The organism is Cryobacterium sp. BB307, assembly GCF_012274275.1.
In the GTDB taxonomy this organism is placed as follows: domain Bacteria; phylum Actinomycetota; class Actinomycetes; order Actinomycetales; family Microbacteriaceae; genus Terrimesophilobacter.
The window spans coordinates 113,913-171,583 of record NZ_JAANZA010000001.1 but is presented as its reverse complement, the minus strand read 5'-3'; the positions used below and the strand labels follow the sequence as shown (position 1 = coordinate 171,583).

The window sequence follows — 57,671 nt, the reverse complement described above, 5'->3', positions numbered from 1 at the left end:
GGCGCGAGACAAGGCACTTGCGCTCGGCGAGGGACCAGCACTCCCGATCCCGCGCTCATTCCTCAACAGTGCAGACACCGAAATCCTGGGACAAGTCCGCATCCTGTTGGGTGACATAGTTGATGCCGGCACGAATGCTGACGTGGCTTCGAAAAATCCCTGGTCACTTTCTCGACTCCGCACGGAAGACCTCGGTACCGAGAGACGTCTGCAAGTGGCGGCGCTCCTGCCGGACCTTCAAGCGTATTACGACTGGCTTGCCGGCAACCAACTCGGCAGGGAACTGCTGGATGGCATTGAGGACCTCGATGAGCTTCGACATGTCGCGGGCATATCTGGCGACACGCTCCCGGCACTGGCCGACATTGACGTAGCCAGCACGCCCGAGGCGATTGCCGCGCGTGCTTTGCTCACTCAGGCAATTGACCGCGTGTCTGCAGGTCAATTGCCACCAGGCACTGGTCCAGAGACCTATAGCGCGCCGTCTGCAACTTTGAAAGCAGCAGCAACCACGGCGCAATCCAGCTTCTTCATCGGAAGAAAGAAGCGAATTGCCGCGGTGTGCCGCCAAGTCAGTGAGTACCTTGTGCCTGGTACCGAGGTGCTCCCCGAGAACCTTGACTCACAACTCACCAGCATCGAAGAGCTCCAAGCGGCGGGCACCGCCGTTCTCAATGCAGCACGCGACGTCCCTGGCCTTGAGGTTCCTGACAACGCCAACCCGCTGGAGGCATCGGTACAGGCTGACATACTCGCCTTCATCGCCAACCGCGACGAAGCGGTGGCATTCGCGTCGCCACTACCGACGGCGGCGCGGCAACGGCTCCGTAGCCTGCTCGCTCAGGCGCCCGCGGATGTGGTCTCACGACTCGGGCTGCTCGGCACGTCGATCGACAACCTCCTCGCTGCGATCGACGCCGATGACAAGAGCATCGAACTCTGGCGCGGTGACAGGAACCTGGCCGGTTTGGTCTCCGAAAGAATCGACCAGTGGTACCGGGACGGACGCGACCGCGGACTGATCCAGCTTCAACGATGGAGTGCGTTGCGAACGGTCGCCGGACGGATAGCTGCCCTCGGTCTTGAGGATGCTGTCTGGACGCTAGTGCGGGGAGCGGTTCACTATCGTGACGCCCAGTCCGCATTCGACCGCGGGTTTTATGCCGCAGTGTTGCAACGCCAGATCGATGATGAGAACCTCGACTCCTTCGATGGACCGGCCCACGATGCCACAGTTCGTTCCTTCGATGCGGCGTCGGAGTTGCTTCGCTCCATCGCGCCAGGCATTCTCGGCGCGGACATGATCGAAACCCGAGGATTCTCGGGCTCTGTGACTGTGGGCGCGGTCGGCGAACTCAAGCGCGAACTGACGAAAACACGGGGTGGAAAACCCATCCGACGACTCATGCTGGACCACTGGCATGTAATCTCGCGCCTGACCCCTTGTGTGCTGGCGAGCCCAGACTCCGCGGTCCGATTCCTCGATGCGGGCCTGGAGCCCTTTGACCTTGTCATCTTCGATGAGGCATCGCAGATCAAGGTTCCTCATGCCATTGGGGCGCTCGGGCGAGGCCGATCCGCCGTGATCGTCGGCGACTCGAAGCAGATGCCGCCGACATCCGTGGCGCAGGTCTCATTCACGGATGACGGTGAGGAGGAACAAGAGGGCGATGAAATTGTGCGCGACGAGGAGAGCATTCTTACCGAATGCGTACAGGCCAGGGTTCCCGAACTCATGCTCTCGTGGCACTACAGGAGTGAAGACGAATCCCTCATTGCCTTCTCCAACAGCGAGTACTACGACGGAAACCTGAGCACCTTCCCCGCATCTTCGGCTCGCCTCGATGACAAGGGAGTGTCGTTCGTCAAAATCGACGGTCAGTTCGTGCGGCCCACGACGAGTGAGCGAGAGAGCTACACCGTGGGCGGACAAACGAGACGAGCCCCGGAAGGCACGAACCTCCGGGAAGCGAAGGCGATAGTCGACGAGATCGGGCGTCGGGTGCATGACCCCAAGCTGCGCAACAGCAGCATAGGCGTCGTCACGCTCAACCAACCACAGCAGAAGCTCATCCAGTCGTTGCTCGAGGACGTTGATGATGACGTGCTCCAAGCAGCGTTGAATGACGGGCCGGACGGTGAGGAAGTTCTGGTTTGGAACCTGGAGAGCGTGCAGGGTCATGAGAGAGATGTCATTCTCTTCTCGATCGCCTTCAGCAAGAATGAGCGGGGTGTAGTCCCACTCAACTTCGGGCCGATCATCCACCAAGGCGGGCAGCGACGCCTCAACGTCGCGATCACGCGTGCGCGCAAGCAGGTGATCGTCTACTGCTCCTTCGAGCCCGCGGAGCTACGGGCGGACCAATCGTCATCGCAAGGGTTGAAGGACCTCCGAGCGTATTTGGATCTGGCAAGGAACGGAGCGCAGACATCAGGGGGGCTGTCAGCCCGCACAGTACGGCCACCAGATAGACACCGCGAATCGGTGCTCAGCGCTCTGAACGCTTACGGAATTGATGCAGTAGCTGAGGTCGGTCTGTCTGACTTCAAGGTTGATATCGCGGTCCGCGATCCTGAAGACCCCAGCCGGTATGTCCTCGGCATCCTCCTCGACGGTGAACGCTGGTACTCGCGCGCCACCGTAGGGGACCGAGACGCGCTGCCGGTCTCGCTCCTGCGTAACAAGATGGGCTGGCCGGCGGTGGAGCGTATTTGGATGCCGACTTGGCTTCGCGACAGGGAGGGGGAACTCGAGCGAATCAAGAGCGCCGTTGACCGGGCGCTGTTCGAGAGTCTGCAGGGCGTGACCGGGCATTCTGCTACGTCGGAAGGCAGAGTAGCGCCCGCACCGGGCGCTGCGATGGGCGAGCCTGTCGCCAAGCTGGCGACGACTTCGTCTCTGGAGCCTGCGGCTATAGACCATGCGTCTCCGGTGGCCATCGCGACGCGCACCGAAGAGCGATCCTCTTTGCCAAGCGGCGCATTTCACGCTGTGCCGGAATGGTCGGCTTGGCCGATTCAGGTTATCGGGCAACCGTATTACTTGGATCAACTTTTCGATCCGCCTACGGTTGCGATTGTTCGCCAGATCGGCGTTTCTATCGTTGCAGTGGAGGGACCCGTCGAGCCTGGAAGGTTCGCTCGTCTGATCGGCCAATCATGCGGCATGCAGAGGGTCACCGCCAAGCGAGTACAGGACGTTCTCGCTGTTCCCCAGCCAGAACTCGTTCGCGACAATGAGGGGTTCTTCTACCTGTCATCGACCGGGCCGGATGCACACGCGGGTTGGGCGAGGTCGCAACCAGGTTCGGGCCGCCCCGTGGAGGAGATCAGTTTGGTTGAACTCGTGAACGCAATGCGGGACGTGGCAACGGTTGGGCTAGGTGCGAGCCGCGAGGAACTGGTCCGCTCAACCGCGCTGGCATTCGGCATCTCCCGGGTGACCGCGGGTATTCGGAAGAGGCTCGACGCTGCCCTCGAATCCGGGGTGGCCCGTGGAGTCCTAGGAATGAGCGGCGACTACGTGATTGCGTTATAGGGAAGCAGTGTCGGTGCTCACCAATACATTGGTCCAATGAGACTCCTTCACACCTCTGATTGGCATATCGGACGCACGTTCCACGGGCATCCGACCACCGGCCATCTACGGGAAGTGCTGGACGCACTTGTGACCGTCGTACGGGACAACCATGTCGACGTTGTGCTTGTTGCTGGGGATGTGTTCGATTCAGCGACCCCAGCCGCCGAGTACTACGAGGTGCTGACGGATGTTCTGCGCGAAATTCGCGGGACCGGTGCCACTGTCGTGCTCACCAGCGGCAATCATGATTCCGCGACCCGCCTCGGCTTCCAATCCGATTTCGCGTCTCTCGCGGGTATTCACGTGGTCACCCGACCGGAGCTCCACGACAGGCCGATTGAGCTTTCGGACGAGCACGGAAATGTCGCCATCTATGGCATTCCGTTTCTTGAGCCAGCACTTGTGAGACACCGGTATCCGGACGTCGAACTCCGAACTCAGGCAGACGTACTGCGGATGGCGATGGACAACATTCGCGCGGATGTCCGTGAACGCGGAACTCGTTCGGTGGTTCTGTCGCATTGCTTCGCAGCAAACGTTGGTGCCCCGGATCTTGATCATGAACGCGGCATGGTTAGCCAAACTCCGGGACTCGAGCGTGACCTCACCGCGGGCGGACTCGACGTGGTACCACTTAGTACCTTCGACGGGGTCGACTATGTCGCACTTGGGCACATCCACGGCCGTGCGCAACTCAGCGACAGTGTGCGCTATAGCGGCGCGCCCCTCCATTACTCGTTCAGCGAAGCGGCAAAGCCACGAGGTGTGTGGCTTGTTGACCTGAACGCTAACGGTCTCGCCGGGGCAGAATGGGTTGACCTCCCAATCCCCCGTCGGCTCAGCGTGCTTACTGGCACTCTCGATGAACTCCTCGGTGACCCTGCGCTTGCGAACTACGAGAACGATTGGGTTTGTGCCTTCCTGACCGATCAGGCAAGGCCGCTGGACGCAATGCGCAGATTGCAGGCTCGGTTCCCTTGGTGCGCGCACCTGGAACACCGTCCCTCGATCGTGACCGAGGCATCCGGAGCAACGTACGCCGAGCGCCTTCGCCTGAAGTCGGACAGCGAGATCGTCGACGGATTCCTCGAGCATGTCCGGAACGGGGTCGGGACTACAGTCGCCGAGCGCGCCGTAATCGCGGCGGTCATCGCCGAACGAAGTGCCAGGGAGGTGGAGGCGTGAGGATCAACAGGCTCGAGATCGCGGGATTCGGACCATACAAGGGCGTGCAGCACGTCGACTTCGAAGCCTTCGCCGATGACGGCATCTTCCTCATAGCAGGCAAGACCGGCGCGGGAAAGTCCAGCATCCTCGATGCGGTGTGCTTCGCGCTCTACAACGCGGTTCCGCGGTTCGACGGCACGCAGGCGCAATTGCGCAGCCACCACTGCGACATCGGTGAGCCGACGTACGTGATTCTCGAGTTCACCGTCGGCAGCACTCGCTATCGAGTGAAACGGACACCCGAATTCGAGCGGCCGGCGCTGCGGGGCGGAGGTGTGACCACCCAGAAGGCGGAGGCGGAGTTACACAGCTGGGAGAACGAGCAGTGGGTAGGTATCGCCGCCCGGGCCGTCGACGTGGGACACGAGCTGGCGCGCATCCTAAGTTTGAACAAGGACCAATTTCTTCAGGTGATCCTGCTCGCACAGAACCGATTCCAGGAGTTCCTACAGGCGAGGAATGACGAACGGCAAGCGGTACTGCAAACGCTGTTCGGCACAAGCCGATTTGAAGAGTACGAGAAGGCGATTGTCGAGCGGAGCAAGGTGCTTTCCGCTCAGTTGGAATCCACTCGAGTGCAGGTCGAACGCGACGTCGAGACTGCCGTTGCTCTCCTGGGTGAAAACGCCGGGTCAGTCAGTGCGGTATCGGCGGGAAGCGAGGAGTGGTTCGAAGTTGGGAGCGCCGTGCTCGGCGACAAACTGCGCGCAGCCACCGACGCGGTTTCCGCTGCCCAAGAGAAGTTCCAGGCCGATGACGCTGCTCATCGCGAGCTTGTCGAGCAGCGGGACAGGCAGCAGCGCCGCAACTCTGCACGGGCCCAACTCCACCAGCTGGAACTAGAGGGCGAAGAGATCAACGCTGCTCGTGAAACTCTCCGACTGGGTCTGCAGGCTTCGGGCGTGGCGCCTCACTTGGCCGCGTTGGAGGCCGCAGACGCCGTATTGGCCGCAGCCGAGAACCGAGAGAAATCAGAACGAGAGGGTTACGGATCCGGCGGTGACGCTGCCAACGGCGAGACGCTTGCACGGGAGGTAGACGACCAATCTCGAGTGCTCGGAACCCTCGAAGACGTCATTGGTGATGAGGTGGCCCTCCCCGAAATCGAGACCGAATTGGCAGTTCTGGAATCGCAGCTAGAAAGCCTAAGGACGGAACGAGACCGTAATGCCGCCCCTTTGGTCGAGCTCCCCGGCCTGATCTCCGCTGGCCTGGAGACCCTAACCGAAGAAAGGGTGGAGGCGGCTCGTGAATCGGACGCAAGGGAACTGGAAGCACAGCTTCGCAAGAAGCGCCTCGCTGCTGACAAGACGACTGAGCTGGGGGGTCGGCTCGAGGATGCTCGTCGAGCTGAACTAGAAGCGAGTGCAATCCACTCGACCGCAGCGAATTTCCTGGAAGAGCTGCTGATCCAGCGAATGCGCGGCTACGCTGGCGAACTTGCCCGCGACCTCACCCCCGGAGAAGCCTGTCAGGTATGCGGTTCAGTCGAGCATCCAGCCCCGGCTACGTCTGACTTTGACGTTGTCACGGAAGCCGACATCGACGCGGCTCGCATCGAACTCGATAGGGCAAAGGCAGCACTGGAGTTGGCCACGGCTTCTGCCCGGACTGTCAGCGAAGATCACGCCGCATCGATCGCCGCATCCGGTGGCATGTCGGTTGACGACCTCGAGGGTGAATTGCGCCTCGCCGTTGCCGCGCTCGCCGCTGCGGAAGCTGCTAAAGCGCGAGTCACGCTGCTTGAGGAGAAGCAGACAGAGCTGACAGCGGAAATTGAGCAACTCAGCGCTGGCGACGCCGTCCTGAACGAACGGCTACGGGAGGCGGAGACTGGCCGCGCTGCTGCAAAGGAACGCGTGAGTGCATTGTCTACGCGTGTTCACCGGCATCGAGGCGACTTCTCAAGTGTTTCCGAGCGGGCTGCGGCGCTCCGGACACGTATCGCTGTCGCGAGGAGTCTGGCCGAGGCGATCGCCGCACGTGAGGACAAGATTGCGATTCGTTCATCGGCGGCCGAGTCCGTACAAGTCGAACTCGAGAAGACTGGATTGACGTCGCCTGAGGCTGCCTCGGCCGCTTTGCTGTCGGCGGAGCGCCAGAGCGAGCTGGAAACTCGCATCCTGGAGCACGAGAAGGCCAGGGCGATCGCCACGGCGACGCTGGAGGACTCCGAACTACAGGGTTTGCCGGACGAACTCGTCTCGCTGGACGCAGCAGCGCTCGCGGCGGCCGAGTCCCGAGGCTCGCTGGAACGAGTTACCGAAAGTCGCGGCGGTGTCCAAGAGCGGCACGTCCAGTTCGAGAATTTACTCGTGAAGGTTCGCGCCAGGGCAGCCGAATCGGCCAAGATCAGTGCTGAATACGAAGAGATAGCGAGTCTCGCAGAAACAGTTCAGGGCGCGGGCGCAAACACCAAGAGGATGCGTCTGGAGGCCTACGTACTGGCCGCGCAACTCGAAGAGATCGTCGCGGCAGCCAACGGTCGCCTTCGCACAATGACGGCGGGTCGGTACGAGCTTCAGCACGATGACAGCGTGCAGTATCGGAAGGCGCGATCGGGTCTTGGACTCGCCATCCTCGACCAGCACACCGGCAGAGCGCGGGCAACGCATTCGCTGTCGGGCGGTGAGAACTTTCTTGCCTCGCTAGCACTTGCTTTGGGTTTGGCGGAGGTTGTCACAAACCAGGCTGGTGGCATCACCCTTGACACGCTCTTTGTCGATGAAGGATTCGGTTCCCTCGACGGTGACACCTTGGAGATCGCAATGAGCACTCTTGACAGTCTTCGAGCGGGTGGTCGGACGATCGGACTCATTAGCCATGTCGAGGCGATGAAAGAGCAGATACCCGCGAAGCTGACGATCCGAGTGGCCGACGGTGGCTGGAGCGAGATCGTGCAGGTCTGATGCTCGAAGAAGACGAGTGGGCAGACGCCACGCGTCCCAATCCCACATCAATGCAATTGAGGAAGAGGACAAAATGACCGACGAGCGCTACGAACCACTCGCGTTTGACGGTTCTTACGTCGGCCCGTCGTTGAGGAATTGGCAGAAGAAAGCACTTGGCGCCTGGGAGGACAGCGGCTCCCGGGGTGTGGTCGAGGCGATTACCGGGACCGGCAAGTCCTTGGTGGGAATTGCCGCGATCCGTCAGGTAGTCGCAGAAGGCGGCAAAGCACTCGTCTTGGTGCCCACAAGGGCGCTGTTGACCCAGTGGCATTTGGACATTCGACGAAAGCTTCCTCAGGCACGGGTCGGGGCGTTCACGTCAGGACGGAGAGACTCCTTTCGTGACTTCGATGTAATCGTGTCCACCGTCCAGTCGGCATGCAAAAACCCTCCGCTTCCAACGAGCCTCGGCCTGCTGGTAGCGGATGAGGTTCATCGGTACGGTTCGGCTCAATTTTCGAAGGCCCTGCATCCGGCGTTCGAGCGGCGGCTTGCGCTCTCCGGGACATATGAGCGTCAGCAAGATAGCGGAATTGAAACGTACCTCGCTCCGTACTTTGGCCCAATCGTGTCCTCCTATGGCTACAGCGAGGCACTCCGCGACAAAGTCGTCTCTCCCTTCAGAGTTGCGTTGGTTGGGACGACGTTCAACGCTTCGGAGAGCAAGGCCTACAAGAAGGCGAGCGAAGACGCCTCGGATGCGCGTTTCAAGCTGAGGGGTGAGTACTTCTATCCGGATGACTGGAGCGAGTTCTTCAGTTTGGTGCAGCGCCGTCTGAGGCCTGGCGGCGACCAGAAGCGGCCAGTGTGGGACGCAGAGACCGAGCTGTGCTCGAAGTACATGGCGGCCTTCGCACTGCGGCGTTCCATTCTCGCGGAGGCCAAAGACAAAGAGGACTTCGTCGCAAAGTTGGGGGACGCGTTCGCCGACCTCTCAGGCACTCTTGTTCTTACCGAAACGAAGGAAAGTGCAACGCGGTTGGCCTGGCTCATCGACAGGCAGACTTCCGCCTGGCCGTTGACGAGTGACTCACCCGCGTCCGAACGCGAAGAAAAGTTGCGCCGGTTCGCTGGTGGAAAGATCAAGGTTCTTTGCGCACCTCGAATACTCGACGAAGGTATCGACGTGCCGGAAGCTGAACTCGCGGTCATCGTCGCCGCAAGCCAGACGAGGCGTCAGATGGTTCAACGAATGGGGAGAGTCATACGACTCAAAGCGGATCGTCGCGAGGCCCGAATGATCATCCTTTACGTTGAGGGGACGGCCGAGGACCCCTTCAACGGCGGCCATGAGGCTTTTCTCGACCAGATCCTCCCCTTCGCGCGCGAACAGGTCTCGTTCAACGCGACGGAGGTTGACCGGGTGGGTTCCTGGTTGATCGGTCAGCCGGCGAAAGCTCGCACCCCTGCGCTCCGGTAACGGGCGGGTTGTCGCCCGCGCCGGGACTCACGATGCTCGGCGTTTCGGTCTCAGCCGCTGGTCGCGGCGCAGGTGAAGGGCTGGCGGGGCGCTAACCCCGTGTCGACCTCGCTCGTGGGCCGGTGATCCACCATTACTCGGCGTAAGCCGATTCAGCGAACTCTTCATCGATACTCGCCACAAGCGCTGCGCCTGTGCTCTCTCGATCGATACTCTCGGTCGCTGTAAGAGTCCCGCCGAGGATGCGGGAAATGCGTCGCGCGAGGGCTGCGCGGCGTTCGGCGAAAAAGTCGGCGAACTCAGTTATGTCGGCTGGGAGTCGTGCAATCTCGTGCCGGTCGAGATATGCCCGGTAAGTTTCTGGAGTCGTGTAAACGGACGAGGCCCAGACGGTTGGCAGAGCGTCGGACTTTGAAATGTTCTCGCTCCCTTCCAGCAGCTGGAGGTTTGGGAGCTGGTCGCGCATGGCCTGGAGCTCATCGACGGTGTCTCTGTCGACACCTGCCTGCTTTAGCTTCGACCGCGATAGCAGCGATTGCGGGAAAACGTGGTCGACGTGGTGAATGTTCCGGGTGTTAACGTGTGGGAAAAGCATTGCCAACACTGCAAACGTGCGCGCCGCGCCGTAGGGCAGCCGCAGAATGTCTTCGATCTGCTCAGGCGTGACGGCGAGCGACTTGCCGCGTGCAGCCATCCGCTTTTCGATCTCTGGGCTGGGGAACGCGGTTGCGCCGTGGTCGTCGATTGTCTGACGTAGATCTCGCAGCAACGAGTCGAGGCCCGAGCCCCAGATGCCCGGCATGATCAGGGAGCGAAGAGTCCATGAGCGCAGCGCTTCGCGGTCCGCGGCGTCGGCGACGGACTCGCGGTACCCCTGCGTTAGCCCACGTCGATGAACATAGTAGGCGATCGGGATGAGCACGCTGCCTGCAGTTAACGTCGATGCCGAAAGGCCAAAGTCGCTGAGCAGGCCGGCGGCGATCCTGAGGGAGTCGCTGATGGAGTCCCAGTCCCGGTCGAGGGTAGCCATGTTCTCTGACTTGAAGTTCTTGACCTTGAAGCCGATGTCGCCGATGCCTGCGAGCACAAGTCCGGACTTCAGGACTACATCCTGGCTAAACGCGAAGCCCTGCCCGCTGGAGTTGAGCGCATCAACCAGCCCATGAATAGCGCTACGAGCGTCGCGCTCCTTCCACTGCGCGGTGGCGATGGACAGCAGGAGATCGCTATACGAGAGCACAGTGCCAGCCGAGTTCACGCGGATAAAAATGTCCAATACCCGTTCAACGTCCTGGTCGGTTTCTTCGTAGAAGTGAACGCCCGACACCGCGTGGATCGACTGCCAGAGTTGACCGAGCAGGCTCACTGCGCTTTCAGTGTTTCCGAGGCCGGCGGCCGCAATCGCGGGGAAGAGGTCGAATGCCTGCTCAGCCTCAAACACGCGATGTACCGGGAACCAGTAGCGCGCTTCCTCTGGGGCCGCCGCGGCCAGCTGGCTGTCGGTGAGGAGGCGGAAGTCGTAACGCAGCCCCGCCTCGTTCTCTTCGGCCTCTCCGAGCACGTTGAGGTAGAGCTTGCGAATCGGGTAATGGTCGGAATTTGCGGTCCGCCCGTGCTTGCGCCGGTAGGCGTAAGTGCCGCGAAGACCGACATTTAGAGACGTGAGCCGCTGCTGGCCGTCCAGCACCGCTGTGACCGCCTGACCCGGAGCGATGTCGAGCGTCGGGTTGTGTCTCCCATTGAACTCGTTGTAGTCCTTGAGGAATCCGTAGAAGCGGAAGTTCGTGACGGTCTCAGGTTCAACCTTCCACGACAGGAAACTTCCGATGGGATAACCGCGCATGATCGAGTCGAACAGGCCAATCACCTGCGACGGCTTCCAGACATATTCTCGCTGGATGGCGGGCAGGATCAGGTCGCCCTTCTGGATGCGCCGGAGCGCGTCAGCAATTGTCGTTGACGGCAGGTATCCCATGTTTCATGACCCTACTAGCGTGCCGCTGCTTGCATCGGGTCGCGCGGGCTGAGACGTCGCACGAGCAACTACTCCTGCGGGCAAGCGCGGCGCGGATTGCCTCTACGTCAGAGACCGCCGATATCCTGGAAAGGTTGCGCTCGAGGAAGTAGGCATAAGTGAGGGTGGACTCTCCGCTGTGGCGGGTCATGGGCGATCCTGCGCAGGCGCAGGAAGCCGAGGCTCTCGCCAAGGTGAGGGAATTACTGCCAGACGACGGCATTGCTCGAGCGTGGGCAAACGTCACATTTACTGATAATGACGGTCGGCTCAACGAGGTCGACATCCTCGTCCTGACTCGTGCTGGTCTCACGCTCGTTGAGTTGAAAGGCTGGCATGGCGAGGTTAGGGGAGACCAGCGGACATGGGCGCATGCGGGCCGCAATGAGGCGAACCCGCGCATTCTCGCGAACAATAAGGCGAAACGCCTTGCTAGCGTCCTTAAAGACCTTGCTCGCGCTGGACGCCTGCCGCAGGGTGCGGTCCCGTACATCAGCGAGGCGATCGTGCTACATGGTCGCGATTCTCGGGTGGCGCTTGATCAGTACGGAGCCGAATCAGTCTGGGTACTGGACGACTTCAGCGTTCGGAGCACGCTGACACCCCTCAAGAAGTTCTCCGAACTCATCCAACAGGCGCCCACCAGGGAACGGATCGACCGCGCAAAGGCGAATAACGTCGATGCGTTGATGAATGCAGCCGGTCTCATGCCTCGAGCGAAGCAGCGGATGATCGGGCAGTACGCGCTCGACTCCGGCAAGCCGCTCGGTGAGGGGCCGGGATGGCAGGACTTCCTTGTCACGCACCCGCGCGCGAAAACGAAGCACCGGATCCGTCTCTTCCCCTACCCGAAGGGGGCGAGCAGCGATATCCGAGCCGAGGTCGAGCGCCGAGCTGAGCGGGAGTTTCGGCTGACTTTTGGCATCGTCCACCCTGGCATCATCGGCCCGAATGACTTGCTCACGTCCGAAGAGGGGACAGCGCTGGTCTTCGCCTACGACCCGGATGAGGTAAGCCTGGCGGAGTACCTGGCCCATCATGCGGACGATCTGACATTCGAGGCGCGGGAGCGACTGGTCCAACAGCTCGTCGAACTGGTGCGCTTCGCGCACGGCCAGCGACTCACGCACCGAGCTCTATCCCCAATTAGCGTGCGGGTCAAGAGATGTGACGAAGCCGGGACGCTCCGTATCCGCGATTGGGACCTTGCACGCCGTCCCGAAGCAGGAACCACGACCGCAACCGAGATCTCCCGAGGCATCACCGACGTATTCGGCCATGTCGAGAGCGAAGCCATGCTGTACTTGGCTCCGGAAACTCTGCGCGGTGCGACACCAGGCTCGGCGCAATCACTCGACGTGTATGGGGTCGGTGCAGTCTCCTTTCTCATTCTGACGAACAAGCCACCCGCGGCAAACCTCGCCGCCCTGGAGACACTGATCGCTTCGGATGCGCTCGGATTGGACCCGCGCGCCGTGATGCCGGAGCTCTCTGATGCGCACGCCAGCGTCGTGTTGGAAGCAACCTCCTTCAAGGAGGGAATGCGCACCCTCGACATCGCCGATCTTCAGACCGGTTTCGAGGAGGCTCGTCGCCGCGAGCGGCGCGAGGAGCAACCGGCTCCGGCGCTGGGTGATCCGCTCGATGCGGGAGTGGGCGACATCGTCGGGGATCGATTCGAGATCGAGCAGCGACGTGGCTCAGGGTCGACCGGCGTCGCGCTGCAGGTGACCGACTACGAGCGTGGGCACGAGCACGTAATCTTGAAGCTCGCCAATGACGATGCCGCTGCAGCGCGCCTTGGGCTCGAAGCAGCAGTGCTCGACCGCCTCGACCATCCGCGCATCGTGAAGCGACTCGATGGTCCGCTCGCGGTAGGAACTAGGCCGGGCCTCCTCATGACGGATGCCGGAGTTGAGACACTCTCGGACCGCATTCGGTTGGAGGGCAAGGCGACTATTGAGCAGCTTGAACGCTGGGCCGGCGATCTCTTCGAGGCTGTTCAGCACCTTGACGAGCGTGGCGTTTTTCACCGCGACATCAAGCCTTCCAACCTCGCGGTGAAGCCTGATCCTGGCACTCGGAAGCCTCGCCTCATCCTGTTTGATTTCTCACTCGCCGAGGAACCCCTGGCGAACGTGCGCTCCGGTTCGCGCCCCTACCTCGATCCGTATCTCGGTGCAGGTGGCCGGGTTCAGTACGACAGCGCTGCAGAACGGTTCGCCATCGCTGCGACCCTATTCGAGCTGGCCACTTCGTACCCCGTTTGGTGGCCGTCAGGAGATGCTCCTGCGGGCGCGGCGGAGGCGCCAGTGGTGGAGGTCTCGTCCTTCGACCCCGGAGTGGCGGAAGGGATGGTCTCGTTCTTCCGTGCTGCACTGGCTCCGGTAGCAGCCGATCGTCACCCCTCCCTCGACGCGATGCGAATCGCGTGGACCGCGGCCCTTGCCGGAGCCGGCAGCGGAGACTTTGACGCGGAAGCTAATGATGCGATGGCGGCCGCTGCGACGCTCGACACGAGGCTCGCAGATGCCGGCCTGAGCGCGCGTGCCCTTTCTGCCTTGTCGCGTGTGAAGGCGAGCACGGTTGGCGAGCTGCTCGGTGTGCCGCCCATGATGATCAACCAGATTCGCGGCCTCGGTGAGCATGTGCGGCGAGAGATACAGTCCCGCATTCGCGAGTGGCGTGAACGGCTCGCTCATGCGACAACCCACGCTGATGCACCGATCGCGCCCGGGCGTCGCCCGGTTGAGTCGTTCCTCGGCACGATCGCTCAGAAGCCCGACGAAGCGAGCGAGGATCGTTACAAGCGACTCAGAAAGAACGGCACTCTGCGCGGGGCGACTGATGATGCTGGCCGCTGGGTGCGCGAGCTCGGCGGTGTCGCGACCCTCGACGAACTCGCAGGGAAGCTGCTGCGCGAATACGGCTCTACGCTCGTCGAGGACACGCGGGACCAGGCGGCCCGGGAGGTGGTCCGCGCGATCCTTGAATTGGACAGCAGATCGAGCGCTCCGCGGTTCGTGTTCCAATCCGTGCGAGACCGCTCGCGCGCGGTCGTCGCCTACGCTCCGGACGACGGCAGTGGGATGTCGTTCGACGACGCGGAGTTACACCTAGAGGCAATTCTGAGTCATGCGGAGGCGGTTGACCGCCTCCTCGCCGAGAGTGATGTCGTCCCCGCGCCTAGACTGCGCGAAACGCTACTCGCCAGCGGTGCCCCAGCGCTGCGTCTTCCGGATGCACGGGTGGCACAGCTTGCAATCGGCCTGTCTGCAACCGGGCTCATCTCCTCGATGGGGGAGGCGTACCGGGCGAGCCTGGACGCAGGGCGCGCGGTCGAGTTGTCACTGAAGGGCGCGGGCACTCGGGAACTCGCCGTGGTGACGATCGAACAGCGGGTACGGGCACGATTCCCCGAGGTGCAGGGCATCCCGAGCCGTCCCGAGCTCGACACGGCAGTGAGCGCGGCGATGCCATACCTTGAGTGGCACGGTGACGTCGGCAAGTACAAACTTCGCGACACTGACTCGCAGTCGTTTACCTACACCGGGACCTCGACGACATGGGGCCGCTCAGCGGCGGACCCGGCAATCGTCGCCCGGCTTGACAGTTCGATCCGCGAACGAAGAGCGCTCGTCGTAATCGTCTCCAGGAGACAAGGTATTCGCGCGACCGCGGCGAAGCTCGCCCGCGAGCACCGACTCCAGGTGGTCGACCTCGCCGACGTTGCACTTGATGCGTTGAAGGCGGCCGCAGAGTCTAAGGGAGCAAAGTGGCCGATTGTGCTGCGCGCTGACGGGCAGACGGAAAGCTCGCAGGATCGCCGCAACCTCTTTCAGCTTGCCCGTTTCGCGATAACTCCGGTCTGGGAGGAACTACTCAAGAGCAGCGAGCCGACAATTTTCCTTAACTCCGCAATTCTTGCGCGCTTTGGACTCGTCGACCTCATCGCGACCGTTACAGACTTAGCGACTCCGCGTTTGGCGGCTCGTTGGTTCCTGCTACCGCGGCCGCTCTCCGGGGGAACACCTGATCTGGACGGTACGCCGTTCCCCTTCGGCGCGGACGGCTGGGTCGAAGTGACGTTCGACGACTTCTCGCAGGTTGAGGCCACATCCTCCGTGCTCGACCCCGTCGACGCACCGTCCTCCCGAAAGATCGGTACAACGTGATTGACTCCACACTCCTGCTCACCGACCTCAAGCGCGAACTCAAAGCGCTCGAGGCCGATCTCCGCATCCGCGCTGAGGACTCGAGCACTGCGTGGGGCAAACGCCTCCGTGATGAGTACGACGCGGCAACGCGACGGGAGCGCACTGGCCTCGCCTGGATCGACTGGCGGAACGGTGAAGTGTCGCAGGCAGCCGTCGCCTGGATTATCGCTAGTGTCTTCGTCCGCTTCGCCGAGGACAACGATTTGCTGGCAGGTGTTCAGCGCGATGGTCGTCCGATCGCCCTGCCGTGGTTTGCTGCGCCCGGAGACGGCCTCGACCGGGCGGTGGAGAACGAGCAGGCGTTCTACTCGACATCACCGACGGCGACGAGCCGAGATTGGCTGCGGGATGCATTCCGAACACTCGCCGACCTGCCTGCGGGCCGACCGCTCGCTGACCCAGATCACTCAGCGGTGTGGCAGGCGCCGATCTCAGCTTCCGCATCCGACGCACTGCTCGCCTTCTTCCGCCGCACGACGCCAGATGGCGCGCTTGTCCACGATTTCAGCGACCCGGATCTCGGCACCCGCTTCCTGGGAGATCTGTATCAGGACCTCTCGGATTACGCGAAGAAGACCTACGCGTTGCTGCAGACGCCGGTCTTCGTCGAGGAGTTCATCCTCGACCAGACCCTCACCCCAGCGATCGCCGAGTTTGGACTGACCGGTCTGAAGCTCATTGATCCGGCGTGTGGCTCCGGTCACTTCCTGCTTGGCGCCTTCGACCGGCTCACGGCGGCGTGGGCGGAGACCGCCCCCGGGGTCGACAAGGGCGAACGGATACAGCGCGCGCTCGACTCGATTCACGGTGTCGACCTGAACCCGTTTGCGATCGCGATCGCTCGGTTCCGACTTACCGTTGCCGCGATAAGAGCGACGGGCATCCGCACGCTCACGGCGGCACCGGCCTTCCGTTACCACCTCGCGATCGGTGACTCGCTGCTAGGCAGCGTGAACCCGACGACCACGCTCGACCTCGGCGATGGCGAATACTTCGAGTACGACACCGAGGACCTCCGCGAGTACGCGGGCATCCTCGCGAGCGACCAATATCACGTTGTGGTTGCAAACCCCCCCTATATTCAGCCGACAGATGCGAAGCTCCGGGATCAGTATCGAGCGTTGTATTCGACGTGCCACGGCAAGTACGCGCTCTCGGTGCCCTTCATGGAGTTACTCTTCCGCCTCGCGAAGCGGGCGAACGGTGGTGGAGCTGGTTATGTCGGGCAGATCACCTCGAACTCGTTCATGAAGCGGGAATTTGGCAAGAAACTTATTCAGCAGTTCCTCTCTGGCGGCTTCACCGGCCTGTCACCGGAGTACGTCGACCTCAGCCACATCATCGACACATCCGGTGCATACATCCCCGGCCACGGCACGCCGACCGTTATCCTCGTCGGCCGGCCCCGGAAGCCACAGTCCGACACGGTCCGCGCCGTTCTTGGCGTGCGTGGCGAACCGGGACAGCCCGCCGTAGCTTCGGACGGGTTCGCGTGGCGCGACATCGTTGATCATCTCGACCACCCCGGCTACGACGGACCCTACGTCTCTGTCGCCGACATGCCCCGTGCCACCTACGCGACCTTCCCGTGGTCGCTCTCCGGCGGTGGCGCAGGCGAACTCAAGGAGTTGATCGAGTCCTCTGGGCAGATCGAGCTTGGAAACGCGGTCGAGGGCATCGGTTTTGTGGCAATCACTGGGCTCGATGACTTCCATGTGCGTGACACAGTGACCGGAGCTGCTGCTTGGGAAAATGCGCCGACACGGTGGTACGTCGAAGGCGAAAGTGTGCGCGATTGGGGCATTCAGGATCGTCGTGTCGTACTGGACCCTTACCGGGGCTCCGAGTCGTGGCCGGACTCCGCGACATATTGGCCATACCGACGATCGCTGGACTCGGTAATCTACTTCGGGAAATCAGCCACTGAGCGCGGGATGTGGTGGGGAGAGTACGCCTTTGTGCATCACATTCGGCGGGAGTCCGCCATGTTGCTCACATTCGCGTTTGTGGCGACACACAATCACTTTGTCCTCAGTCGTGACCGCAGCGTCCTCAACAAGTCCGCGCCGGTCATCAAGCTGCCGGAGGGTGCAACCGAGGAAGACCACTACGATCTGCTCGGCGTGCTCAACTCCTCCACCGCCTGCTTCTGGCTCAAGCAGGTCAGTCACAACAAGGGTGGACCCGGAGGAGGAAGCAGCAAGGATGAGAAGTGGCGCGACTTCTACGAGTTCACAGCGACTAAACTCCAAGAGTTCCCGCTCCCGAGCTTCTCCGTGGGGAGGTACGCAGCTCGCCTTGATGAACTGGCCCTCGAGAGCGCAAGCCTTTTGCCGGAAGCTCTTAGGGCCTCGGGGAACCTGACTCGAGCATTAAGTGAAGCAGGACAGCGCTGGGGTGAACTCCGGGCGCTGATGATCTCCGTGCAGGAAGAACTCGACTGGGCTGTCTATCGCGCCTACGGACTGACTGATGTTGAAGCATTGCCGGCTGATGCAGTGCTCCAGCCGCTTCAGGTCGGAGAGCGGCCAAACGAAATCGCACTAGCCCGACGAGTTGCGGCCGGAGAACTTAAGACTCGTTGGTTCGACGAAGTCGCTAGCGTGTTCACCGACATCGTTCCGTCGTTCGGGAGCGCCGCGTATTCGGCACTGGTCGAACGTCGACTCGCCGAACTCGACACGAATCCCTTTGTTCGGCTGCTTGAGACGCCGGATTTCAAAAGGAAGTGGGAGACACAGCGGTGGGATCGACTCGTATTGGCTGCCGTGCAGACGGCACTGCTCAACCGCCTGGAAAGCGATGAGCTATGGCACGACGCATCCCGTCGCCCCGTCGTCCGCTCCGCTGCGCAAGTCGCCGACGAACTACGGCGCGACGAGCGATTCCGCGAGCTGCTGACGATTCACACCGGTTCGCAGGACTATGACCTGACCGCAGAGGTCGGCAAGCTGCTCGCCGGCGCAGCGGTGCCAGGGCTTGCGGCGCTGCGGTACAAGCCCTCGGGTCTTGAAAAATTCCGGGCGTGGGAGCGCACCTGGGAGCTGCAACGCGCCGAAGACCGCGGCGAGCGGATCGAGGTGCAGGTGCCGCCGAAGTACGCGCAGGCCGACTTCTTGAAGAGTTCCTACTGGTCGTTGCGTGGCAAGCTCGATGTCCCGAAGGAGCGCTACATCTCCTTCCCCGGAAGCAGACTTTCCGACGACGCGACAGAGCTATACGGTTGGGGCGGGTGGGATTACGGAGCTCGCGGGCAGGCGATCGCCCGACTTGCGAACGATCTTTCCCGTGCCGGCGCACCGGACGAACAGGTAGTCCCGCTCATCGGCGTGCTCATCGAGATCGAACCATGGCTCAAGCAATGGCACGATGAGGTGGACGCCCGCACTGGTGTCAGCCCCGCCGCCGCTGTCGCCGGGGTTACAACCACCCTGCTCGGCCGCTTGGGCCTAGGCAGAGAAGCCGTCGCAGTCTGGCGACCGGTAGTGTCCGCGCGCGGGCGGGGGAGAGCGTCATGACCGAATACAGTTTGAACTCACCGCTGCGCGACCTAATTCACCTGCCTGAACGGGTCGAGGCCGCCGACTACGTCATCAAACTTGACGAAAGCGTCGCGAGGCACGAGCAGACCATCAAGGACTACGTCGTCACCGATGCGATCGCCGCTGCGATCGGACAGGGTCTTGACCTCGTCGCAAGTGCGCTGCAGGGGCAGTCCTCCCGCGGGGCCTTCCTCGACGGCTCATTCGGCGCGGGAAAGTCGCACTACATGGCCGTGCTGCACCTGCTTCTCTCCGGCAGCGTGCCTGCTCGACAGATTCCTGGTCTCGCCCCTGTTATTGCAAGCCGTCAAGACACACTCGAGCGCAAGCTCCTCGTGCTCGATTACAACCTGCTCGGCGCGCGCTCCTTTGAGGATGCGATATTTGGCGGATACATCGACACCATAGCCCGTCAGCATCCTGGTGCCCCCGCACCCGTGCTGCACGCGAGCGACTCGCTTATCGCCGATGCCCGCGGTTTGCGCGTGCGAATGGGTGACGAAGCGTTCTTTGAAGGTCTCGGTGGCAGGGACTCCGGTTGGGGGGATCTGAGTAGGGCGTGGGATGCGGACAGTTTCGACGTCGCAGCGGCGGAAGCACCCGGCCAACCCGATCGAGATCGCCTCGTCGGTGACCTAATTGCCGCATACTTTGGGGGATATTCGCGAGCCGGTGAATGGCTCCCAATAAAGGACGGACTTCAGGCGCTCACCGCACACGCGAAGTCGCTCGGGTACCAGGGCCTCGTCTTCCTCATTGACGAGATCGTACTGTGGCTTGGTCAGCGACTCGCCGACGATGCCTGGGTACAGGGAGAGATCGAGAAGGTCGTTCAACTCGCAGAGAACGCCGCCGCGAATCTCCCCATCCCGATCACGTCCTTCCTGGCACGGCAGCGTGACCTGCGCGATTTTCTGGGAACCCACGTTGCGGGTGCGCAACGGGTCGCCCAGGGTCAACTGTTCCAGTACTGGGAAGACCGCTTCTCGAAAATCCGGCTCCAGGCCGCAGACCTACCTAAAATCGTCAAGCAGCGACTTCTCCAGCCGGTGTCGGCGTCCGCCGAAGCGGCTCTCAGTCAGGCGCTCACGGAGGTGAGGCGTGATTACGCGGCGTGGGGCTACCTGCTCAGCGACGACGCTAAATCCGACGAGAAGGCCTTCGCTGATGTCTACCCGTTCAGCCCCGCCCTGGTCGACACGATGGTCGCCCTCTCCAGCCTCATGCAGCGAGAGCGCACCGCCCTCAAGCTGATGGCGGAACTGCTGAGCGATGGCCGCGACCGTCTGCTCGTACGGGATGTCATCCCCGTCGGAGATCTTTACGCACCTATTGTTCTCGGTGGTTCGCAGCCATTGACCGAGGAGATGAAGCAGCACTTTGCGATATCCGCGCGTTTCTATCAGACGAAAATGCTGCCGTACCTGCTTCGCAAACACAGCCTCACCGAGAGCGACATTGTTGGCCTGCCCCGCGGTCACGCTTTCATTACCGAAGATCGGCTCGCGAAGACCGTCCTGATCGCTGCGCTAGCACCCGAAGCGAAGTCCTTGGAGAACCTCACAGCTGCGAAACTAGCGGCTCTCAACTGGGGGACCATCGACGCCTTTATTCCTGGGACCGAGGCGGAGCAAGTGCTCGGACTCGTTCGCGGGTGGGCGGGGGAATTCGGAGAGATCCACATAGGGGACGGAGCCGATCCGATTATCACCGCGACGCTGAGCGGCGTCGACTACGACTCGATCCTCGATCGGGTGCGCACTGAAGACAACCAGCAAACCCGTCGGGAGCTTGTGCGCAAGCTCATCGCCGAGGAGCTACAGCTCCCACCAGACAACCTCGTCGGACGCCAACTTCCACACGTCTGGCGCGGCCACAAGCGCACCGTCACAGTGAAGTTCGGCAACGTCCGTGACGAGGCGGAGGTGCTCGACAGCGATCTCGTCCACGGCGACACCGAATGGCACGCCGTCATCGACTTTCCCTACGACAGCGGCACCCACTCGCCGGCCGACGACGTCGCACGCCTTCGAAAGCTCCGCGACGGCGGGCGCGCGGCGAACACGATTGCGTGGATTCCAAACTTCCTCTCTGAGGCACGCCAGGGCGACCTTGGCAAGCTCGTGCTTCTCGAGTACCTACTCACCGGGAACCGCTTCGACCAGAACGCCGACCACCTTGCGCAGGCCGACCGCGGCCCAGCAAGGCAGACGCTCGAGTCCCAACGGCGCACCCTCCGCGACGTACTCACCACTGCGCTCCGGCAGGCATACGGAGTGAATTCTCCGGACGAGATGAACGTCGGCAGCGACCTTGCGGGAAACGAAATCTACTCCGCATTGGTTCCAGGGCTCGCGATCGCCCCGCCTCCCACCGGCACGTTGCTGGCCGGGCTGCGGCACGCCCTCGAGACAGCATGGAAGTACGAGTTCCCGGAGCATCCCGACCTCGGCACCGAGGAAGTCACCGACCGCCGACTCGGCGAAGCGCTGACCCTCGTAGCATCGACCGTTGAGGCAGGGGGGAGGCGGCAAGGCTTGGCCGCCGGAGAACAGCGGCTCGCGCAGGACATCATCGTGCCGCTCGGCCTTGGCGCCCGGAACGAGAACGTGCTTGTCATCGATGCCGCGAACTTCAGATGGGGTGCGAATCTCGCCCGCTGGGAGGGTGAGCTGGGAGCGGGGGTCACGGTGGGTGGCCTTCGTTCGAAGCTCGCCGCGTGGGGAATGACCAAGGGGATGGAGGACGCGATCCTCATCACCTGGGCACTGCTCGGCAACCATGAGTTTGTCGGCGTGAGTACTCCCGCTATCGGCGCGCTGCACGATGGAGCGGTGCCTCGGAAGGCGAACCTGCCGAGCCAGACGGACTGGGATGTCGCCGCCGAGCGGGCCGGCTCGATCTTCGGTGTGGCGCGCGAGGCGAACCTCACCCCTCGCGCTGTTGCCCGATTCGCTGGCGTCATTCGGGCTCAGATTGCAGGTAGTCACGTTGACGCCCTCGTGGGCCAGCTTGAGGCGCATGCCGAGGTACTCGGTATCGACAAGAACGCCGCGACTGGGCGGCTGGCTACCGCTCGACGCGTCTGGGAACTTGTCACGGAACTCTCGTCGACCAGTGGAGACAAGGCGCTCATTGACACGTTGGCTATCTTTGACCTGCCCATCGAGCTCACGGCGTTCGGCAGTGCTCAGGGTTCCGCGGAGCGGCTCGCCCGGGAGCTCAACGGGCTCGACTGGGGGATGATCGCGTCGGCGACGTCACGCGGCGACACTGGGTTTGAGGGAGCACTCGCTTTACTCCGCGAGGCCGCAGCGGTTGATGAGTCGGTTGTGCCACTTGAACCCCGGCTTCGCGATGTCGCAGCAAAGGCACGTGCGCTCGTTGTGCAGCCGCCGCCTTCCCCGGTCCTCCCGCCGCCGACGCAGCGTCGACGCACCGCCGCGGTGGCGGACCTCGAAGAGGTGTTTGACGACCTTCGCGCCGAAATTGTGCAGGAGGCTGGGACCGACGGCAGCGTAACCATTATTTGGCAGGTCGACTGAGCATGACCGCCCCAACAGCCACCGAGCCAGCGCTGCGCGAACACCTCGCCGCGTGGCTCAACGGCGGGCGCCGACGCTCCCGGACCATCCTTGTACGCGCTCAACCGACATGGACGGGCGATCCAGTCCTTCAGCTTGGAGAGATCAACGTGCGAGTCGTCGAGGGCGTCTCGGGGTTGGCGGCGCTTGACGCCATGCGCTCCGCCGCCACCGATGAGTTCGTTGCGGTGCTCACCACACTCACGGAAGCTGAGCTGGGAACCGCCGTCGTACTTGATGCGGAGCAGCAGAAAGTCACCGACCTGGACGAGTGGAACAGTGTCCCGGCGTTATTTGGCGTGCGCGACGCTGCCGCTCGACCAGTGCGGGATCTCGGTTCGTGGGTACCCCGACTCCTGTCGGCGCTTGGGCGGGATCGCGGATACACACCAGCTCCGGGTGGAGTGCTGTCCGCAGACCATGTCGTGCGGTCGATCCTTGTGGCACTCCTAGGCCTTGACAGGCTCGAATCCCTTGAATCGTCCACTGCGCTCGCGCCACTCGACGATCCTGGCGTAAGAGCACGGCTTGCCGATCTCGACGCCGATGCGAGGGCCGGTCTCATGAAGGCGGTAGCGCACCACGTCGATCCCCATTTGGCCATGGCGTTGCGTGCAGCAAGTGCACCGGGACGCGTCTCGGCGATCGCCGTCGGGCTCCTGGTTGAGGAGTTGTGGGCGGCCGGCGCGGTCGCCCCCGACCCGGCGGTCGCCGCCGGGCGAGTGCGAGCCGAACAATACATCGGCACTGCACCGAGCGTGCTCGCAGCGCAGAGATACGGCGCGTCTGCGAAACTCATCACGCAGCGCTGGCTAGCCGACGGCGACCAACACGCTCGCGAGGTTCTCGAGCAGGCAGAGGCGCTCTGCAGTGATATTGGCTGGCCTGAGGGCGCTGCTGCGTCTGATTTCCTTCCCGCTGGGCTTCGTGCCCGCGTATCTGCCTTTGCTGCCGCGATTGAGGCTGCTGCTGCAGAGCCGGGTGAGCGGGCATCCATGGCAGTGGATGCGGCACTCGCGGCGATCGAGGCGCACGGTGCGCGCTCGACCTTCGCTCGCTCGCACGAGACTGCTCGGATGGCTGCACGCCTGGTGCGCTGGCTCGGCGAAGGTTCCGAGCCGGCAACCGGCCTTAATGCCGCGATCCTCGCCTATGCAGGAAACGACTCATGGGCCGAACGCGCTCTCGGCGACATCTGGGATGGCGACACCGACCGCGACCTCGCTCGCGCATACCGGGCCCTCGCTCATTCCGTGCAGGCAGTGCGCCGTCGGCAGGATGCTGCCGCGGCCGCGGTCCTCACCGGCGCACTGGCCGCGGACGACGCTGTGCTGCCGGTCGAGAGCCTGCTGTCACAACTAGTCGTACCGCTCTCAGCTCGCGACAGAGTGCTCCTCATCGTGCTCGACGGGATGAGTGCGGCCAGCGCCGTCGAACTCGCCGCTGAACTCCCAGCACAGGGCTGGACCGAACTTGTTCGCGAATCGACGCTGCGGCGGGGAGCCGCGCTAGCTGCATTGCCGACAGTCACCGAGTACTCTCGTACGTCACTCTTCGCAGGTGAGCTGCTCGCGGGTAATCAACAGATTGAGAAGTTGCGCTTCGCTTCCGCGGTCGGCGGAAAGGTCTTCCACAAAGACGACCTCCGTGCCGAGGCGGGCCACGCGCTCGCACCCGCCGTCTCCGATGCGATTGCCGATTCCGGACGCAAGATCATCGGCATCGTCCTCAACACGATCGATGATGCACTCGCGAGTGCCGATGTCGATTCTCTTCGCTGGACAGTGCATACGGTCGCCTATCTGGAAGCGATCCTTGCCGCTGCTCGAGACACTGGGCGCATTGTCGTTTTCACCTCTGACCACGGGCACATCGTCGAGCGTGGTAGCGAGCTGCGCAGAGTCGAACGGTCGTCGGCTCGCTGGCGTGATGCCTCAACCGGTTCGGCTGCTAAAGACGAGGTCCTGGTCACTGGTCCTCGCGTGCTCGCCCCCGGTGGCAGTGCGGTGCTTGCCGTGTCAGATGGCGTCCGTTACGCCTCGAAGAGGGCGGGTTACCATGGCGGCGCTTCTCTCGCGGAACTAACTATCCCGATCGTGGTTGTGAAGCCGCGCGGCGCGGATAACCCGACGGGATGGGTCGAAGCGCCGCCGCAGGAACCAACATGGTGGAACGAACCTGCGAGGCAGTCGGCGGACACACCGTCCACAACAAGGAAAGCAACGAAGCGGAAGGCACCAAAGGCACCTGCTGGATCGACACTGTTTGACTTCGATCCGGAGTCGGCCGCAACTTCTGCACCGCAGAGAGCAGGCATCGCCGAGAGGCTCGTTGCTAGCCCTACGTACAAGGCTCGACGCGGCATCGCAGGGCGCCACCCAGTGGACGATGCCATCGCGACAACGATCATTTCCACGCTCGTTGCCGGAGGCGGGCGCGCCCACCGTGACACTCTCGCAATACGAGTCGGGGTGCCAGCAGCCACGATGTCGGGCCTCCTCGCCGCACTCCGCCGCCTGCTCAACGTTGACGGCTACCCGATCATCGACATCGACGCCGATGGTGTCACGGTTGTTCTTGATAGTGCGTTGATGCAGGAGCAGTTCGAGCTGAAGGCCGGACCGTGACCGCCGTCAGCCCCCGTAGGCGCCGTGAGATTGTTGACGCGCTCCGCCGCGGGACCGTCCCGCAACGCGGGCTTGATGTCATGGCGGTCGGTCTCGATCGCTTCCATGCTGCATTAGCCGACGAACTCGATGTTGTCGCCGAAGGTGGGGGCGTCTTCAAGGCGGTGCGCGGCGAGTACGGTGCAGGCAAGACCTTCTTCGCCCGCTGGCTAGCCGAAACCGCGAAGCAGCGCGGCTTCGCGACCGCCGAAGTGCAGATCTCAGAGACCGAGACGCCACTGCACCGTCTTGAGACTATCTACCGGCGCATCACAGAAAACCTCGCAACCGAGGCAACCGGCCCGAGCGCGTTTCGCGAGGTCATCGACGGTTGGCTGCGCGTCCTCGAAGAGGATGCCATCGCGGCTGGTGCCGACACCGGGGATCGTGACGACGTGTCGCGGCGCACCGAGACGATACTCGAGCAGCGACTCGCTGCGGTCTCGCGCACCGCACCGGCCTTCGCCGCTGCACTTCGGGGCTATCGCGAGGCGACCGTCAGCGGCAATGTCGAGACAGCCGACGGACTCGCCGCGTGGCTCGGGGGCCAGCCCCACGTCGCGGCGTCCGTGCGACGCGTCGCCGGGGTGCGTGGCGATCTTGATCACTTCGGCGCATTCGGATTCCTTCAAGGGCTTCTCGCTGTGCTCCGAGACTCCGACTACCGCGGGCTCGTTCTCGTGCTCGACGAGGTGGAGACTCTGCAGCGGGTCCGCAGCGACGTCCGTGAGAAGTCCCTCAATGCGCTCCGGCAGCTCCTTGACGAGATCGACGCCGGACGATTCCCTGGACTGTACGTCCTCATCACCGGAACACCCGCCTTCTACGACGGAACCCAAGGCGTGCAACGGCTCCCACCTCTTGCCGCCCGCATCAACGTCGACTTCAGTGGCGATCCGCGCTGGGACAACCCACGGGCGCCCCAGGTGCGACTGCTCGGTTTCCATCGAGACAGCCTTCAGGAGCTCGGCGAGCGTGTCCGCAACATCTACGCTTCTGGCAGCTCAGAGGCACAAAGGATCGAGTCGCTCGTAACCGACACGTACCTTGATGGGCTCGCCGGGACTGTTGCTGGACGGCTGGGAGGCAAGGTGGGTATCGCGCCGCGCCTCTACTTGCGCAAACTCATCGACATCCTCGACAAGATCGAGCAGTTCCCCGACTACGTCCCCACCGAGGTAGCGAACGTCACCGTCGCAGCTGCAGAGCTCAACGAGGACGAGCGCGCAGCCATAGGCGACATCGACGCAGTCCAAATCGATGTCTGAGACGGACGCTCTCGCGGCGGCCCTCGAGTACCACGTCGCAAACACGCTCGGTTGGCACGATCTTCGCCCACTGCAGCACGCGGCCATTGGGCCGGTGCGATCTGGGGCAGACTGCCTGCTCATCGCTCCGACCGCAGGAGGAAAGACCGAGGCGGCGTCATTCCCGGTGCTTTCCCGCATGGTCGACGAAGGCTGGCAGGGACTCAGCGTCGTGTATGTCGCACCACTCAAGGCGCTCCTGAACAACCTGCTTCCGCGGCTAGAGCAATACACGGCTTGGCTCGGCCGCCGGGTTGCCCTCTGGCACGGTGACATTGGCGACAGCGCCCGGCGCGCGATTCTCAGTGAGCCGCCAGACATCCTCCTCACCACCCCCGAGTCGCTCGAAGCGATGCTTGTGTCCAGGCGCGTCGACCATCGGTTGTTCTTTCGTGGTCTTCGCGTTGTTGTCGCCGACGAGATCCACTCTTTCGCTGCAGGGGATCGCGGATGGCACCTCGTCGCCGTGCTCGAGCGCATCCAGCGACTCGCCGAGCACCGAGTGCAGCGCATTGGGCTATCTGCCACCCTCGGGAACCCCGAGGAGGTGCTTGCCTGGTACCAGGGGTCAAATGCAACGGAGGGGGTTCGAGGCGAAGTCGTCTCAGCAGGTGACCCCCTGGTGGCCCCGGACCTTCGCCTGGACTACGTCGGTTCGATCGAGAATGCCGCGGTCGTGATCGCTGCGTTACATCCTGGCGAGAAGCGGCTGGCCTTCTGCGAGTCTCGAGCACAGGCCGAACAACTCGCCTTCTCGCTTCGGGGACAGGGACTGACGACATTCATCTCCCACTCTTCGCTGTCTCTCGATGAGCGGCGCCAGAGCGAGCGGGCATTCGCGGAGGCGCGGGATTGCGTTATCGTGTCGACGTCAACGCTCGAACTCGGCATCGACATCGGCGACCTCGATCGGATGATTCAGATCGACTCGCCACGGTCCGTCGGTTCGTTCCTGCAGAGGCTCGGTAGGACCGGACGTCGGGCGGGGACGTCCCGCAACGCTCTGTTTCTTGCCACCGAGCATGAAACCTTCCTGCGCGCTGCGGGCCTGCTCCAACTCTGGAGTACTGGCTTCGTAGAACCGGTCACGCCGCCGCCAGCTCCGCGCCACATCGCTGCCCAGCAGTTCCTTGCCCTCGCTCTTCAGGAGGGGCGCTTCGCGCGAGCGACGTGGCAGCAGTGGTGGGCGGGTAGTCCCGTCATGGCCGACGGGGATCTTATACTCGACTACTTGGTGGAGGCTGCATTTCTCGCCGAAGACGGCGGATGGCTCTTCATCGGCCCTGCGGCCGAGCGAACGTTCGGCGGCAGGAACTTCCTCGAGTTACTCAGCACCTTCATCACCGACCTGGAGCTCGTGGTCGTTCACGGAAGGAAGGAGATCGGCTCGGTGTCTCCGATCTCTCTGAATGCGGAGGTGATCCGTGGGTCCAAGCTGCTGCTCCTCGCCGGGCGCCCTTGGCGGGTGCAGGATGTTGACTGGCTGCGGCGGAGGGTAGAGGTGGAGCCGGACGAGAGTCGCGGCAAAGTACGTTGGTCATCCGAACCGCTGCCCGAGTCATTTGAGATGGTGCGTGCGCGACGGGATGTGTTGCTCGGCGCTGACCCGCCCGCCCAACTTACTCAGCGCGCACGTACCGCGCTCGAGACGGTACGGGCTGCATGGGAGACCCGAGTGGACCAGCTTGGGATGGTCCTCGAGCGAGGGGAACAAGGCGTGACCCTTTGGAGTATGGCTGGCCTGCGAGGGCATGAAACCCTCGCCGCCGCGCTCCCGATCGATTTCGAGGCGCGCTGCACCAACGAGGCGATCCGCTTCTCGAACCGATTTTCCATCGAAGTGTTCCGGGCGGCCGAAGTCAGCGAAGCACTGCCGTTTATCGCGCCCGAGGCAGTCGACGGGCTCAAGTTTTCGGCGGCGCTACCGCTGGACGTCGCGCGCGCGACGCTATCGGAACGGTTCGCAGATAGGGAGCACGCGGCGGAGGTCGCTGGAGGGCATGTCGTTGTGGTCGCGACCACAGTGGCGGGCGACGGGTGACAATCTGCAGTCGGCGGAGAAACAGGGAAGTTGAGACAGGCGGGTGACCAGCGGCTGCCCTGGCTCTATCACGAAGGCTAACTGACTGCGGAAGCAGCGATCTCGGTTGCTGTGCTTCCGCCTCCGGACGCCCGCTGGCGGACTGTGCGAAGCGCATCAAGCCAGTTGCCGTATACGTTTCGGATGGACGCGCCGGATGGCCGACGATTACCCTGGTCTGTTTCTGTGCGCGCCCATAGCTCGTAATTTGCGAAACTCAGGCTCGTGGAACTGACCTCTGCGTACTCGCAGAAGTCCACAAGGGCATTCTCGTAGTCGCTTTCCTTGAACTGTACGAGCCCCTTGCTCCGGCCCCTATTGGCAGTCGCAATACCCATTGCCAGCATGGCTTGATTCCACCCGCCAAACCTCTTGATGATGGTTTGGTGCGTCGGTGGCCACGGCGTTGCCCCCTTCTCTGAAACCAAGCCGAGCGCCTCGATTAGCTCAAGCCTTAGTTCCCCGTAGCGGGCGCCGGTGATGGTGATCGCGGGATGCTCAGCAGCGTATCGCTGCGCTGCACCGATGAGTCCGAGAATCGTTGCTACGTCTCGGTCGCTAACTGTGGCGTCTTCAAGAACGGGTCGAAGATCACTGACCACATCCTCATCGAGGTGCATTGCTGCCCACATGTAGTCCGGGGCGAGCGACAGTTCGGATGCCAGCAGGTACCAGAGACCCGCCATCAATGCCGCATCGGAGAACCGGTTGTCAGCCGTCGCCCTGTCGAAGATGATCTTCGAACTGGCCAGTGCATCATCGGCTACCTGGTCGACTATTTCCGGAAACAGTGCCTTCAGCCTGGCAATCGTCTCGGGCCTGGAGAACCCGCGATGGGCCAACGAGGTCGCGGCAACTTCGAAGCGCCCGAGAAACTCTTGACGGGCTGCGGACTCAGCAGACTCCTTCGCAGCTCGGCGCTTTTCGCGGGACTGCTCGGCAGCGGGGCCGCCAAGGGCTCTCACAATTTGTCGAACACGTTCGCGGGTCATGCCATTGTCAGCCGCGATCGCCTCAAGGGTCTCTCCATCGGCGTAGCGCTCAAGCATGCGCTGGTCACGCTTCGCTCTTAGGTCTTTCATAGACACCTCACGGGTTCAGGATCAGCGTGTCATCGGTATGCCGATCGACTTGCCGGCGACGGATGTCGCCAGCCAGCTTCTTCCCCTGGGCGTCCCACACGATGGAGAAGGTTGCCGGACGGCCAGCCAAGTACCTCCGGCCGTCACTGTCGGAGATCAACACCAATGTAGCGGGGAGCACTGACATCCTGGCCGCTCGAGACGGGTACCTATGAGTCGTAGAAGACCTTGCCCCCCAGGGCATTCCGCACTATGTGGGCTGCGGTATTCAGGTCAGCCTCCGATGCCGCGTGGTTGCCGTCCGAGACGAGTCGCACCACCCATCCATTTCCACTGATGAAGACGTGCGGACATTCCACACGGAAGTAGGCATTCATCAGGTCAGGGAGGTTCTCGGCCCAATCCTCTTCGATGAAGATGTGGGCATGCAGCAATTTCTTCGATGCTGCTTGGCCAAGAGAGCTCAATCGTACGAATGCGAACGTATCGTCTTCGAGACCAGCAAGAATGTAGTCGTCAACCTCGTCGATCTCCGGAGCTTCGGGCGGTTGAGCGTGGAACTGGAATCCCGCCTCGGTGAGCTGCGCGAGCAGCGCTGCAGCAGAGGGGTACTCGGACTCGAACCACTCCGGTTCCGGGATGGGTCGCTCCACGATGACCCGACCTTCGCCGATCGCCCGAATGATCGAATCGGCAATCTTGGGAGGAATCTCCGAGTCGCCTTGGACTTGGCGAAGCCGAACTCCCCATGTCTCTGCTGCGACAAATAGCACGCTTCGCGCGTCGGCATCGTGTTCCGCGCTGACTCTCGCTATCGCGCGGTCGGCGACGGCTGGGTCCCAGGTTTCCACGTCGAGGGTGTATGCACCTATCGGATCGCCCGAGAACGGGGACGAGCAATACGAAACGCCCTGCGTGCAATCTCGTCCATCGAAGGTGCCCGGGATGCGCATGCCCGGAGAATCAAGCAATGCCGCTTCCTCTAGGGTCTCGTAGATCTCCTGTGCGCTCTGCCGTCGCGAGGTTACTGTCTCGATTCCACTGAAGCGGCGCATTTCGGCATCGTCTGGATGCAGCTTCCCGACAACTTCGCGCCACGGTTGTGTGAGCATGTCGTAGTCGGCTTGGGTGAATCCCCCCGCAACGATGAAATCGCGAACGATTAGGGCATGGGCGGCACACTGAGCCATGTACAGCATGGAGTGGGCGTCTTTGAGTTGTCGCTCATCCGGTTGGGCGCTGCCTCGTAGGGCTACGTACCAAGCGGGTGAGGTTGCCTGCGGCCCGAATGCATCCAAGGCCAGGTTCCACGCGGCGTGACGGTCAGTTCGGTCCAGTGTCCAAAGCGCGACCCGATGCGACGATTCCCTCTCGTGATTGCTTGTGTTGTGCGTCCGAAATGTCGCAGCCTCGTCGGGCTTCATTGAGTCGAAACGCTTGAGCATCTCATTGAGGTGAAGCACGTATGGCTCCATATGCATCTCCTAGAGTTTCGGATGCGAGTAACGACGGTCAGGTTGACGTGGCCCCCTTGCTGTTGGACTCATTGTGGCAGTCGGCAGGCGCGATCCCGCGTAGCGTGACCCGGATTGGGGCGGTGTCGGCGACCCCGGGACTGGGCGTCGAAGCTGGTCGGACACCGTATCGCGACGGCGCCTGCTGGCGGCTCAACTCTCCGGCTGCTCGGCCCGCGTCAACAGTTGGAAGAACTCCACGTTGACGAAAAGACGTTCGCGACCGACACGGATGTCGGTGAGCACACCTGCGTCGACCAAGGCGTTGAGCCAGCTGGTTGCCGTGGGTCGAGAAACTCTACAGGAGGCCATGACGTCCGCGATTCGGCAGTAGGGCTTCTCAAACAATACGGCTAAGAGGTCCGCATTCGCGCCGCCTTTAGTCAGTCCGCGGACACGTTCCGTTGTCGTTGACTGCAGTGCACTGATCGCGTCAATCTTGTTGACCGTCGACTCCGCGGTTTGCCTCAAGCCCTCAAGCATGAACAGTATCCACTCTTCCCACGTGCCACTTGTTGTGACGTCAAGGAGAAGGCGGTAGTACTCGGCGCGATTTCGAATAATGAATCGGGACAGGTACAAGATGGGCTGCCTGAGCAATCCGGCCTCAATCAGCAAGAGGATGTTCAGGATCCGCCCGGTCCGCCCGTTTCCGTCCGTGAATGGATGAATGGCTTCAAACTGATAATGGGCAATCGCCATCACAACGAGAGGATCCAGGTCGCCGTGCGAATGGATGAACTTCTCCCAGTTCGCCATTTTGTCGACAATGACAGCTTCTCCGGAGGGTGGGGTGTAGATGGCTGCCTGCGTTACAGGGTTGCCAATGTACGTCCCGGGTAGGCGTCGGATCGGCATCTCTCGGGAGTGAATGATCGAGCACACCTCGATGGCCGTGTTCGTTGAAATCGGGCGAGAACGAATGCTTTCCATGCCTCGAAACAACGCAGTCCGATACCGCAACGTCTCCTTCGTTTCCGGGCTGCGCGCGGCGTTCTCATCGTTCGCGAACTTGAATAGGTCATCTGCCGTAGTGACGATGTTCTCGACTTCGGAGCTTGCCTGCGCTTCGAGCAGCGGAAGGGTATTGATCAGTATTGTCGGGTTTGGAATCCGTTGCGATGCTTGATCCAGCGCCGAGAGCGCGGAGCGGGCCTCGATCGTGGCCTTCAACACCTTGCGCGTTTCTATTTCTACCGCCGGCGGAACCGGCGGCAGCTCGTTGTAGGGCTTGTTCGCGGTCCACGTCATATGCCAACTGTATTTGCATGTCAGGACAACATGTAAAGAAAACGCCGAAAACTTTCTACGTCTGCCTGATCTGCGAAGTTTCTTGGTACGTCGCATAAGGCTCGACAGAACCGGCGGATGCGTTGCAGCTGCGATCGGGGAGGATGGTTGAAATGGGTGGGCGACCGCCGCACTGTCGGCGCTCCCTGCCAGAATGAACCCAACACGCGCACCGGGGGAACAGTTCGATGTCCGCTCTAGCCAAGACGCACGAGCTGCGGCCGTTGGTCGACGGCGACCCGACATGGCGCCTCCTGCGAGCGGATAACGCGCCGATCATCGTCGCACTACTCAGCACGCACCTCGCGGGCGACAACCGCCGACTGCTGGCCGCCGAGCTGTACGAGCGAATCGACCACGACCTCGACGCGCTCCGGGCCCACGGCTTCGATCTTCCTCAGACCGCACAGAGCTATTGCGCGGAGTGGCGCAAGGCCGGATTCCTCGTTCGGCGGCCGGCAGAGGAAGCTCGCGGGGAGACCTTCGAGCTTGCACCTGGTGCCCTTGGCGCCATCCGGTTCCTCGACCAACTCGCCTCACCGCGGCAGACGGTCACCGAATCGCGGCTATCGAGCATCGCCACCCAGCTGAGCCAGCTCGCCATCGACACGGATCCGGATGCCACCCGCAGGCTCGAGCACCTGCACGCCCAACGCGATCGCATCGACGAACAGATCGAACGGCTGCGGTCCGGCGACGTTGATGCCCTCGATCCCGATCGTGCCGCTGAGCGAGTGCGCGACATCCTCGCGCAGGCAGAAGAACTGCCGACCGACTTCGCCAGAGTCCGCGCACGTTTCGAGGAGCTCAACCGCGACCTGCGTGCGCGCATCGTGGAATCGGATGCGTCGCAGCGCGCCGTCCTCGACGAAGTGTTCCGCGGCGTCGACCTCATCGCCGAGTCCGACGAGGGGCGCAGCTTCTCCGGCTTCTCGGCACTGGTGCTCGATCCGGCAGTCGGCGCCGCGTTCGACGACGACATCGACCGCGTGCTCGACCGAGAATTCGCGGGCGCCCTGAACCCGGCGGAACGACGTTTCCTTCGCCGGTTCATCAGCACGCTGAAGGACCACAGCGGCGAAATTCATGACGTGATCACCGCATTCGCGCGAGGACTCCGCCGATACGTGCAATCCCAGGACTACCAGCACGACCGCGTGATGCGGGAGATGCTGCGCGAAGCGCTTGGACTCGGCGTCGAGGCATCCCGTCACGTCCAGCCGTACAGCCCGACCACGCTGCACCTGGAACTCTCGGCCGTCGCACTGAGCAGCGCAGGCGCTCTTCGACTGCACGACCCCAGCGAACTGACCGCAACCACGCCCATCGTGCGTCACCAGCAGGAGCCGGTCGACCTTGAGGCATTGCGTGTACTCGCGCGTGCAACCGAGATCGACTTCGCCGAACTCACCGGAGCGGTCAACGACCTGCTTGCGCGCGTCGACACGTGCACCGTCGCGGATGTCTTGAAGCAGCACCCGGCATCTCAAGGAGTTGCGAGCGTTGTCGGCCTGCTCACGCTCGCCGCGCACCAAGGCACAGTCACCGATGATGTTGAAACCGTGCACTGGCGCGGAATCGACGGTCATCAGCGGGCAGCAATCATCCGGACCCACCGTTTCACCGGGAGAGTGCAATGAGTGAAGAACCAGCCGACGAGACACCCGCCACCGCTCTATGGAAGGGCGACACCGGCGTTCTTCCGGAGCAATCGCGGCGCGCGCTGCTCGAACTGATCAAGGGCCCGTACCTCTCCGGTGCCAAGTCGTCGACACAGTGGTCGGCTCTGCTCGCCGACGAGAGCGCGATCCGCTCTCGCCTGCACGAGTTGTTCCTCGAACTCGAGATCGACAGGTTCGGCGAGTTCGCGTTCGTGCGCAACATCACAACCGACGAGATCGCCGCACCGAGCACGGTACGCACGCATCCGCTTAGCTTCCTCGACACGGCGATGCTGCTCGTGCTGCGACAGCTGCTGGTCACCCGGGAAGGCGACGGCAGGGTCATCGTCGGCCAGGAAGAGGTATTCGAGCAGTTGCGGGTGTACCGCACCGCCGACCGTGATGAACATGACTTCGATCGGCGTCTCAACTCGTCGTGGAACACCATGAAGAACAAGCTGCGGGTGATCCACCAGGCCGGTACGGAAGATCGCGCCGAAATATCGCCGGTGCTTCGTCTCATCGTCGACGCCGAACAAGTGAGCCAGATCAGCGCCGAGTATCGGCGGATCGCGGTTGAAGGCGGTGGCCCGACGCGCATTGTCGAGGAGACCGACGACGGCACGGTGGAGGAGTTGACAGCATGACTCTTCTCGAGATGCCCGGGCTCGGCGCCGACGGCGAAACATCGGATGCCACCAATTCGCACATCGGACAGTGGCGGCTCAGCCGCGTCGAGGTGCTCAACTGGGGCACCTTCGACGGCCACTACCAGATCGACGTCGCCCGCAAGGGGCACCTCTTCACCGGGGCATCCGGCTCCGGCAAGTCTTCCCTGCTCGACGCCATCGCCACGGTGCTCACTCCCGATCGCTGGCTCCGCTTCAACGCCGCGGCGCAGGAATCATCTGCCCGCAACGACGACAGAAGTCTGGTCAGTTACGTTCGCGGCGCATGGAGCAAGGAAGCCGACGAGCACCTGGACCGAGCGGTGAGCACCTACCTTCGCAAAGGGGCGACCTGGAGCGGCATCCTGCTGCGCTACGACAACGATCGCGACGCGCCGGTCACCCTCGCTCGCCTCTTCCACCTGAAGGGCGCAAGTGTCGACCGGGGCGACCTGAAAGACGCGTGCTTCATCGACCGCAGCGAAGTCGGCCTGCTCGACTTTAGCGAGTACGTGTCATCCGGCATCGAAGCGCGACGCATCAAGGCAGCGTGGCCGGATGCTGTGGTCACCACCAACGGATCCCACGCGCCGTTCTACGCGAAGCTTCAAAGGCTCCTCGGCATCAGCACGCAGAACGCATTGCACCTCCTGCACAAGACCCAGTCGGCGAAGAACCTCGGCAGCCTCGACCAGCTGTTCCGCTCGTTCATGCTCGACGAGCCCACCACCTTCGCGCGCGCGAAGAACGCGGTCGAGCAGTTCGGGGAGCTGCGCGACGCGCACCATCACGTCGTCGAACTGCGCCGACAGGCCGAGCACCTGCAGCAGTTGGAACTCTCGATCGCCGACTACGAGCGAGCGTTCGCCGAGGCTGAGGAAGCCGATCGGCTCGGTGCGCTCATTGAGCCGTTCCAGCATCGGCTGACCATGCGGTTGTCGGAGGAAGAGCGAGCGCTGCTTCGCGCTGAGCAGGCCCAGGCAGAGGAAGCATCGAGGCGCGCGGAGGCCGCTCGAACCGATGCCGAGGAGCGCCGGGATGCCGCATCCCGGCGCGCGATGCAGCTCGGCGGAGCCGACGCTGTCACCCTGCGTGCCCGGGTTCAGGATGCGATCACCGCGGCTGACGACAGGGCTAAAAGTTGGCAGCGGTTCGCCAAGGAGCTCCTTGGCGCCGGAATCTCCACGCCGCCCGAGACGGCCGAGCAGTTCGGCGAGCTCAGTGAGACCTCGCGTCGCGAACTGGAGCGGCCGGCGCCGGCACCTGAGCACGACTCCGAGGACCACCAGCAGTACTTCACCTCCCGCGACGAACTGCGGAAGATCGACCAGGAACTGACGGAGCTCAGGCAGCGCAAGAGCAACCTGCCCGCGCCGCTGCTGGTCGCCAGACGGCAGCTCGCGGCCGAGCTCGGCGTGAACGAGAACGCGCTGCCCTTCGCGGGTGAACTCATTGAAGTGCTACCGGAGTTCGCAGAGTGGAGCGGAGCAATCGAGCGGGTTCTCTACCCGCTGGCCAGCGCACTGCTGGTGCGGGACGAGTACCTGCCCGAGGTGCGGCGGCTCGTTGAACGGCGCACCCTGGGCGCGCGGCTGGTGTTCGAAGCGGTGCCGATTGTCGCCGACCCACCGCGGGCGGCAAGGTCCGATCGGTCCCTACTCCATCGCATCCGGGTCACAGCCGGCGGTTTCCATGACTGGTTGCAGACGCGCATCGCCTCTGAGTTCGACTACGCGTGCGTCGATCATCCCGACGAGCTCGACGGTGTTGAGCGCGGTGTCACCATCGGCGGGCAGGTCAAGAAGTCCGCCCGCAGGTACGAGAAGAACGACCGCTACGCCATTGACAACCGAACCAAATGGATTCTCGGCGCCGACAACGAAGCGAAAATCGAACTGCTGCTGGAGCAACGCAGGGTGGCAGAGCGGCGGCAAACGGATGCGAAGGCGAGACTCGACCAGGCAGAGGAAGAGCGCAGGACGATCGAACGCCGCCGGACCGTGCTCGAGAACATCGTGCGCTACGAGTGGTCAGAGCTCGACCGCGCTACCGCCGATGAGCTCGTGCGCACGCGGCAGCGTCAACTCGATGAACTCACCGAAGGAAATGTCGAACTGCATGGCGCGCTGGCTGCCGAACGTGAGGCGGTCGAGCGATTGCGGGAAGCGGATGCTGCGGCTCGGCAGGCCAGCCTGCACCTGGGCACCATCGAGGCGCGGCTGAAAGAGGTTGACGCCGTCATCGACGCACTGTCGAAACGCAACGACGATGACGCTCTGACCGATGCCGACGCGCTCGTTCTGGAGGCCAGGTACCGTGCGGTGCAGCGCAAGATCGACCGCCAAAGCGTCGGGGACGTGAGCCGCAAAGTGGCGGAGGCGCTGCACCGCGAATCGACTGCCGCCCAGACCGCACTGCGGGCCGCGGAATCGGCTTTCGCCAAGGGCGCGATCGGCTTCGCCGGGCAGTGGCCGGCAGCATCAGCAGACCTCACCACCTCCATCGAAGACCGGGCCGGTTACCGGGCGCTGCTCGCGGACATCCAGGCGCGCGGGTTGCCGGAGCACGAGGGCAACTTCCTGCGACTCCTGCGTGACAAGTCACGCGACCTGATCGGTCACCTGCTGTCCGACATCCGTGACGCGCCGAAGCAGGTGGCCGACCGGATCGACCCGGTGAACGCGTCACTGGGGCGGTCGCGGTTCGATGTCGAGCGGTACCTGCGCATCGAGGTGAAGACACGCAGGGCGCCAGAGGTGAACGAGTTCATGAGCGACCTGAAGACTGTCGTCGACGGTGCTTGGGACGACGAGGATCTGGCCTCGGCTGAGGCGCGCTTCGCGGTGCTCAACCGCGTGATGACCCGGCTCGGTTCTAGCGAGAACGCCGACCTGGCGTGGCGACGCCGATGCCTCGACACGCGTGAGCACGTGACGTTCATGGCGCACGAGGTGGATCTCTCTGGGCGGGTGGTGAACGTGCACGATTCGAGCGCTGGGCTCTCCGGCGGCCAGCGGCAGAAGCTGGTGATCTTCTGCCTCGCCGCTGCGCTGCGCTACCAGCTCGCAGCCGACGAGGATGACGTGCCGTCGTACGCGACGATCATCCTCGATGAGGCGTTCGACAAGGCGGACAGCCGATACACGCGGATGGCAATGGACGTGTTCGTCGAGTTTGGATTCCACATGATCCTTGCCACACCGGAGAAGCTGCTGCAGACCATCGAACCCTACGTCGGGGCAGTCTCGTCGATCACCAATCCGACCCGGGGCGAATCGAGGGTGGCCACGCTCATGTTCCAGGACGGCGCTGGCGAGGCGTGATGGCGGCATCCCGGAGCATGGTGACGGTCGCGGATGCGCGGGCGCGTGCCCGAAAGCTGGTCGAGCGCGAACAACGGCAGTGGGCGGCAGAAGGCGGCGACGGGGTCCGGCTCGACCTGGTGCTGCACCCGCCAACAGAGCGAGATGCGCAAGCGGATGTCGGTGGCGCGATCGCTTGGACGCGTTCGTGGCGGGAAGTTGCCACCACCGACCCGCTTGCAAAGGTGGGCTGGGCCGATCGGAACTGGCCGAGTGTTGGGCGGCAGAGCGTTCCGGAGCGTTGCACCCTGCTGGGCGCGGATGCCATAGCCACGTTCGCCGGGGCATCCGTCGCGCGCGAATGGCGAACCCTTCGAGATCGGGCCGGGCGGCTGCGGGACGTCTTTGCCGCGGGCGTACCGGCTACCGGTCTTGCGCCTGCGGTTCGCGCGCACGGCCGGACGCTGCAGACACTCGCAGAGCGCGATTTCGAGACGCTCATCGACGTTGTGTCCTGGCTGGCGGCCAACCCCGCATCCGGATCGCGCATCCGTCAGCTGCCCATCCGCGGCATCGACACCAAATGGCTCGAACGACACCGCGCGATCGTCGAAACCCTGCATGCCGCGATTACTGGGAGTGCGTCACTTGGTCTGGTCGGCGCACCGCCGCTCGTTCGCGTTCGATTCTTGGATTTGAGCTTGCGGCCAGGCGGGCTATGCGATGTCACGGCACCGGTGGAGGAACTCGCGGCTGTTCAGATCGCCGCATCGACCGTGTTCGTCTTTGAGAACCTCGATACCGTGCTCGCCATGCCGGAACTGCCTGGCGCGGTCGTTGTGCACGGCGGCGGGTACGCGGCGCGTCAGCTCGGTCAGATTCCGTGGATCCAGTCGGGGCGCGTCATCTACTGGGGCGATCTCGACTCGGACGGCTTCGCGATCCTGAACGCTGTGCGCTCGGGATGCTCGAATGTCACCAGCGTGCTCATGGACGAAGCGACGCTCTACGCCTACCGCGACCTCTGGGTTCCCGAGACCAAGCCGGCGGCCGGGAGCTACCCGCTCTTGACGGCGCTCGAGCAGGCGGCCCTTGACGCGATCCGCGCCGAAGGCAATGTGCGGCTCGAGCAGGAACGGGTCGAGTGGAAGCATGCACTCGGGATTCTTACGGCGATGGCCCATGCCACGCAGGCGCCCGTTTGAAGTCTGCGCGAAAGCATCCTGACGGGTCGCAAACGGTCCTTCCTGTATTGCCAGAGGGCGCTTTCTGACCCCTTGCGGCCTGCAGAGCGATTGGGCTGATCACCTCATGCCCCGCGAACACGGGATGGCGGGGCGAACATAGGTGTGTGATTCTCGCTTCCAATGTGGAATAACACTCAAACGTCGACAGAACTGCGATTCTGCGCGCACTCGCTCGAAGTCGACACCTGCGTGAAGTGCGTGTTTGGCGACGCCGATCCGTCCGAAGTGTGGCTTTCAAGCTACAGCGGAGCATCCGTCTTCCACGCCACGGATGATTGCTCCCTTCTTATCGGCGGCAAGCAGAAACAAGGCACGCTGCAGAACCCCGACGTGCTCGTGTCGCGGGAGTATGCGTTGTCGCGCCGCCTGCCGAGGTGTTCCGAGTGTTACGCGGCAACAGGACCGCGCACCTGGACCTCTACTGAGATCGCGATTCACAACCGCCGTGTCGACTACAAACTGCAAATCGCACTCCACGCGACGCCCCTCGACAACGTTGCGCAGATCGCGAGTGACAAGGCGCTCCATTCGTGGCGTAGCGAAGATCGTTCCGCGCTTCCGGCTGTTGACATCTCATCGCCGCAACAACGAGCTGCCCGCGCTCGTATAGTGGACGGCACGTCGTCAACCGTCGATGAGTATGTGCCATTCGCGTTGACTCCACGCTCAGAGTTCTGGCGATCCATCGTCGATCCGCCGGAGGAGCCCGAACCTGTGACACCTGTCGCGACCGAGTTCGCGATCCTGGTCAGCGACTACGAGACGCTGCGGCGGAAAGCGGACATCGTCATCACCTCCGGTGATGCGGGGAGCCATAACGCACTATTCGCGACAAGCGCGGATGCGCTCCATCAGCTCTTGTCAGAGCGCGCCGGTGGGAATGGAGACTGGCCGCTTGAGAAGTCCGAGCTCCTGGTCCGAGGATTCGTGCCCACTTTGCGAATACAGCAGATCGTCGTAAGCGATCACGCGAAACGGCAGCAGGTTGAGGCGTTGTTCAGCGACAGGGATAAGCCGCCGGTGGTGAGCGTTCTCCCCAAGTGGTTTGGGATGTGACGGCTGGCCTGTTGCCGAACTCGACGGCGGCCGGCTCGCACTACGGCCGCTGCGACCCCTCCATCACCTGCCGCACCTCGACCGCGGACTCCACCGCCTCGGCGACGCGACCCGCCAGCTCGAGCGCGCGCGTCTCATCCGGAACGGTCACCACCCAGAACCGGGCGAGCGGCTTGGTGGTGCCGCTGAACGTGCCGGCGTGCAGCCCGCCGTGCCGGTCGACGAGTGTCGCCTTCGAGCCGAACTCGAGCACTTCGGAGTAGACCAGTTCCCCGGTCTGCGCGATCTCGTCGTCGAACTGTGCCATGAACGCGGTCACCCGCTCGATCCAGCCGGGCGACTTCTCGCGCAGGTCCGCCTCATCGCCGAACACCATGATCATGAACTTCATCGTCACTCCTCGCCCGGATGCCGCGGCCCACGTCGTTCAACTGTGACAGGTCATCCGCCCGAAGGGTAGGGCTGCCGCGCCCACGCGTCCTCCGCCGACTGCCGACCTTGCACGCGGGTGTGTCTGCCGCGGTCGTCGTCACCCGAAGGCTCCGCACTTTAAGAGTTCTGACAGGTCCGTCGGTAGTTTTCGAGGCATGTTGCCTGTTCGCCGCCACCATCTGACATCGTTCCTCGCCGTAGCCTTGACGCTGACCGGTTCTCTCATCCTTTCGGGCTGCGCGAGCGATGCGGCGACGCCGCCCACGGGGCAGGACAGCACAGGCGATGCGGCTGCGTCCGAGGCGGAGACGAATGCCTCGGGCTCGGGCTCCACGAACGCCGGCGGGGCGACCGCGACCGCCGCGGTTGACGCGAAAACGTTCACCTTCGCTCCGACGCTCTGCGCGATCGATGCAGATGATGTGCTCGTGCGAGGACCTGGCAAAGACGACAGCACCGGGGAACCGGTCTTCCTCGACATCGACTTGACGAACCTCTCCGACGCGGCCTTCGGAGGCGTTCGCATCGAGCTCGGCACCGACCAGCCGTTCGACACCTCCGATGAGTTCTTCGTGGCACACATCACGGAGGATGAGGACTTCTCCCTAGACGCGCGAGCCGGAAACCCCAGCTCAATGGACTTCAGCGCCGACTTCCGTCACGCGACGGGCACCTCCGCCGGTCACGGCGCCGTCGAAGTCCGCTGCGGCTGATTCCGGCACTCACCCGCTCCCCTACGAAAGGATCCTTCTCGCATGCGCGCACGACTGTGGAATCGCAACCTCCTTATCGGCGCCGTCGTCGTCGCCTTCGCATTGACTGGGTGTGCAAGCGACGCACCCGCGCCCGCTGACCCGCCTCCCGCCGCGGCGGAGGCAGACAAAACGTCCGACGAGAATGCGAGCAGCGATGACTCGGCGGAACGACCCGCGGGCGGCGATGTGACCATCCGCACGGGCGCACGGGCGGCCAGCACGGAATTCCCGTTCCCCGTTCCCGAGGACTGGGAAGAGCTGGAACCCTTCACCGCGGGCAAGATCGGGAAGGATGCCTCGATGTCGGCGAGCTATCGCTTCCCCGGCGACGCCCGGTCGGCCGCCGACCTATACATGGCGCTCCTCAACGAGGCCGGGTTCCCCACCGACAACTACCCGCTCGGCGAGGTGGTCAACGACGCCTCGCTCCTCGGCAAGGGGTACGTCAACGGGCAGGCGTACGCGGGAATCATCAACTTCGCGACCATCCACGACGGCACGCAACGGGCGGTTATCAACCTCGTCGAGGACGACTGACTGGGTGGCCCAGGGATAAGTCTTCTGACACTCGCACGACGGCCGCCGTCTGCCTCGAGCACGAGCTCGTCGAGCGGAACGGCCGCAGGCTATGGTCATGGAAGGTGTGAGCATTCTTAACGCGAAGGGGCGTCTCGCGATCTCCACGTTCGGAGCAGCGCGACGGGGGAGGTATGCGCAATGCCGGGTGCGACGATGCACGACGGGACCGTAGCGGCAGCCGTGCTCGCATAACTGCCGCTCGCGCTCGGTGACGCCGCCGCTGCGGCGCACGCGGAGCGTTGCGCTGGACTCCTCGACGCATTGGGGGGCGAGGCATCCGTCGTGCGCGTCAAGCTGCTCGCCGCGCGCGCGATCGCGCTGAGCCAGACGACGCTGCCGGGCGCCGCCGAGTGCGCGGCCACGGCCACCGCGATGGCGCGGGCAATCGATCACGACGTCGCCGTCGCATACGCTCTCGCAGCGAGCTGGATCGCAGAGCCGGTATCGCCGCAGAACGACCGGCGGCTCGACGGCGCGCGCCAGATCCTGCGGATCGCGTACGACAACTCCGAAGACGCACTCGCGCCGGTGGGCTACCTCATGCTGCTGACCGCGCTTCTCGAGCAAGGAGACATCCGAGCACTCGATCTGGAGCTCACCGGGCGCAGTGACACAGGCCGACGATTCCCAGGCATCCATGAGAGCGAGCCCGCCGCCTGGTTCCGTGCGCTTCGGGCGATCCTCGACGGCGACCTGGCACTCGCCGAGCAGCTTGTCGACGAGCAGCGGACGATCTCGCAGGTGAAACCGGGGTCGGATGCGGTCGCGGTCCACACGTCGCAGGTGGCGATCATCCGCTGGATGCAGGGGCGGATCGGCGAGTGCGAAGATGCGCTGCTCGCCGCTCGAAGGGACGACCCAGAACGGCCGCTGTGGGCGGCCGGGTTGGCGTGGCTTTGGCTGCGGCAGGGACGTCGCGCTGCGGCAGGAGACCTGTTCTGGTCGCTGCGCGATCTAGACGGCATCCCGACAGACCGCTACTGGCTCTCCACCCTCATGATCATGGGCCAGCTCGCGATCGAGCTGGGCTCCCGAACCTTCGCGGCCGACATCTACGAGCGCTTGCGGCCTTTCAGAGATCGGATTGTGCCGCTCGGATTCGGGACGGCGTTCTTGGGTACGACCGCGCGCACGCTCGGGCTCCTCGCCGAGAAACTCGGCCGCCATGGCGAGGCACGCTCCCACCGCGAGCGGGCGGTCGAGCTCGCCCGCCGGATCGGCGCCCATGCGTGGCTTACCGAGGCGCAGATCGAGCTCGCCGAGTTCTCACAGAGGCATGGCTTCGACGACATCCCGGCCAGTGATCTCCTGGCCGAGGCGATCGCCACCAGCACTGCGCGCGGCTTCCGCGAGCTCAGGCAACGCGCCGCGCAGCAACCGACGATCCGCGTGATGGGGCGTTTCGAGGTGGTCTCGGCCGATGGGGTCCGCGCCGAATGGACGTCGCGCAAGGCCCGTGAGCTTCTGAAGATGCTCGTCGCGGCGCGCGGGGTGGCCGTCTCGCGAGAAGTTCTCATGGATGCGCTGTGGCCGGGTGTCGCCCCTGCTCGGCTCAGCAACCGCTTCTCAGTGGCGGTCAACGCTGTCCGGCGCGCTCTCGATCCGCACCGTCATCTGCCGCGCCAGCAGTACGTGGTGACTGAGGGTGATTCCGTCCGACTCAACATCGCGAACCTCGACATCGATATGGAGCGGTTTCACGAGCTCGTGGAGCGAGCGGATGCCGAGAGTTGCCGCGAGGCGGAGGAGCTGTACGACCAGGGCCTGTTCACGGACGAACCGTATGCGGACTGGGCGATCGCTGCCCGTGGCCGCATCGAAGGAATATGGTTCGACCGCGCGGCGATAGGTTGACTGCCAGACTGAGAAGCACCATGTCGACCATCCTCAACATCATCTGGCTGATCTTCTCGGGCTTCTGGCTCTGGCTCGGCTACATGTTCGCCGCGCTGCTGATGTTCGTCCTCATCATCACCATCCCGTGGGGCATCGCCTCCGCGCGCGTCGGCATGTACGCGCTGTGGCCGTTCGGCCGCCGGGTCGTACAACGCTCGGACGCCGGCGCCTGGTCGTTCCTCGGCAACGTCGTCTGGGTGCTGCTCGCCGGCATCTGGCTCGCCATCGGGCACATCGTCAGCGGCTTCCTCCTGTGCGTCACCATCATCGGGATCCCGCTCGGCATCGCGAACTTCAAGATGGTGCCGGTCTCGCTCGCCCCGCTCGGCAAAGAGATCGTGCCGGCCTGAGTGCGGCTGGCTACGATCGCAGCATGCCGTACCTGTCGGACGAAACGCGCGCCGCACTTGAGCGAGTGGTCGCCGGTGATTCCGGGGCGGTTCCGGATGCGTTGACGCGGCTCCGCGACATCCGGTCGGCTCTAGATGCGCTGGAGGAGGACCCGGCGACGCTGACCGCGGTACGCGACGCCGTCGCATCCGGAAGCTCGTGGGATGACATCGCATCCGCCGCCGGCCTCAAGCCCGCCGCTGCCAAGTGGCGCTGGCAGGGAAGTGACGAGGAGATCGCCGCCCGTCACGAGGCGGGACGCAAGCGCGCCGCGCGGCCGAGCAGCGTGCCGACCGACCTGCCGGGGATGTCGGTCAGCGAGGCGGCGAAGAAGCTTGGGGTGACGCCGCAGGCGATCTACCTGCAGGTCAGCCGCGGCACGCTGCGCGCCGAGACGGTCGAGCTGGGCGACGGGCGCAAGTACAAGCGGGTGTTCCCGGACGACTGACGGGTCTCGACAGGCTCGACCACCGGTATCGGCAGGCCCGCCCCGTTGTGCAGGACATTCCTTGTTGTGCAGGACATTCGGGTCTTCAGCAACGCATCCATTGGGATCCCGGCCCGAAAGCAATCGAATGTCCTGCACAACAGGGGTGGCGACATCCGCAAACGAGGGTTCCCTGACGACTAGTCGCAAACGCCAAGGGCGCTCACGGCTCGCGCGCGTAGCGTCCGCCGCATGCGAACCAAGTACCCCGTCATCGTTGTCGGCGCAGGATTCGCCGGCGTTGAAACCGCCACCCGACTGTCCCGCCGCGGCGTGCGGGTGCTGCTGATCGACCGCAACAGCTACCACCAGTTCCAGCCGCTGCTTTACCAGGTCGCCACCGCGCAGCTGGGGGTCTCGGATGTCGCCCGTCCGCTGCGCTCGATCACCCGCAAGCGGCGCTGGGTCACCGTGCTGCACGCCGACGTCACCGCGATTGACGCGAAGGCCCGCACTGTCACCACCGCCGACGGTGACATCTTCACCGCGCGGGTGCTGGTGGTCGCATCCGGAGCCGAGCCGAACTTCTTCAGCACCCCCGGCGCCGAGGAGAACGCCTACCCGCTCTACTCGGTGAAGGACGCCATCAACTTCGGCGCGCGGATGGTGGAACTGCTCGAGGATGCCCACCGCGAACCGCAGAGCGGAGACCTCCACGCGGTGATTGTCGGCGGCGGACCGACCGGCGTGGAAACCGCCGGCGCCCTCGCCGAGACCTTCAAGTACGTGGTGCCGGAGTACTTCTCGCCCGACTTGGCGGCTCGCTGCCATGTGCACCTCGTGGACATGGTGCCCAACCTGCTGAGCGCGTTCGCCGAGCCGAACCAGAAGTACGCGGAGAAACGGCTGCGCAAGGTCGACGTCGACCTGCGACTCGGCGTCGGCGTGACCGAGGTCAGCCCGGTGGGGGTCACCCTCGCCGACGAGACCACTATCCCGAGCGGGCTGGTCGTGTGGGCGGGCGGGCTGAAGGCGGGGCCGATCATCCAGGCATCCGGATTGCCGCAGGGTCGCGGTGGCCGAGTCGACGTCGGCATGGACCTGAGCGTGCCGGGCTTCCCTGGCGTCTACGTGCTCGGCGACTCGGCCAACATGATCGATGCGCACGGCAACGCGCTGCCGCAACTGGGTTCGGTGGCGAAGCAATCCGGGATCTGGGCCGCGCAGAACATCATCGCCGACCTGAAGGGGCAGCCGCGGCAGCCGTTCCGCTACCTCGACAAGGGCTTCATGGCGATGGTCGGGCGCGGTGCGGCCGTCGCCGAGCTCGGCCGGCGTCGGTTCCGGATGCAGGGCTTCCCGGCGTTCATCGCCTGGCTCGCGGTGCACGTGGCGCTGCTGTCCGGATGGTGGCAGAAGGTGCGCGCCATTCTCACCTGGGTGCAGGACTACCTCTCCAACGAGCGCTCGCAGGTGTTCATCGGCACAGACCGGCGGTAGTAGCACCGGTGGTTGAGGGATCAGCCGCAGGCCGATCGTCTCGAAACCACGCTGCGCGGTGCAGGTTTCGAGACGATCGCTTCGCGATCCCTCAAACCAGCGGCTGCCGGCTCCGCCTCGCTCGCGCGGAGGGTAGCTCGCAAGACCGGATGGTACGATCGGGACATGAGTGGGACATCGGCAATGCGTGTGGGAGATCGCGGTCGGTTGGTGCTTCCAGCGGATCTCCGTCAGCGACGCAATTGGACGGAAGGCACCACCTTGGTCGCTATTGAGAGCGAACACGGTGTCGTCCTAACCGAGCGAGACGAACTGGAAAAGCTGGTTCGTGACCAACTCGCGGGCAAGGACGTCGTGAAGGAGCTCATCGAAGAAAGACGTCGTGCGGCAGCCACCGAAGACCAGTCGTGAACGTATTCGATGCGTCCGCGCTCCTCGCATACCTCCGTGGCGAACCGGGGCACGATGTTGTGCGTGCGGCCTTGGAAGCGGGCGGCAGTTGCGGTGCTGCGAACTGGTCCGAGGTCGCCCAGAAAGTGATCGCGGCTGGCGGTGACTGGCAACTCGCTCGTGCTCTGCTCACCAGTTTTCAGTTACGCGTTGAACCGGTCACCGCAGAGGACGCTGAGCAGGCTGCCGCCGATTGGCGGCGGGGGGCCGGGCTGTCGCTGGCCGATCGCCTGTGCCTGGCGCTCACCGAAAGGTTGGGTGGCACCGCACTGACGGCCGACGGTCAATGGGAGCGGCACCCGCGTGCCCAGTTGATCCGCTGACTGCCGCTAGCCTCAACGCATGAAGACCGCCGCCCGCCAGACCGTGCTCATCACCGGTGCAGGCATGGGCATGGGGCGGCTCTATGCGCAGCGAGCCGCGAGTGAGGGCGCGGCAACGGTCGTCCTCTGGGACATCAACCCGGATGCCCTCGCCGGGACCCGTGAGATGCTCGCGGCATCCGGAACCGGAACCACCGTCATCGAACAGGTCGTCGATGTGTCGAAGCTCGACCAGATCGAGCATGCAGCGGCCGAACTCGCGGCTCGAGATGCGCATCCGGACATCATCATCAACAACGCCGGAGTCGTGCGCAGCGGCTGGTTCTGGGAGCAGGACCCGCAGCGCGACACCGAGTTCACCATGTCGATCAATTCGCTCGCGCCGATGCAGGTGACGCGCGCGTTCCTGCCGGGGATGATCGAGCGTGGGCGCGAGGCGCGGATCCTGAATGTGGCGTCGGCGGCGGGGACGCTGTCGAATCCGCGGATGGCGGTCTACGCCGGATCCAAGTGGGCGGTCATCGGCTGGAGCGACTCGGTGCGGCTCGAGCTGGTGAAGGCCGGGCATGGACACGTGAAGGTGACGACGTTCGCGCCGAGCTACATCGACACCGGTATGTTCTCCGGCGCGCGCGGCCCGGTGCTGACGCCGATCATGAAGCCGGAATTCGCGGTCGACCGGGCGTGGCGGGCGATGCTCGCGGGCAAGCCGCTGCTGTACCTGCCGTGGTCGGTGAACCTGTCCAAGCTGCTGCGGGGCATCCTGCCGACCCGGGCCTGGGACACCATCGGCGGCAGGTGGTTCGGCGTGTACCGGTCGATGGACGAGTTCCGCGGCCGGGGCGGCTAGCGCCGTCCACTCCTTCAGAGGGGCAGCTCCATGATCGGTATCCACACTCTCGGCTGTCCGAAGGCGCGCGTGTCGGCGGTCAGGCAGACAGTCGCCGCATGGAAATCGAATCGCCACCGGCTCTCGACATACTGACCCCGTTCTTCGCGGAGCGCCTCGAGGGAGAGAGCGACGCCGTGCGCAAGCGGATGCTTGCAGTGCATGAACGCTTCGGGTTTTGCCTGCTCAAGGACATCTACGAGCACGGTACCGAGGAGCTCCATGCGGTGCTGACGCTCGAGCGAATACTCGAACCTCGCTACTCCGTGCTCCACATCGTCGGTGCTGCCAGCGTGCTGTGGGGGCTCGTCGCCTTCCTGCTCGACGACTGGAAGCAGATCGACACGCTCACCCGGATTGAACAGCTGCGTTTCGCAGGCCAGTTGCGTGACCGCATCGTCTACGGGGGGATGGTGTGCGTTGAATGCGAGGGCCACCAATTGGGTCATATTCAGGAGCTGCTGGTTGCGGGCAGGCGAGAGTTGAAGGAACAGGAGCGCGAGCGTCGGGAAAGACGTCGCGCTGCCCGCGGAGGTGCGGGTGGTCGCCGGGACCAGCGGGGTCGTGGCTAGGCGCGGCGTCGGCGCCCGACAGCCAGTGCGACCGCGGCCACCGCCCCGAGGGCGAAGCCGGCGCGCGCGAGGGGCGAACGCCATCCGCCCGTCAGCTGGTTGGACGCGGGGTCCGGCTCAAACACCGTGCCCGGCGACATCGGCACCGACCCGCCGCGCAGCCCGAGCCAATGCCACATCGCCGTGATCACCCGCGAGTATGTTCCGGGCGCGAGCTGCTGCAACCAGATCAGCGAGCCCTGCACCGAGCCCACAACCGTCACCGGCTGCGGCCGCTTCGACAGCCTCACGATCGCCCGCGCCACCCGCAGCGGTGACGCGATCGGCGGAATCGGCTTCACGACCTGCCCCGTCGCATTCGCCGCATGCTGATGGATCGGGGTATCGATCGTCGCCGGCAGCACCATGCATAGTGAGATGCCGGTGCTGCGCAACTCGTGCATGAGCGACTGCGCGAAGCCGAACGTCGCGAACTTCGACGCTACATACGCCGACACGTAGGGAGCCGTGGTCTTCGAATACACCGATCCGATCAGAATGATGGTGCCTGAACCCACGCGACGCATGTGCGGCAGCACCGCGCGGACCCCATACACCTGGCCGAAGAAGTTCGTCTCCACCAACTGCCGGAACACCTCGCGCGGCAGCTGTTCCACCGACCCGAATGCGTAAACGGATGCGGCGCCCACCCACACGTCGATCCGCCCGAATTGGGCGACCGCCCGGTCAACCAGCGCTTGGACCTGGGTCTCGTCACTGACATCCGTGATCTTCGCGACCGCATTGCAGCCACGCTGAGTGCATTCAGCGACCACCGCGTCGAGTCCCTCCGGATCCCGCGCGGCGAGCACCAGTCGCACACCGCGCTCGGCGAACTCGTGCGCGGTCGCGCGCCCGATGCCGCTGGAGGCGCCGGTGATGACAACGACGTCAGCGGTTTTGGAAACCATCTGCCGCCTGAGTGGACTCGTCCGCCACGCGCACACCGTAGTGGTACGCGAGCATGCCGCCGAGCCATCCCGATACCGACAGCGCCAGCAGCGCAATGATCGACAGAACGAATCCGACGATGTTGAGCGCTTCGTAGTCATCGTCGAGGCGGATGAACCAGTTGATGATGAAGAGCACCAGCACGCCGACGTTGATGAGCATGTGGGTGAGTGCCATCTGATAGGCCCTTGTGCCACGCTGCAGCGTCAGAAAGTCCATCACCCCGAGAGCGGCCGCGACGATCGCGCCGATGATACCGATGCCTATCAGCCACACAGCGCCGCGCACGAACGCGTGCGGGTCGTCGCTGGTCAAGGCAGCGATATCGAAGATGAAGCTGGCCACCCAGGTCCCGATCGGAATCGTCACCATGAGCGGGTGGAACGGATGCCCATACGGTCCGGCTATCGGCGAAATAGGGCGCTTTGACCTCGCGTGCGGCGAGGAGTCGGTGCGTGCCACAGCGTGCTCCTTCCGTATTGGGAGCATCCGAGCTCGGGTGCTCGTGGAATCGTCACCATAGAGTCGAGTGCTTGTCACTGCCTGAGAGTTTGCGGAGCGAAACCGGTTAGCGTCACAGCATGGCGACCACGGTGTTCACGATCGGACACTCGACGCATCCGTTCGACGAGTTCGTGGGAATGCTGCATGCCAACACGGTGCAACGGCTCGTCGACGTGCGCACGGTTCCCGGCTCACGGCACAATCCGCAGTTCGGTCAGACGGCGCTCGAGACCGCGCTTCCGGATGCCGGCATTGACTACCAGTGGGTCAAGGAGCTCGGCGGCCTGCGTAAGACGAGCAAGGACAGCATCAACACCGCGTGGCGCAACCAGTCGTTCCGGGGCTACGCCGATTACATGCAGACGGACGAGTTTGCGGATGCCGTCGACCGGCTGGTCTCGCTCGCCGAGAAGCAGACGGTGGCGATCATGTGCGCGGAGGCGGTGCCGTGGCGCTGCCACCGGTCGCTGGTCGGGGATGCGCTGCTGGTGCGCGGCGTCGAGGTGCTCGACATTATGAGCGAAACATCGGTCAAGCCGAACACGTTGACGTCGTTCGCGCGGGTCGACGGCACGCGGGTCTGGTACCCCGAGGCGTGAGTCGGACCGCGGTCGCGCTCGCGCGGGTCGAACTTCCTCGCGCGGGTCGAATTGGACCAGCGCATGGAAGATGCACCCGCGCAACGAGCGAACTCGGTGATCGAGCTTGTCGAGATCCTGGTCTCGGCAAGCTCGACCACCGACAAGGGTGTAACCGGCGGCCGGGCGTCCCACCGCAAAGGATCGAGGTTTCGGGTAAGCCTCGATACGCGCACGGGTGCCCGACCGCCGGAGTTTCAGATGCCCTCTAGCGGCTCGTTCCCACGTGCGCCGAGGTCTTCGTCGTCGTCCACCTCGTCGCCGATCGCAGCATCTTCGTCCGTGTTCGCTGCACCGCTGTGCTCATCCGTGACAAGCGTGTCGTCGAAGTTCTCGTCTTCCTCTTCCCGCGGACCGGGGGAGGTGTTGGGGTCAGACATTCGGCTCCCTCAGCTCTCTTCCTCGGTGTCTTCATCGACGCCCGAGTCGCCCATGTCGTCCATTCCGCCAGGGCCGCCGGAGCCCATCGCGTCTCCCATCGCGGAGCCGGCACCCTCATCCATTTCGGAACTGGTGTCCCTACCGCCTTCGTCCATCCCCGCGTTCTGGTCGAGGCCGGCACCCTGCGTGCTGGTCTCGTCGCTGATTGCGCCGTCCGGATTCTCCTGCTTCGGGTCCTGCTCAGACATGCCGGAGGGGTTTGTTTCAGACATCATCACTAGCTCCTCACTCTCGAAGCGAGATCGAACGATGCTCGCAAAACGGAAGTTAAGGCCCGCCGCTGTTACCTGTCTGTGAAGTCGCTCGCAGCATGCCCACACTCCGGCGCTGGTTTCGAGACGATCGCTGCGCGATCGCTCAACCAGCGGGTGGCGCGCTTCGCGATCCCTCAACCAGCAAGGCGTCAGAGCTGATTGCCCAGCTTGTACTCCGGCATCTCCTCACCCTTGCGCGTGTACGAGAAACCGTCGGCGCCGATGGTGACATCCGCCTCGCGCTCTTCCGCACGCTCGACCAGTGGCCTCGGGTTGCCGTCGAGGTCGAGCACAACGGATGCCTCCGCGTACCAACTCGGGACCACCGGGTTTCCCCACCAGTCGCGACGCTGGTTGTCGTGCACGTCCCACGTGACGACCGGGTTGTCGGGATCACCGGTGTAGTAGTCGTGGGTGTAGATCTCGATGCGGTGACCATCCGGATCTCGCAGGTAGAGGTAGAACGCGTTCGAGACGCCGTGCCGACCGGGGCCGCGCTCGATGTGATCGGACCGCCGCAGCGCCCCGAGCTTGTCGCAGATGTGCAGAATCTGGTCCCGCTCGTGAGTCGCGAAGGCGATGTGGTGCAGCCGGGGTCCGTCTCCGCCGGTGAGGGCGATGTCGTGCACCGTCGGCTTGCGGAACAGCCAGGATGCGTAGATGGTGCCGTCCTCGTCCTGGATGTCCTCTGACACTCGGAAGCCGAGGTCCTGGTAGTACTGCACGGCGGTCGGGATGTCCGGAGTCACCACATTGAAGTGGTCGAGCCTGCTGATCGCGCCCGCGCCGTGGGCGTCGTACCGGCGCGTGTACCGCTCGACATGCTCGGCGTCGTAGAAGAACTCGAGCGGGAAGCCCAGCGGATCCTCCACCCGAACCGCGGCGCCGACGCCGAGGAGAGCGCCCGCCGGGCGACGTTCGACGCGGCACCCGAGCTCCTCGTAATAGCGGGCGGCGACCTCGACCTCGTCTTGGGAGCGCACTCGGTAGGCCAGCGCGGCCAGCGCCGGCACAGCGCCCTGGCGCAGCACGAGCGAGTGGTGCAGGTACTCCTCGAAGGCGCGCAGGTGGATCGAGTGCTCATCCTCGTGGCTGACTACCAGTCCAAGCACGTCGACGTAGAAGCGGCGGGATGCCGCCAAGTCGGTGACGATCAGCTCGGCGTAGGCGGCGCGGATGATGTCAGGTGCCCTCATACGGATGCTCCAAATCGCGGGGTGTGTACTGGGCCGAGCGAGATGTGCACGGCCTGCTGCTCGGAGTAGAAGTCGAGCGAGCGGTAGCCGCCCTCCTGCCCGAGTCCGGATGCCTTCACCCCACCGAACGGGGTGCGCAGGTCGCGCACGTTGTGGGAGTTCAGCCACACCATGCCGGCCTCGATGCCGTGCGCGAACTCGTGCGCGCGCTCCAGGTCGGTCGTCCAGAGGTACGCGGCGAGCCCGTACTTGACCGCGTTGGCGAGCGCGAGCGCTTCGGCATCGGTGTCGAACGGGGTGATGCAGACGACCGGGCCGAAGATCTCCTCCTGGAAGATCCGCGCATCCGGGGCAACGTCGACGAACACGGTCGGCGCGACGTAGTTGCCTGCGCCCACGCCGTCCGGGCGTCCGCCGCCGGCGACCAGCCGGCCCTCGTCCTTGCCGAGCTCGACGTACGACATCACCTTGGCGTAGTGCTCCGGGTGCACGAGCGGGCCGACCTCGGTCTTCTTGTCGTGCGGGTCGCCGACGACGATGCTGCGCGCTCGGGCGGCGTAGCGTTCGACGAATTCGTCATAGATCGAGCGCTCGACCAGGATTCGGCTGCCCGCGGTGCAGCGCTCGCCGTTCAGCGAGAACACGCCGAACAGGGTCGAGTCGATCGCGGCGTCGAGGTCAGCGTCGGCGAAGACGATGGCAGGCGACTTGCCGCCCAGCTCCATCGAGAGCCCCTTCAGGTGCGGGGCGGCGTTGGCGAAGATGGTCTGCCCGGTGGTGGTCTCGCCTGTGAAGGAGATGAGGCGCACATCCGGATGCTTGACGAGCGCATCGCCGGCCGTCTCGCCGAATCCGTTGACCAGGTTGAACACGCCATCCGGGACCCCGGCCTCGCGGAAGATCTCCGCCCACAGGCTGGCCGACAAAGGGGTGAACTCGGCCGGCTTGAGTACGACCGTGCAACCGGCGGCCAGCGCCGGCGCGAGCTTCCAGCTCTCCAGCATGAACGGGGTGTTCCACGGGGTGATCAGCCCGGCCACGCCAACCGGCTTGCGGTGCACGTAGTTGAGCTGCTTGCCGGGGACCCGGAAAGTGTCGTCGGTCTGCGCGACGATCAGGTCAGCGAAGAACCGGAAGTTCTCCGCCGCCCTCCGCGCCTGGCCGAGGGCCTGGGAAATGGGAAGGCCGGTGTCGAATGTCTCCAGCTCGGCGAGCCGGGCATCCTGCGCCTCGACCGCGTCAGCGATCTTGTTCAGGATGCGCCAACGGTCGCGCGCCACCATCTTCGGCCACGGTCCATCATCGAAGGCGCGCTTCGCCGCGGCGACCGCGCGGTCGATGTCGGCCGCCGATCCGGACGCCGCCTGCGTGTAGGTTTCGTTGGTCAGTGGGGTGAGCACGTCGAAGGTGGCGCCGTCGAGACTGTCGACGAACTCGCCGTCGATGAAGTGCCGGATGCGCTCGGGCAGGCCATCCGGAGTGTGGTGCGTCATCGCATCGCTCCAATCTGGAAGTCGTCGACCGGGCTGAGTAGGTTGCCGCCCTCGTCGAGCAGGGTGCGGATCTTCTGGATGCCGGCATCCGTCGGCGTGATCAGTGGCGGGCGGACGTAACCGGAGCGGATCAGGCCGCGCTGCTCGAGCACCCACTTTCCGGGTGCCGGGTTGGTCTCCACGAACAGCAGGTCCACGAGAGGGTGCAGACCGTAGTGCAGTTCGCGAGCGCGTGCGAGGTCGCCCGCTGCCCATGCTTCGTACAGTTGCGCATGGGCGACAGGGGCGATGTTCGAGGTGGCGCTGATGAACCCGACACCGCCGAGCGCGAGCAGTGGAAGGCACAGCAGCTCGATGCCGGACCAGACCAGCAGCTCGGGCCCGCACAGGTGCATCACGCGGGAGAAGTGCTCGAAGTCCTTGGTGGTCTCCTTGATGCCGACGAAGTTGTCGACGTCACGGAACAGGCGGGCGACGGTCTCCGGCGCGATGTCGACCGCGGTGCGGCTGGGTACGTTGTAGGCGACGATCGGCAGGTCCGGGAACTCGTCGGCGACCGTCTTGTACCAGCGGTACAGCGCCTCCTGGGTCGGGCGCGCGTAGTACGGCGTGATGATGAGGGCCGCATCGGCGCCGGCATCCTGCGCGCGCTGGGTGAGTTCGAGGGTCTCGTCGAGCTTGGCCGATCCCGTGCCAGGGATGAACGGCACGCGGTCGTCGATGACCCGCGCTGCGAGTTCGATGGCCTGAGCGCGTTCCTCGATGGTCTGCGCGCTCGGTTCGCCCGTGGAGCCGCCGATCGAGATGCCGTGGGTTCCGGATGCGAGCTGCCAGCGGATCAGGTTCTCGAGGCTCTCGAGGTCAGGGGAGCCGTCGGGCAGGAAAGGCGACATGACCGGCGCGATTGATCCGCGGATCTGGCTCGGGTCACTGCGAAACTTCATCGTTCTCCCTCTCCGGTGGTCGAGCTTGTCGGGACCCCATCCGGTGCCCCGTAGTGCGCGAGAAACGCATCGAGCGTCCGCAGCCGGTGATTCCGCGCAGCCAGCTCCAGCTCCAGCGCGTCGGCACCGGACTCGATCAGGTCGAGCAACTCCGCGTGCTCTTGAACCGATTCCCGGGCCCGGCCGGGAACGAAGCTGAACGTCGATTCCCGCAGCGCGCGCATCCGGGCCCAGCCGCGGTGCACCAGGTCGAGCACGTGAGGGTTGGGACAGCTCTCGAACAGCACCGCGTGGAAGTCCAGGTTCAGGCGGGTGAACGTCGCCGGGTCGAAGTGTTCAAGCGTCAGCGCCATGGCGTCGTTGATCGCGCGGGCGCGGGCGACGTCATCCGGGGTCATGTGCGGAGCGGACACCGCCGTCGCGAACCCCTCCACCAGCGCGAGGGTCTGCATGGTGACCTGGTACTCGGTCGGGTCGAGCATCGCGACCTGCGCGCCGACGTTTCGCTCGAACTGCACGAGCCCTTCCGCCTCGAGCAACCGGATCGCCTCGCGTACCGGCACCGCACTGACGCCGAGTTCCTCGGCGATGCGCCCGAGCACCAGCCGGTAGCCGGGGCTGTAGGAGCCGTCGCTGATGCGCTCCTTGATGGTGCGGTAGGCGAGCTGCGACTTGCTGACGGTGGCCGTCATGGCGTCCACTCGCGGTACTTGGCGAGCCAGTCCTGATTCATCGGGTAGAGGCCATCGACGGACGCGCCGGCCTCGATCTGCTGGCCGATGAACCGCTCCTGGCGCTCCTGCTCGATGGCGTCGTCAACGACTTCCTCCACCAGCGACGGCGGGATCACGATCACCCCGTCGGCGTCACCGACGATCACGTCGCCGGGCTGGACGGCCGTTCCTCCACAGGCGACCGTGACATCAGTTTCCCACGGCACGTGGCGGCGGCCCAGGACGGCCGGGTGTGCGCCGGCGTGGAAGACGGGGATGTCCAGTTCACTGACGACAGCGAAGTCGCGCACGCCGCCGTCGGTCACGATGCCGGCTGCGCCGCGCACTTGGGCGCGGAGGGCGAGCAGGTCGCCGACGGTGCCGGTGCCGCGCTCGCCGCGGGCCTCGACGACGAGCACGTCGCCGGCGTTGAGCGAATCGAACGCGCGCTTCTGCGCGGTGAAACCGGCGCCGAACTGCTGCGACAGGTCCTCACGGGCGGGGATGAAGCGCAGCGTGCGAGCCAGGCCGATCATGTGCTGGCCCGGTTTGGTCGGCGTGACGCCGTCGATGCTCACGGTGTTTAGCCCGCGCTTGCGCAGCTGTGCGCTGAGGGTAGCGGTGCCGACGGATGCGAGCTTGGCGCGGAGCTCGGGGGAGAGGGTGCCGGTGGTGATCGGGACCACATCTTCTGTGCTGGTTTCGAGACGATCGCTTCGCGATCCCTCAATCAGCGGTGTTGGCGATCCCTCAACCAGCGGCAGCGGCGCCGAGACCCCCGCGGCCTCCGCGGATCCCCAGGCTTCCGCGCGCTGCGCGTCATCGGCGACCGGGCCGGCGCCATAGGACGCGAAGGGCACTGCGCCGGCAACGACGGGGGTGACCAGCCGCCCGGTCGACCAGCCCTCGGTGTCGACCTCGACCTCGACGACATCAGCGGGCTGCACCACGGTCGACCCGGCGGGTGTGCCCGTGAGGATCACATCGCCCGGCTCGAGGGTCATCAGTTGGGACAGGTCCGCGATGAGCTGTTCGAACGGGAACAGCAGGTCGGCGGTCGTGTCCTCCTGCACAAGCTCGTCGTTGACCCAGGTGCGCACACGCAGTGCGCGCGGGTCGACCTGGTCGGCCGGAATCAGCGCCGGGCCGATCGGGGTGAACCCATCGCCGCCCTTCGACCGCACGTTGGAGCCCTTGTCGGCCCAGCGCAGGTCGTACACGCCGAAGTCGTTCCCTGCTGTCACGGATTCAACCGCCGCCCACGCCGCATCCGGATGCACGCGTCGCGCGCGCGTGCCGATGATCAGGGCGATCTCGCCCTCGAAGGCGAGCAGCTCGCATCCGTAGGGCCGCTCGATCGACTCGCCGCTCGGGCTGAGCGAGGTGGACGGCTTCAGGAAGTAGCTCGGCTGGTCCGGCGTGCGACCGCGCTGCGCGGCCCGGCTCGGATAGTTGAGGTGCACGGCGATGACCTTGCCGGGACGGGACCCCAGGAGCGCTTCGACGCGGGCCAGCGGTTCCATGCCACCTCCATTGGTGTACGAAATAATATACGATCCCACCACTCACGGGGTCGGCAGTCAAGCCCTTCATCGAGTCGGGAGGAAAAGCCGTTTTGCGGGCGTGAGAAGGGCAATAGCTCCCGACTCGATGAGCTGTTGGTGCGGGTGTTGCCGCGCGCGAGCTACTGCAGCTCGGACGCGATGGTGCGGGCGGCCGCGCTTAGGCGCGCGGCGAGCGCGGCCTGGTCCTCGCCTGCCGCGACGTAGACCACCGCGACCGCTGCCGGCGACTGCCCGGCGATCGCCAGCGGCACCGCGACCGACGACAGCCCGGCGATCACCTCGTCGTGACTGGTCGCATAGCCCCGGGCTGCG

42 protein-coding genes and 1 riboswitch (2 of these 43 cut by a window edge) are annotated in these 57,671 nt (G+C 64.2%); of the genes, 26 read left to right on the top strand and 16 right to left on the bottom strand.

Annotated features, from left to right (window positions below; all coding sequences use genetic code 11):
* From HGK58_RS00755 to HGK58_RS00740, 4 genes are all read left to right on the top strand, one after another.
* Positions 1–3,538 carry the 3' portion of a DUF4011 domain-containing protein gene (locus tag HGK58_RS00755; RefSeq protein ID WP_168625660.1) on the top strand. The gene continues 2,498 nt to the left of window position 1, outside the view, so 3,538 of the gene's 6,036 nt are visible here — the last part of the coding sequence; the start codon falls outside the window, past its left edge; the stop codon is at positions 3,536–3,538.
* A 36-nt stretch (positions 3,539–3,574) separates the two neighbouring features.
* Positions 3,575–4,765, top strand: coding sequence for an exonuclease SbcCD subunit D (locus tag HGK58_RS00750; protein ID WP_168625659.1), 1,191 nt, complete (start codon positions 3,575–3,577; stop codon positions 4,763–4,765).
* A complete protein-coding gene (locus HGK58_RS13980; RefSeq protein ID WP_168625658.1) occupies positions 4,762–7,716 on the top strand; it encodes an SMC family ATPase in 2,955 nt (984 codons plus the stop codon). Before HGK58_RS00750 ends, HGK58_RS13980 begins: the two co-directional genes overlap by 4 nt.
* Before the next feature lie 73 nt (positions 7,717–7,789).
* Complete coding sequence (locus tag HGK58_RS00740) at positions 7,790–9,178, top strand: DEAD/DEAH box helicase (protein WP_168625657.1); 1,389 nt, start codon at positions 7,790–7,792, stop codon at positions 9,176–9,178.
* A 133-nt stretch (positions 9,179–9,311) separates the two neighbouring features.
* On the opposite strand, the gene HGK58_RS00735 is transcribed toward HGK58_RS00740, so the two are convergent.
* Entirely contained in the window at positions 9,312–11,153 is a 1,842-nt protein-coding gene (locus HGK58_RS00735; RefSeq protein WP_168625656.1) for a DUF262 domain-containing protein, read from the bottom strand.
* Between the two features lie 158 nt (positions 11,154–11,311).
* On the opposite strand from HGK58_RS00735, the gene HGK58_RS00730 reads away from it, so the two are divergent.
* The 5 genes from HGK58_RS00730 to brxD are packed head-to-tail and all read left to right on the top strand — an operon-like array spanning position 11,312 to position 26,469.
* A complete protein-coding gene (locus tag HGK58_RS00730) occupies positions 11,312–15,367 on the top strand; it encodes an NERD domain-containing protein (protein WP_168625655.1) in 4,056 nt (1,351 codons plus the stop codon).
* The gene (gene pglX / locus HGK58_RS00725) at positions 15,364–18,927 is read left to right on the top strand and encodes a BREX-2 system adenine-specific DNA-methyltransferase PglX (RefSeq protein ID WP_168625654.1); all 3,564 of its coding nucleotides are present in this window, start codon (positions 15,364–15,366) and stop codon (positions 18,925–18,927) included. Before HGK58_RS00730 ends, pglX begins: the two co-directional genes overlap by 4 nt.
* The gene (locus tag HGK58_RS00720) at positions 18,924–22,496 is read left to right on the top strand and encodes a hypothetical protein (RefSeq protein ID WP_168625653.1); all 3,573 of its coding nucleotides are present in this window, start codon (positions 18,924–18,926) and stop codon (positions 22,494–22,496) included. The genes pglX and HGK58_RS00720 overlap by 4 nt, the downstream gene beginning before the upstream one ends.
* A gap of 2 nt (positions 22,497–22,498) precedes the next feature.
* A complete protein-coding gene (pglZ, locus tag HGK58_RS00715) occupies positions 22,499–25,162 on the top strand; it encodes a BREX-2 system phosphatase PglZ (RefSeq protein ID WP_168625652.1) in 2,664 nt (887 codons plus the stop codon).
* Positions 25,159–26,469 carry a BREX system ATP-binding protein BrxD gene (brxD, locus tag HGK58_RS00710; protein WP_168625651.1) on the top strand — a complete coding sequence of 437 codons (1,311 nt, stop codon included), beginning with the start codon at positions 25,159–25,161 and terminating at the stop codon, positions 26,467–26,469. Before pglZ ends, brxD begins: the two co-directional genes overlap by 4 nt.
* Before the next feature lie 259 nt (positions 26,470–26,728).
* Here the strand turns inward: brxD and HGK58_RS13975 are convergent, their stop codons facing one another.
* Positions 26,729–27,007 carry a hypothetical protein gene (locus HGK58_RS13975; protein WP_349236086.1) on the bottom strand — a complete coding sequence of 93 codons (279 nt, stop codon included), beginning with the start codon at positions 27,005–27,007 and terminating at the stop codon, positions 26,729–26,731.
* Positions 27,008–27,055: 48 nt separating this feature from the next.
* Between HGK58_RS13975 and HGK58_RS00705 the strand changes: the two genes are divergently transcribed.
* Positions 27,056–28,549, top strand: a complete 1,494-nt coding sequence (locus HGK58_RS00705) for a helicase-related protein (protein WP_349236085.1) — start codon at positions 27,056–27,058, stop codon at positions 28,547–28,549.
* Positions 28,550–28,626: 77 nt separating this feature from the next.
* On the opposite strand, the gene HGK58_RS00700 is transcribed toward HGK58_RS00705, so the two are convergent.
* The 3 genes from HGK58_RS00700 to HGK58_RS00690 form a co-directional block, all read right to left on the bottom strand.
* A complete protein-coding gene (locus HGK58_RS00700; RefSeq protein ID WP_168625649.1) occupies positions 28,627–29,637 on the bottom strand; it encodes a hypothetical protein in 1,011 nt (336 codons plus the stop codon).
* A 75-nt stretch (positions 29,638–29,712) separates the two neighbouring features.
* A riboswitch (SAM riboswitch) is annotated at positions 29,713–29,825 on the bottom strand.
* Positions 29,826–29,879: 54 nt separating this feature from the next.
* Positions 29,880–31,145 (bottom strand): hypothetical protein, encoded by a 1,266-nt coding sequence (locus tag HGK58_RS00695; protein ID WP_168625648.1) that lies wholly within the window; start codon positions 31,143–31,145, stop codon positions 29,880–29,882.
* A 192-nt stretch (positions 31,146–31,337) separates the two neighbouring features.
* On the bottom strand, positions 31,338–32,435 hold the full coding sequence (locus HGK58_RS00690) for a Fic family protein (RefSeq protein ID WP_168625647.1): 1,098 nt from the start codon (positions 32,433–32,435) through the stop codon (positions 31,338–31,340).
* A 227-nt stretch (positions 32,436–32,662) separates the two neighbouring features.
* On the opposite strand from HGK58_RS00690, the gene HGK58_RS00685 reads away from it, so the two are divergent.
* From HGK58_RS00685 to HGK58_RS00665, 5 genes are all read left to right on the top strand, one after another.
* Positions 32,663–34,114: a DUF3375 domain-containing protein gene (locus tag HGK58_RS00685; RefSeq protein ID WP_168625646.1), complete on the top strand. Its 1,452-nt coding sequence runs from the start codon at positions 32,663–32,665 to the stop codon at positions 34,112–34,114.
* Complete coding sequence (locus HGK58_RS00680) at positions 34,111–34,782, top strand: DUF4194 domain-containing protein (RefSeq protein ID WP_168625645.1); 672 nt, start codon at positions 34,111–34,113, stop codon at positions 34,780–34,782. The genes HGK58_RS00685 and HGK58_RS00680 overlap by 4 nt, the downstream gene beginning before the upstream one ends.
* The gene (locus tag HGK58_RS00675; protein WP_168625644.1) at positions 34,779–38,126 is read left to right on the top strand and encodes an SbcC/MukB-like Walker B domain-containing protein; all 3,348 of its coding nucleotides are present in this window, start codon (positions 34,779–34,781) and stop codon (positions 38,124–38,126) included. The genes HGK58_RS00680 and HGK58_RS00675 overlap by 4 nt, the downstream gene beginning before the upstream one ends.
* Positions 38,126–39,310 carry a Wadjet anti-phage system protein JetD domain-containing protein gene (locus tag HGK58_RS00670; RefSeq protein WP_168625643.1) on the top strand — a complete coding sequence of 395 codons (1,185 nt, stop codon included), beginning with the start codon at positions 38,126–38,128 and terminating at the stop codon, positions 39,308–39,310. Before HGK58_RS00675 ends, HGK58_RS00670 begins: the two co-directional genes overlap by 1 nt.
* Before the next feature lie 162 nt (positions 39,311–39,472).
* Entirely contained in the window at positions 39,473–40,408 is a 936-nt protein-coding gene (locus tag HGK58_RS00665; protein ID WP_168625642.1) for a DarT ssDNA thymidine ADP-ribosyltransferase family protein, read from the top strand.
* Between the two features lie 40 nt (positions 40,409–40,448).
* Here HGK58_RS00665 and HGK58_RS00660 read toward each other — a convergent pair whose 3' ends face one another.
* A complete protein-coding gene (locus HGK58_RS00660; RefSeq protein WP_168625641.1) occupies positions 40,449–40,799 on the bottom strand; it encodes a YciI family protein in 351 nt (116 codons plus the stop codon).
* A 196-nt stretch (positions 40,800–40,995) separates the two neighbouring features.
* Here HGK58_RS00660 and HGK58_RS00655 point away from each other — a divergent pair, with 196 nt between their 5' ends.
* The 10 genes from HGK58_RS00655 (at position 40,996) to HGK58_RS00610 (ending at position 48,621) form a co-directional block, all read left to right on the top strand.
* Positions 40,996–41,553 (top strand): hypothetical protein, encoded by a 558-nt coding sequence (locus HGK58_RS00655; protein ID WP_168625640.1) that lies wholly within the window; start codon positions 40,996–40,998, stop codon positions 41,551–41,553.
* A 42-nt stretch (positions 41,554–41,595) separates the two neighbouring features.
* A complete protein-coding gene (locus HGK58_RS00650; protein ID WP_168625639.1) occupies positions 41,596–42,132 on the top strand; it encodes a hypothetical protein in 537 nt (178 codons plus the stop codon).
* Positions 42,133–42,456: 324 nt separating this feature from the next.
* Positions 42,457–44,028, top strand: coding sequence for a winged helix-turn-helix domain-containing protein (locus HGK58_RS13970; protein WP_168625638.1), 1,572 nt, complete (start codon positions 42,457–42,459; stop codon positions 44,026–44,028).
* Positions 44,029–44,048: 20 nt separating this feature from the next.
* On the top strand, positions 44,049–44,420 hold the full coding sequence (locus HGK58_RS00640) for a YccF domain-containing protein (RefSeq protein WP_168625637.1): 372 nt from the start codon (positions 44,049–44,051) through the stop codon (positions 44,418–44,420).
* 23 nt (positions 44,421–44,443) lie between these two features.
* Positions 44,444–44,908 carry a hypothetical protein gene (locus HGK58_RS00635; protein ID WP_168625636.1) on the top strand — a complete coding sequence of 155 codons (465 nt, stop codon included), beginning with the start codon at positions 44,444–44,446 and terminating at the stop codon, positions 44,906–44,908.
* A 231-nt stretch (positions 44,909–45,139) separates the two neighbouring features.
* Complete coding sequence (locus tag HGK58_RS00630) at positions 45,140–46,387, top strand: NAD(P)/FAD-dependent oxidoreductase (RefSeq protein WP_168625635.1); 1,248 nt, start codon at positions 45,140–45,142, stop codon at positions 46,385–46,387.
* A gap of 12 nt (positions 46,388–46,399) precedes the next feature.
* Complete coding sequence (locus tag HGK58_RS13580) at positions 46,400–46,798, top strand: AbrB/MazE/SpoVT family DNA-binding domain-containing protein (RefSeq protein WP_210422565.1); 399 nt, start codon at positions 46,400–46,402, stop codon at positions 46,796–46,798.
* Positions 46,795–47,160 carry a PIN domain-containing protein gene (locus HGK58_RS00620; protein WP_168625634.1) on the top strand — a complete coding sequence of 122 codons (366 nt, stop codon included), beginning with the start codon at positions 46,795–46,797 and terminating at the stop codon, positions 47,158–47,160. Before HGK58_RS13580 ends, HGK58_RS00620 begins: the two co-directional genes overlap by 4 nt.
* 19 nt (positions 47,161–47,179) lie before the next feature.
* Positions 47,180–48,010, top strand: coding sequence for an SDR family NAD(P)-dependent oxidoreductase (locus tag HGK58_RS00615; protein ID WP_168625633.1), 831 nt, complete (start codon positions 47,180–47,182; stop codon positions 48,008–48,010).
* A gap of 98 nt (positions 48,011–48,108) precedes the next feature.
* A complete protein-coding gene (locus tag HGK58_RS00610; protein WP_168625632.1) occupies positions 48,109–48,621 on the top strand; it encodes a hypothetical protein in 513 nt (170 codons plus the stop codon).
* Here the strand turns inward: HGK58_RS00610 and HGK58_RS00605 are convergent.
* Together HGK58_RS00605 and HGK58_RS00600 are read right to left on the bottom strand one after the other, a co-directional pair.
* Complete coding sequence (locus HGK58_RS00605) at positions 48,618–49,571, bottom strand: SDR family NAD(P)-dependent oxidoreductase (RefSeq protein WP_168625631.1); 954 nt, start codon at positions 49,569–49,571, stop codon at positions 48,618–48,620. The two genes, HGK58_RS00610 and HGK58_RS00605, sit on opposite strands and share 4 nt — an antisense overlap.
* On the bottom strand, positions 49,552–50,073 hold the full coding sequence (locus HGK58_RS00600; protein ID WP_349236084.1) for a DUF2231 domain-containing protein: 522 nt from the start codon (positions 50,071–50,073) through the stop codon (positions 49,552–49,554). Before HGK58_RS00600 ends, HGK58_RS00605 begins: the two co-directional genes overlap by 20 nt.
* A 119-nt stretch (positions 50,074–50,192) precedes the next feature.
* Between HGK58_RS00600 and HGK58_RS00595 the strand changes: the two genes are divergently transcribed.
* Positions 50,193–50,714, top strand: coding sequence for a DUF488 domain-containing protein (locus HGK58_RS00595; RefSeq protein WP_168625630.1), 522 nt, complete (start codon positions 50,193–50,195; stop codon positions 50,712–50,714).
* A gap of 236 nt (positions 50,715–50,950) precedes the next feature.
* On the opposite strand, the gene HGK58_RS00590 is transcribed toward HGK58_RS00595, so the two are convergent.
* The 8 genes from HGK58_RS00590 to HGK58_RS00555 form a co-directional block, all read right to left on the bottom strand.
* Positions 50,951–51,133 carry a hypothetical protein gene (locus HGK58_RS00590; protein ID WP_168625629.1) on the bottom strand — a complete coding sequence of 61 codons (183 nt, stop codon included), beginning with the start codon at positions 51,131–51,133 and terminating at the stop codon, positions 50,951–50,953.
* A 9-nt stretch (positions 51,134–51,142) separates the two neighbouring features.
* On the bottom strand, positions 51,143–51,409 hold the full coding sequence (locus HGK58_RS00585; protein WP_168625628.1) for a hypothetical protein: 267 nt from the start codon (positions 51,407–51,409) through the stop codon (positions 51,143–51,145).
* Positions 51,410–51,597: 188 nt separating this feature from the next.
* Complete coding sequence (gene hpaD / locus HGK58_RS00580; RefSeq protein WP_168625627.1) at positions 51,598–52,644, bottom strand: 3,4-dihydroxyphenylacetate 2,3-dioxygenase; 1,047 nt, start codon at positions 52,642–52,644, stop codon at positions 51,598–51,600.
* Positions 52,641–54,137, bottom strand: coding sequence for a 5-carboxymethyl-2-hydroxymuconate semialdehyde dehydrogenase (gene hpaE, locus HGK58_RS00575; protein WP_168625626.1), 1,497 nt, complete (start codon positions 54,135–54,137; stop codon positions 52,641–52,643). The genes hpaD and hpaE overlap by 4 nt, the downstream gene beginning before the upstream one ends.
* A complete protein-coding gene (gene dapA / locus HGK58_RS00570; protein ID WP_168625625.1) occupies positions 54,134–55,081 on the bottom strand; it encodes a 4-hydroxy-tetrahydrodipicolinate synthase in 948 nt (315 codons plus the stop codon). Before dapA ends, hpaE begins: the two co-directional genes overlap by 4 nt.
* Positions 55,078–55,773 carry a GntR family transcriptional regulator gene (locus HGK58_RS00565; RefSeq protein WP_168625624.1) on the bottom strand — a complete coding sequence of 232 codons (696 nt, stop codon included), beginning with the start codon at positions 55,771–55,773 and terminating at the stop codon, positions 55,078–55,080. The genes dapA and HGK58_RS00565 overlap by 4 nt, the downstream gene beginning before the upstream one ends.
* Entirely contained in the window at positions 55,770–57,317 is a 1,548-nt protein-coding gene (locus HGK58_RS00560) for a fumarylacetoacetate hydrolase family protein (RefSeq protein ID WP_168625623.1), read from the bottom strand. Before HGK58_RS00560 ends, HGK58_RS00565 begins: the two co-directional genes overlap by 4 nt.
* A 161-nt stretch (positions 57,318–57,478) precedes the next feature.
* A protein-coding gene (locus tag HGK58_RS00555; RefSeq protein WP_168625622.1) for a helix-turn-helix domain-containing protein crosses the window boundary here: on the bottom strand, positions 57,479–57,671 show its end. 506 nt of this gene lie beyond the right edge of the window; 193 of the gene's 699 nt are visible here — the last part of the coding sequence; the start codon falls outside the window, past its right edge — the gene reads right to left on this strand; the stop codon is at positions 57,479–57,481.

Excerpts from the sequence above, each read along its gene's own strand:
- HGK58_RS00750 (WP_168625659.1), top strand. The coding sequence starts at position 3,575 with ATGAGACTCCTTCACACCTCTGATTGGCATATCGGACGCACGTTCCAC.
- HGK58_RS00740 (WP_168625657.1), top strand. The coding sequence starts at position 7,790 with ATGACCGACGAGCGCTACGAACCACTCGCGTTTGACGGTTCTTACGTC.
- HGK58_RS00735 (WP_168625656.1), bottom strand. The coding sequence starts at position 11,153 with ATGGGATACCTGCCGTCAACGACAATTGCTGACGCGCTCCGGCGCATC.
- HGK58_RS00720 (WP_168625653.1), top strand. The coding sequence starts at position 18,924 with ATGACCGAATACAGTTTGAACTCACCGCTGCGCGACCTAATTCACCTG.
- pglZ (WP_168625652.1), top strand. The coding sequence starts at position 22,499 with ATGACCGCCCCAACAGCCACCGAGCCAGCGCTGCGCGAACACCTCGCC.
- HGK58_RS00700 (WP_168625649.1), bottom strand. The coding sequence starts at position 29,637 with ATGCTTGAGCGCTACGCCGATGGAGAGACCCTTGAGGCGATCGCGGCT.
- HGK58_RS00695 (WP_168625648.1), bottom strand. The coding sequence starts at position 31,145 with ATGGAGCCATACGTGCTTCACCTCAATGAGATGCTCAAGCGTTTCGAC.
- HGK58_RS00690 (WP_168625647.1), bottom strand. The coding sequence starts at position 32,435 with ATGACGTGGACCGCGAACAAGCCCTACAACGAGCTGCCGCCGGTTCCG.
- HGK58_RS00685 (WP_168625646.1), top strand. The coding sequence starts at position 32,663 with ATGTCCGCTCTAGCCAAGACGCACGAGCTGCGGCCGTTGGTCGACGGC.
- HGK58_RS00680 (WP_168625645.1), top strand. The coding sequence starts at position 34,111 with ATGAGTGAAGAACCAGCCGACGAGACACCCGCCACCGCTCTATGGAAG.
- HGK58_RS00675 (WP_168625644.1), top strand. The coding sequence starts at position 34,779 with ATGACTCTTCTCGAGATGCCCGGGCTCGGCGCCGACGGCGAAACATCG.
- HGK58_RS00670 (WP_168625643.1), top strand. The coding sequence starts at position 38,126 with ATGGCGGCATCCCGGAGCATGGTGACGGTCGCGGATGCGCGGGCGCGT.
- HGK58_RS00665 (WP_168625642.1), top strand. The coding sequence starts at position 39,473 with ATGTGGAATAACACTCAAACGTCGACAGAACTGCGATTCTGCGCGCAC.
- HGK58_RS00660 (WP_168625641.1), bottom strand. The coding sequence starts at position 40,799 with ATGAAGTTCATGATCATGGTGTTCGGCGATGAGGCGGACCTGCGCGAG.
- HGK58_RS00655 (WP_168625640.1), top strand. The coding sequence starts at position 40,996 with ATGTTGCCTGTTCGCCGCCACCATCTGACATCGTTCCTCGCCGTAGCC.
- HGK58_RS00650 (WP_168625639.1), top strand. The coding sequence starts at position 41,596 with ATGCGCGCACGACTGTGGAATCGCAACCTCCTTATCGGCGCCGTCGTC.
- HGK58_RS00640 (WP_168625637.1), top strand. The coding sequence starts at position 44,049 with ATGTCGACCATCCTCAACATCATCTGGCTGATCTTCTCGGGCTTCTGG.
- HGK58_RS00635 (WP_168625636.1), top strand. The coding sequence starts at position 44,444 with ATGCCGTACCTGTCGGACGAAACGCGCGCCGCACTTGAGCGAGTGGTC.
- HGK58_RS00630 (WP_168625635.1), top strand. The coding sequence starts at position 45,140 with ATGCGAACCAAGTACCCCGTCATCGTTGTCGGCGCAGGATTCGCCGGC.
- HGK58_RS00615 (WP_168625633.1), top strand. The coding sequence starts at position 47,180 with ATGAAGACCGCCGCCCGCCAGACCGTGCTCATCACCGGTGCAGGCATG.
- HGK58_RS00610 (WP_168625632.1), top strand. The coding sequence starts at position 48,109 with ATGGAAATCGAATCGCCACCGGCTCTCGACATACTGACCCCGTTCTTC.
- HGK58_RS00605 (WP_168625631.1), bottom strand. The coding sequence starts at position 49,571 with ATGGTTTCCAAAACCGCTGACGTCGTTGTCATCACCGGCGCCTCCAGC.
- HGK58_RS00595 (WP_168625630.1), top strand. The coding sequence starts at position 50,193 with ATGGCGACCACGGTGTTCACGATCGGACACTCGACGCATCCGTTCGAC.
- HGK58_RS00590 (WP_168625629.1), bottom strand. The coding sequence starts at position 51,133 with ATGTCTGACCCCAACACCTCCCCCGGTCCGCGGGAAGAGGAAGACGAG.
- HGK58_RS00585 (WP_168625628.1), bottom strand. The coding sequence starts at position 51,409 with ATGATGTCTGAAACAAACCCCTCCGGCATGTCTGAGCAGGACCCGAAG.
- hpaD (WP_168625627.1), bottom strand. The coding sequence starts at position 52,644 with ATGAGGGCACCTGACATCATCCGCGCCGCCTACGCCGAGCTGATCGTC.
- hpaE (WP_168625626.1), bottom strand. The coding sequence starts at position 54,137 with ATGACGCACCACACTCCGGATGGCCTGCCCGAGCGCATCCGGCACTTC.
- dapA (WP_168625625.1), bottom strand. The coding sequence starts at position 55,081 with ATGAAGTTTCGCAGTGACCCGAGCCAGATCCGCGGATCAATCGCGCCG.
- HGK58_RS00565 (WP_168625624.1), bottom strand. The coding sequence starts at position 55,773 with ATGACGGCCACCGTCAGCAAGTCGCAGCTCGCCTACCGCACCATCAAG.
- HGK58_RS00560 (WP_168625623.1), bottom strand. The coding sequence starts at position 57,317 with ATGGAACCGCTGGCCCGCGTCGAAGCGCTCCTGGGGTCCCGTCCCGGC.